This window comes from Photobacterium halotolerans DSM 18316 (assembly GCF_000425165.1).
Taxonomy (GTDB): domain Bacteria; phylum Pseudomonadota; class Gammaproteobacteria; order Enterobacterales; family Vibrionaceae; genus Photobacterium; species Photobacterium halotolerans.
In genome coordinates, this window is the sequence record NZ_AULG01000012.1 from 1 (window position 1) to 57,671 (window position 57,671).

The 57,671-nt window shown below is 53.1% G+C and carries 45 protein-coding genes, 6 tRNA genes, 2 rRNA genes and 1 pseudogene (1 of these 54 running past the window's edge); 30 read left to right on the plus strand and 24 right to left on the minus strand.

Going from position 1 to position 57,671, the window contains the following annotated elements:
- From H511_RS0100005 to H511_RS0100015, 3 genes are all read left to right on the plus strand, one after another.
- A 23S ribosomal RNA gene (locus H511_RS0100005) occupies window positions 1-287 on the plus strand; the annotation flags it as partial.
- A 238-nt stretch (window positions 288-525) separates the two neighbouring features.
- Window positions 526-641, plus strand: a 5S ribosomal RNA gene (gene rrf / locus H511_RS0100010).
- Between the two features lie 161 nt (window positions 642-802).
- A tRNA-Asp gene (locus H511_RS0100015) sits at window positions 803-879 on the plus strand.
- Between the two features lie 152 nt (window positions 880-1,031).
- On the opposite strand, the gene H511_RS0100020 is transcribed toward H511_RS0100015, so the two are convergent.
- Both H511_RS0100020 and ilvY read right to left on the minus strand, forming a co-directional pair.
- Window positions 1,032-2,240, minus strand: a complete 1,209-nt coding sequence (locus H511_RS0100020; RefSeq protein ID WP_027250458.1) for an NAD(P)-binding domain-containing protein — start codon at window positions 2,238-2,240, stop codon at window positions 1,032-1,034.
- A 10-nt stretch (window positions 2,241-2,250) separates the two neighbouring features.
- Window positions 2,251-3,123, minus strand: coding sequence for an HTH-type transcriptional activator IlvY (gene ilvY, locus H511_RS0100025; protein ID WP_036758273.1), 873 nt, complete (start codon window positions 3,121-3,123; stop codon window positions 2,251-2,253).
- A 131-nt stretch (window positions 3,124-3,254) separates the two neighbouring features.
- On the opposite strand from ilvY, the gene ilvC reads away from it, so the two are divergent.
- Window positions 3,255-4,739 (plus strand): ketol-acid reductoisomerase, encoded by a 1,485-nt coding sequence (gene ilvC / locus H511_RS0100030; RefSeq protein WP_027250460.1) that lies wholly within the window; start codon window positions 3,255-3,257, stop codon window positions 4,737-4,739.
- A 73-nt stretch (window positions 4,740-4,812) separates the two neighbouring features.
- On the opposite strand, the gene ubiK is transcribed toward ilvC, so the two are convergent.
- From ubiK to H511_RS0100050, 4 genes are all read right to left on the minus strand, one after another.
- On the minus strand, window positions 4,813-5,070 hold the full coding sequence (ubiK, locus tag H511_RS0100035) for a ubiquinone biosynthesis accessory factor UbiK (protein ID WP_027250461.1): 258 nt from the start codon (window positions 5,068-5,070) through the stop codon (window positions 4,813-4,815).
- A gap of 154 nt (window positions 5,071-5,224) precedes the next feature.
- Window positions 5,225-8,341, minus strand: a complete 3,117-nt coding sequence (locus H511_RS0100040; protein ID WP_027250462.1) for a multidrug efflux RND transporter permease subunit — start codon at window positions 8,339-8,341, stop codon at window positions 5,225-5,227.
- A gap of 12 nt (window positions 8,342-8,353) precedes the next feature.
- Window positions 8,354-9,469, minus strand: a complete 1,116-nt coding sequence (locus H511_RS0100045) for an efflux RND transporter periplasmic adaptor subunit (protein WP_027250463.1) — start codon at window positions 9,467-9,469, stop codon at window positions 8,354-8,356.
- Between the two features lie 34 nt (window positions 9,470-9,503).
- Complete coding sequence (locus H511_RS0100050) at window positions 9,504-10,070, minus strand: TetR/AcrR family transcriptional regulator (protein ID WP_036758276.1); 567 nt, start codon at window positions 10,068-10,070, stop codon at window positions 9,504-9,506.
- Between the two features lie 177 nt (window positions 10,071-10,247).
- On the opposite strand from H511_RS0100050, the gene rep reads away from it, so the two are divergent.
- Window positions 10,248-12,266, plus strand: coding sequence for a DNA helicase Rep (rep, locus tag H511_RS0100055; protein WP_027250465.1), 2,019 nt, complete (start codon window positions 10,248-10,250; stop codon window positions 12,264-12,266).
- 81 nt (window positions 12,267-12,347) lie between these two features.
- On the opposite strand, the gene H511_RS0100060 is transcribed toward rep, so the two are convergent.
- Window positions 12,348-12,758 (minus strand): c-type cytochrome, encoded by a 411-nt coding sequence (locus H511_RS0100060; RefSeq protein WP_027250466.1) that lies wholly within the window; start codon window positions 12,756-12,758, stop codon window positions 12,348-12,350.
- A gap of 295 nt (window positions 12,759-13,053) precedes the next feature.
- Here H511_RS0100060 and H511_RS0100065 point away from each other — a divergent pair.
- From H511_RS0100065 to H511_RS0100105, 9 genes are all read left to right on the plus strand, one after another.
- Window positions 13,054-13,130: transfer RNA gene (locus H511_RS0100065), tRNA-Arg, on the plus strand.
- A 41-nt stretch (window positions 13,131-13,171) separates the two neighbouring features.
- A tRNA-His gene (locus tag H511_RS0100070) sits at window positions 13,172-13,247 on the plus strand.
- A gap of 134 nt (window positions 13,248-13,381) precedes the next feature.
- Window positions 13,382-13,458, plus strand: a tRNA-Pro gene (locus H511_RS0100075).
- Between the two features lie 114 nt (window positions 13,459-13,572).
- Window positions 13,573-13,648, plus strand: a tRNA-His gene (locus tag H511_RS0100080).
- Between the two features lie 142 nt (window positions 13,649-13,790).
- Window positions 13,791-13,867, plus strand: a tRNA-Pro gene (locus H511_RS0100085).
- Window positions 13,868-14,641: 774 nt separating this feature from the next.
- Entirely contained in the window at window positions 14,642-16,360 is a 1,719-nt protein-coding gene (locus H511_RS0100090) for a dipeptide ABC transporter ATP-binding protein (RefSeq protein ID WP_027250467.1), read from the plus strand.
- 141 nt (window positions 16,361-16,501) lie between these two features.
- On the plus strand, window positions 16,502-18,055 hold the full coding sequence (locus H511_RS0100095) for an ABC transporter substrate-binding protein (RefSeq protein ID WP_027250468.1): 1,554 nt from the start codon (window positions 16,502-16,504) through the stop codon (window positions 18,053-18,055).
- 66 nt (window positions 18,056-18,121) lie between these two features.
- A complete protein-coding gene (locus tag H511_RS0100100; RefSeq protein WP_027250469.1) occupies window positions 18,122-19,099 on the plus strand; it encodes an ABC transporter permease in 978 nt (325 codons plus the stop codon).
- Between the two features lie 2 nt (window positions 19,100-19,101).
- The gene (locus H511_RS0100105; protein WP_027250470.1) at window positions 19,102-20,043 is read left to right on the plus strand and encodes an ABC transporter permease; all 942 of its coding nucleotides are present in this window, start codon (window positions 19,102-19,104) and stop codon (window positions 20,041-20,043) included.
- A 560-nt stretch (window positions 20,044-20,603) separates the two neighbouring features.
- Here H511_RS0100105 and H511_RS0100115 read toward each other — a convergent pair.
- Window positions 20,604-21,971, minus strand: a complete 1,368-nt coding sequence (locus H511_RS0100115) for a YjiH family protein (RefSeq protein WP_027250472.1) — start codon at window positions 21,969-21,971, stop codon at window positions 20,604-20,606.
- 363 nt (window positions 21,972-22,334) lie between these two features.
- Between H511_RS0100115 and H511_RS0100120 the strand changes: the two genes are divergently transcribed.
- Both H511_RS0100120 and H511_RS0100125 read left to right on the plus strand, forming a co-directional pair.
- Entirely contained in the window at window positions 22,335-23,576 is a 1,242-nt protein-coding gene (locus H511_RS0100120; RefSeq protein ID WP_027250473.1) for a conjugal transfer protein TraF, read from the plus strand.
- 363 nt (window positions 23,577-23,939) lie between these two features.
- The gene (locus H511_RS0100125) at window positions 23,940-24,464 is read left to right on the plus strand and encodes an AidA/PixA family protein (protein WP_027250474.1); all 525 of its coding nucleotides are present in this window, start codon (window positions 23,940-23,942) and stop codon (window positions 24,462-24,464) included.
- A gap of 86 nt (window positions 24,465-24,550) precedes the next feature.
- Here the strand turns inward: H511_RS0100125 and mdtI are convergent, their stop codons facing one another.
- The 3 genes from mdtI to H511_RS0100140 form a co-directional block, all read right to left on the minus strand.
- Window positions 24,551-24,880: a multidrug/spermidine efflux SMR transporter subunit MdtI gene (mdtI, locus tag H511_RS0100130; protein WP_027250475.1), complete on the minus strand. Its 330-nt coding sequence runs from the start codon at window positions 24,878-24,880 to the stop codon at window positions 24,551-24,553.
- On the minus strand, window positions 24,877-25,269 hold the full coding sequence (locus H511_RS0100135) for an SMR family transporter (RefSeq protein WP_027250476.1): 393 nt from the start codon (window positions 25,267-25,269) through the stop codon (window positions 24,877-24,879). Before H511_RS0100135 ends, mdtI begins: the two co-directional genes overlap by 4 nt.
- A 195-nt stretch (window positions 25,270-25,464) precedes the next feature.
- A complete protein-coding gene (locus H511_RS0100140) occupies window positions 25,465-26,394 on the minus strand; it encodes a LysR family transcriptional regulator (protein WP_027250477.1) in 930 nt (309 codons plus the stop codon).
- Window positions 26,395-26,901: 507 nt separating this feature from the next.
- On the opposite strand from H511_RS0100140, the gene H511_RS0100145 reads away from it, so the two are divergent.
- Together H511_RS0100145 and H511_RS0100150 are read left to right on the plus strand one after the other, a co-directional pair.
- A complete protein-coding gene (locus tag H511_RS0100145; protein ID WP_027250478.1) occupies window positions 26,902-29,898 on the plus strand; it encodes an amino acid adenylation domain-containing protein in 2,997 nt (998 codons plus the stop codon).
- Window positions 29,899-29,949: 51 nt separating this feature from the next.
- On the plus strand, window positions 29,950-30,732 hold the full coding sequence (locus H511_RS0100150; protein ID WP_027250479.1) for a class I SAM-dependent methyltransferase: 783 nt from the start codon (window positions 29,950-29,952) through the stop codon (window positions 30,730-30,732).
- A gap of 197 nt (window positions 30,733-30,929) precedes the next feature.
- Here H511_RS0100150 and gorA read toward each other — a convergent pair whose 3' ends face one another.
- Window positions 30,930-32,285, minus strand: coding sequence for a glutathione-disulfide reductase (gene gorA, locus H511_RS0100155; RefSeq protein WP_027250480.1), 1,356 nt, complete (start codon window positions 32,283-32,285; stop codon window positions 30,930-30,932).
- Between the two features lie 198 nt (window positions 32,286-32,483).
- Window positions 32,484-33,323 carry a 23S rRNA (adenine(2030)-N(6))-methyltransferase RlmJ gene (locus H511_RS0100160; RefSeq protein WP_027250481.1) on the minus strand — a complete coding sequence of 280 codons (840 nt, stop codon included), beginning with the start codon at window positions 33,321-33,323 and terminating at the stop codon, window positions 32,484-32,486.
- A 191-nt stretch (window positions 33,324-33,514) separates the two neighbouring features.
- Between H511_RS0100160 and prlC the strand changes: the two genes are divergently transcribed.
- Window positions 33,515-35,557 (plus strand): oligopeptidase A, encoded by a 2,043-nt coding sequence (gene prlC, locus H511_RS0100165; protein ID WP_027250482.1) that lies wholly within the window; start codon window positions 33,515-33,517, stop codon window positions 35,555-35,557.
- 89 nt (window positions 35,558-35,646) lie between these two features.
- On the opposite strand, the gene gppA is transcribed toward prlC, so the two are convergent.
- Complete coding sequence (gene gppA, locus H511_RS0100170) at window positions 35,647-37,140, minus strand: guanosine-5'-triphosphate,3'-diphosphate diphosphatase (protein ID WP_027250483.1); 1,494 nt, start codon at window positions 37,138-37,140, stop codon at window positions 35,647-35,649.
- Between the two features lie 14 nt (window positions 37,141-37,154).
- Entirely contained in the window at window positions 37,155-38,465 is a 1,311-nt protein-coding gene (gene rhlB, locus H511_RS0100175) for an ATP-dependent RNA helicase RhlB (RefSeq protein ID WP_027250484.1), read from the minus strand.
- A 113-nt stretch (window positions 38,466-38,578) separates the two neighbouring features.
- Between rhlB and trxA the strand changes: the two genes are divergently transcribed.
- The 6 genes and pseudogenes from trxA to fre all read left to right on the plus strand — a co-directional run bounded on the left by trxA (window position 38,579) and on the right by fre (window position 44,251).
- Window positions 38,579-38,905, plus strand: coding sequence for a thioredoxin TrxA (gene trxA, locus H511_RS0100180; RefSeq protein WP_027250485.1), 327 nt, complete (start codon window positions 38,579-38,581; stop codon window positions 38,903-38,905).
- A gap of 203 nt (window positions 38,906-39,108) precedes the next feature.
- On the plus strand, window positions 39,109-40,374 hold the full coding sequence (gene rho, locus H511_RS0100185; protein ID WP_027250486.1) for a transcription termination factor Rho: 1,266 nt from the start codon (window positions 39,109-39,111) through the stop codon (window positions 40,372-40,374).
- 225 nt (window positions 40,375-40,599) lie between these two features.
- The gene (locus H511_RS0100190; RefSeq protein WP_027250487.1) at window positions 40,600-41,595 is read left to right on the plus strand and encodes a hypothetical protein; all 996 of its coding nucleotides are present in this window, start codon (window positions 40,600-40,602) and stop codon (window positions 41,593-41,595) included.
- 169 nt (window positions 41,596-41,764) lie between these two features.
- Window positions 41,765-43,213: pseudogene (gene ubiD / locus H511_RS0100195) on the plus strand (4-hydroxy-3-polyprenylbenzoate decarboxylase); the annotation flags it as partial.
- Window positions 43,214-43,267: 54 nt separating this feature from the next.
- A complete protein-coding gene (locus H511_RS0100200; RefSeq protein WP_027250489.1) occupies window positions 43,268-43,531 on the plus strand; it encodes a 2Fe-2S iron-sulfur cluster-binding protein in 264 nt (87 codons plus the stop codon).
- Window positions 43,532-43,540: 9 nt separating this feature from the next.
- Window positions 43,541-44,251: an NAD(P)H-flavin reductase gene (gene fre / locus H511_RS0100205; protein ID WP_027250490.1), complete on the plus strand. Its 711-nt coding sequence runs from the start codon at window positions 43,541-43,543 to the stop codon at window positions 44,249-44,251.
- 74 nt (window positions 44,252-44,325) lie between these two features.
- Here fre and H511_RS0100210 read toward each other — a convergent pair whose 3' ends face one another.
- Window positions 44,326-45,198 carry a carboxylate/amino acid/amine transporter gene (locus H511_RS0100210; RefSeq protein WP_027250491.1) on the minus strand — a complete coding sequence of 291 codons (873 nt, stop codon included), beginning with the start codon at window positions 45,196-45,198 and terminating at the stop codon, window positions 44,326-44,328.
- A gap of 137 nt (window positions 45,199-45,335) precedes the next feature.
- Window positions 45,336-45,758: a universal stress protein gene (locus tag H511_RS0100215; RefSeq protein WP_027250492.1), complete on the minus strand. Its 423-nt coding sequence runs from the start codon at window positions 45,756-45,758 to the stop codon at window positions 45,336-45,338.
- Between the two features lie 241 nt (window positions 45,759-45,999).
- On the opposite strand from H511_RS0100215, the gene ftnA reads away from it, so the two are divergent.
- The 3 genes from ftnA to H511_RS0100235 all read left to right on the plus strand — a co-directional run bounded on the left by ftnA (window position 46,000) and on the right by H511_RS0100235 (window position 48,301).
- Window positions 46,000-46,527 carry a non-heme ferritin gene (gene ftnA / locus H511_RS0100225; RefSeq protein ID WP_027250494.1) on the plus strand — a complete coding sequence of 176 codons (528 nt, stop codon included), beginning with the start codon at window positions 46,000-46,002 and terminating at the stop codon, window positions 46,525-46,527.
- A gap of 113 nt (window positions 46,528-46,640) precedes the next feature.
- Window positions 46,641-46,979 carry a universal stress protein UspB gene (uspB, locus tag H511_RS0100230; RefSeq protein WP_027250495.1) on the plus strand — a complete coding sequence of 113 codons (339 nt, stop codon included), beginning with the start codon at window positions 46,641-46,643 and terminating at the stop codon, window positions 46,977-46,979.
- Window positions 46,980-47,113: 134 nt separating this feature from the next.
- Entirely contained in the window at window positions 47,114-48,301 is a 1,188-nt protein-coding gene (locus H511_RS0100235; RefSeq protein WP_027250496.1) for a BaiN/RdsA family NAD(P)/FAD-dependent oxidoreductase, read from the plus strand.
- Window positions 48,302-48,373: 72 nt separating this feature from the next.
- Here H511_RS0100235 and H511_RS0100240 read toward each other — a convergent pair whose 3' ends face one another.
- From H511_RS0100240 to H511_RS0100260, 4 genes are all read right to left on the minus strand, one after another.
- On the minus strand, window positions 48,374-48,727 hold the full coding sequence (locus tag H511_RS0100240; protein WP_027250497.1) for a NirD/YgiW/YdeI family stress tolerance protein: 354 nt from the start codon (window positions 48,725-48,727) through the stop codon (window positions 48,374-48,376).
- Between the two features lie 199 nt (window positions 48,728-48,926).
- On the minus strand, window positions 48,927-49,499 hold the full coding sequence (locus tag H511_RS0100250; RefSeq protein ID WP_027250498.1) for a TetR/AcrR family transcriptional regulator: 573 nt from the start codon (window positions 49,497-49,499) through the stop codon (window positions 48,927-48,929).
- 55 nt (window positions 49,500-49,554) lie between these two features.
- Complete coding sequence (locus H511_RS0100255; RefSeq protein WP_027250499.1) at window positions 49,555-50,997, minus strand: coniferyl aldehyde dehydrogenase; 1,443 nt, start codon at window positions 50,995-50,997, stop codon at window positions 49,555-49,557.
- A 184-nt stretch (window positions 50,998-51,181) separates the two neighbouring features.
- Window positions 51,182-51,811 (minus strand): tRNA-uridine aminocarboxypropyltransferase, encoded by a 630-nt coding sequence (locus H511_RS0100260; RefSeq protein WP_248616550.1) that lies wholly within the window; start codon window positions 51,809-51,811, stop codon window positions 51,182-51,184.
- 77 nt (window positions 51,812-51,888) lie between these two features.
- Between H511_RS0100260 and H511_RS0100265 the strand changes: the two genes are divergently transcribed.
- Window positions 51,889-52,347 (plus strand): EVE domain-containing protein, encoded by a 459-nt coding sequence (locus H511_RS0100265; protein ID WP_027250501.1) that lies wholly within the window; start codon window positions 51,889-51,891, stop codon window positions 52,345-52,347.
- 304 nt (window positions 52,348-52,651) lie between these two features.
- Here the strand turns inward: H511_RS0100265 and H511_RS0100270 are convergent, their stop codons facing one another.
- Window positions 52,652-53,449: a Cof-type HAD-IIB family hydrolase gene (locus H511_RS0100270; RefSeq protein ID WP_027250502.1), complete on the minus strand. Its 798-nt coding sequence runs from the start codon at window positions 53,447-53,449 to the stop codon at window positions 52,652-52,654.
- Window positions 53,450-53,591: 142 nt separating this feature from the next.
- Complete coding sequence (locus tag H511_RS0100275) at window positions 53,592-54,593, minus strand: alpha/beta fold hydrolase (RefSeq protein WP_248616551.1); 1,002 nt, start codon at window positions 54,591-54,593, stop codon at window positions 53,592-53,594.
- 211 nt (window positions 54,594-54,804) lie between these two features.
- Between H511_RS0100275 and H511_RS0100280 the strand changes: the two genes are divergently transcribed.
- Window positions 54,805-56,025, plus strand: a complete 1,221-nt coding sequence (locus H511_RS0100280; protein WP_027250504.1) for an EAL and HDOD domain-containing protein — start codon at window positions 54,805-54,807, stop codon at window positions 56,023-56,025.
- Window positions 56,026-56,104: 79 nt separating this feature from the next.
- Here the strand turns inward: H511_RS0100280 and H511_RS0100285 are convergent, their stop codons facing one another.
- A protein-coding gene (locus tag H511_RS0100285) for an AbgT family transporter (protein ID WP_027250505.1) crosses the window boundary here: on the minus strand, window positions 56,105-57,671 show its 3' portion. Its footprint extends 29 nt past the window's final position; 1,567 of the gene's 1,596 nt are visible here — the last part of the coding sequence; its start codon lies beyond the right edge, outside the window — the gene reads right to left on this strand; the stop codon is at window positions 56,105-56,107.

A 57,671-nucleotide genomic window follows, 5' to 3' on the forward strand; every position in this document is an offset into this window, starting at 1 on the left:
GCCGTGGGCGCTGGATGATTGAAGGGAGTTGCTCCTAGTACGAGAGGACCGGAGTGAACGAACCGCTGGTGTTCGGGTTGTGTCGCCAGACGCATTGCCCGGTAGCTAAGTTCGGCATCGATAACCGCTGAAAGCATCTAAGCGGGAAGCGAGCCCTGAGATGAGTCATCCCTGAGGCCTCAAGCCTACTGAAGGGCTGTTCGAGACTAGAACGTTGATAGGCAGGGTGTGTAAGCGTTGTGAGGCGCTCAGCTAACCTGTACTAATTGCCCGTGAGGCTTAACCATACAACACCCAAGGGGTTTTACGGACTCCATGAGCACTTGAATGATGTGCTGAGAACACTAGTTAACTTTCCAGCGATTGTCCCGCTCCGCGCACCTTTGGTAGCGCAGGAAGAATCGGGGCTGGCAAAGCCGCCAACGCACTGAACGAAGGCGTGTACTGAAGTACACAACTGAGTGAAGGAGGCAGGCAATACCGCCAGCATTGATTCTCACCAGCGGGATAATCACACCGAATTTGCTTGGCGACCATAGCGTTGCGGACCCACCTGATCCCATGCCGAACTCAGACGTGAAACGCAGCAGCGCCGATGGTAGTGTGGGGTCTCCCCATGTGAGAGTAGGACATCGCCAGGCTTTCATTGCCCATCTTGGGTGATAGCTCGCATATTTTGATACTTGCGATGCTCATGTGCTAATGCACACTGCGCTTCTCAGTTAAAAATCAGCATCGCATCACGCAAGATGACCGAAACAAAGCAGTAAGCGTAAGACTTTGTTGGGCAGAAAAATTGAGTGGAGCGGTAGTTCAGTTGGTTAGAATACCGGCCTGTCACGCCGGGGGTCGCGGGTTCGAGTCCCGTCCGCTCCGCCATTTATCAGAAAACCCAGTCAGCAATGACTGGGTTTTTTGCTATCTGGCGTTTGCAGTGTCTTCGGTTGTTCGTCAGTTATGAGAGTCTCAGGCTAGGCGTTTCTGACGACAGACAGGGACTTTTCTGTATTTCTGCCATGAAACAGTGTTTGTTAAGTGTAGCTGTAGAAAAAACGCAGCCATTGCTCAGCAATAAAAATTTCATCTTGTGCAGATAAAGCCTGAATACCTGCCGCATAGCTATGTGACTGACTGCCCAGATGCAGACCTGCCAGTAAATGTGCCGCTTCAAACAGGTACAAAGTGGGATCGCCCATACCGGTTTTGAAGGGAGTGTTCGCAGATTCTCCGCCGGCAATGAGGTAAATACTGGCACCATGCCGATTTTGATATTCTGTGACCAACTGATTCCCCCCAACATACCGCAACGTCCCTTGTTGCACTAACTCGGGCAAATTGAGCTCGTCGTCGGCAGAGGTGACAGTGGCTATGAATAAGTTCTCGCGTCTGGACTGGATATGCGCTGAGTGAAGCGCGCCATTGCCGGTACAGCAGAAAATGAGATTGCAGTGTTTGAGCATGGTTTCGGTTGAGCAGACCTGAATGCCATTTCTGGGTAAGGCGGTGAGTTGCCTGGCGTCATGGTCACTGACATAGATATCATTGATCCCTTTACCTTGCAGTGTCTTACAGATCCCCCGTCCCAGATTACCGCTACCTATCACCCCGATAGTGAGAAAACCGAGGTTATTCAATTTCAGGCCAAATGCCTCGCGCAGGATCTGATCCGTGTAATGCACGATACACTCGGAAGCTTCGTAGTCGGCTGGGGTCTTGATGCTCAGATGAGCAACCGAGACTAAGGGTTTGATGAGATGCCGGTTGCGGTATTTGGCGATGCCATTTGCGGTTAACTCAGCAATCCCCACACATTGCTCATTATATACCTCAAAGATAGTTTCAACGCCCTGAGCAAAATAGCCGCCGTGATCCAGAATCAGAAAAGCCTGTCCCTCCTGAGTGTATTGCTGAATGAGATCCAGGCAACGCACAGGATCTCTTAAGGCGATTTTGTCAAAGCCGGGTGCGACGACATCACAATTTGGGATAGATCGGATGGTATTGAGCAGTGTGCCGTTGTTGCAAAAAGTTGCTTGTTTGGGGATGAAAATGACGTGGTCAGCAAGTTTACACAGTACGTTGAGATATGGCAGAGAGCCTTCATAGCAATGCATGACGGAGAAAACAACCAGATTTCTCGGCATAGTATGAGTTTGCGCAATCTGTTCTAAAAATCGATAACCTTTTTCTGCATAGAAAGCGGAGTAGTAGCTGTGCGTTAAAGTATGCGTTGACGTCATAACCGGCCTGCTATTTGAATAACGTCAGCAACGCCTGAAAAAGAGGCTCTTGCTGTCGACTTTGTTTGCAACACAATCCCAATGTTAATGGTTCGACGGCTGCTGCTGGCAGCTTTTGAATCTGATCGCGAATCGGACTGTTCTCTATAACGATATCTGGCGCAATTCCAATGCCACATCCCAATGCTACCATACTAACAATAGCTTCATGCCCAGCAACTTGAGCATAAATGTTGGGTTTTATTTTTTGTGATTTCATCCACTTGTCAGCATTTTCTCTTGCAGTTCCATACTCAGGCAGAATGAAGGGAAGTTTGTCCCACTGAATGTCCGGTGAAAGCAATGCCTGAAGGCCGGGGGAAGTGACTAATGGGCTGATTAACGACATTGAGACATTGCCTAAATAAATGAAAGTGAGTTTATTGGGTAAATTGGCTGGCAGAGCCGTAATCGCAAAATCAGCTTCATCGTGCAGGACTTTATTCACGGCTTGAGCCGGATCGCCGGTAACCAGCTGAATTTCCACTTGGGGGTAATGTTGCCTGAACTGATTCAGCACATTGGGTAAGTGGCTGTAGCTGGCCGTGACCGAACAGAACAGGGTGAGTTTGCCTTTGAGCATCTGATCCTGTTCAGTCAGCTCTTGCTGCAGTTGTTGCCATTCGGCCACAATGCGACTGGCGACCGGCAGCAGCTTGCGGCCTGACGTGGTCAGTTCAACACTGCGGTTGTCGCGAATGAAGAGGGGCTGAGACAGCTCCTGCTCCAGGCGCTGAATAAGCCGGCTGAGCGCGGACGGACTGATGTGCATCTTCTGTGCGGTCTGACTAAAGTTCTTGCTGTTACACAGATGTAGAAACAGTTGAAGGGATTTGATGTTCATATTCTATGTTGCACCATTTGCAATATGATGTTGTGAATATATCACTTTAGACAACATCAAGCCTGATCTACTATCAGGTTATTCGGCAGTGAAGTGCCGACCAAGGATCAGAATTCACGGAGTAACTTGTTATGGCTAACTATTTCAATACCTTAAATTTACGTCAGCAGTTGGAACAGCTGGGTCGTTGCCGTTTTATGGATCGCAGCGAGTTTGCTCAGGAAGCGGATTACCTGAAAGGTAAGAAGGTGGTTATCGTAGGTTGTGGTGCACAGGGCCTGAACCAGGGCCTGAACATGCGTGACTCAGGTCTGAATGTGTCTTATGCACTGCGCCAGGCTGCAATTGACGAGCAGCGTGCTTCTTTCCGTAATGCGAAAGACAATGGGTTTGAAGTGGGTAGCTATGAACAATTGATCCCGCAGGCTGATCTGGTTATCAACCTGACGCCTGATAAACAACATACGGATGTGGTCACCACTGTGATGCCTCTGATGAAGCAAGGTGCTGCGCTGGGTTACTCGCACGGCTTTAACATTGTTGAAGAAGGGATGCAGATCCGTCCGGATATCACGGTTGTGATGGTGGCGCCTAAGTGTCCGGGTACTGAAGTGCGTGAAGAATACAAGCGTGGCTTTGGTGTCCCGACGCTGATCGCAGTCCACCCGGAAAATGACCCGCAAGGTGAAGGCCTGGAAATTGCGAAAGCCTGGGCGGCAGCAACAGGTGGCCACCGTGCTGGTGTACTGGAATCCTCTTTCGTTGCTGAAGTGAAATCTGACCTGATGGGTGAGCAGACGATTCTGTGCGGCATGCTGCAGGCGGGCTCTATCGTGTGTTACGAGAAGATGGTTGCTGAAGGTGTCGAGCCGGGCTATGCCGGTAAGCTGCTGCAGTTCGGCTGGGAAACCATTACCGAAGCCCTGAAGTTTGGCGGCATCACCCATATGATGGATCGTCTGACCAACCCGGCCAAGATCAAAGCATTTGAGTTGTCTGAAGAGCTGAAAGAGCTGATGCGTCCGCTGTATAACAAGCACATGGATGACATCATCACAGGTGAGTTCTCACGGACCATGATGGCCGACTGGGCGAACGATGACGCAGAACTGCTGGGCTGGCGTGCTGAAACGGCGGAAACGGCGTTTGAAAACTACCCGCAAACCGATGCCAAAATCGCTGAGCAGGAATACTTTGATAACGGTATTCTGATGGTGGCCATGGTACGTGCCGGTGTTGAGCTGGCGTTTGAAGCCATGACAGCCTCAGGCATTATTGAAGAGTCGGCATACTATGAGTCTTTACACGAGCTGCCTCTGATTGCCAACACTGTTGCCCGTAAGCGTCTGTACGAGATGAACGTGGTGATCTCTGATACGGCAGAATATGGTAACTACCTGTTCGCTAACGTGGCTACGCCATTGCTGCGCGAAAAGTTCATGCCAAAAGTCAGCACAGACGTGATAGGTAAAGGCTTGGCTGCCACCAGCAACCATGTTGATAACCAGCAGCTGATTGATGTGAACGAAGCACTGCGTAATCACCCGGTAGAGCAGATTGGTCACGAACTGCGTGGTTATATGACAGATATGAAGCGTATCGCTGTCGGCGACTAAGTCAACCTCCTTCCTGGTTAGCTAAAAGCCCGGCAAAAGTTGCCGGGCTTTTTCATGTCTGACAAGACATATATTATTCGGACTTATCTGCCAGCATAGCTTCCAGCTGGGCAACCTTCTGTTCCAGCTCGTTCAGCTTTTGCCGTGTGCGCAGCAGAACCTGGGTCTGCACATCGAACTCTTCGCGATTCACCACATCCAGCTTGCTCAGTTGTGCCTGGATGGTTTGACGCACTTTTTGTTCCACATCCTGACCAAGCGCTTTGACCGGTTGAGGCATGGCTTCCTGAATTTGTCTGGCGACCTGCTCAATTTTCTTTGGATCAAACATACGCGGGTTTAACTCCATGAGGTTAATGGGATACTTTTAGCCGTTAGTGTACACCAAAAATTTCTGTGGCAGGCAGGAATCCTTGGCCCGATTGGGCAAGCGGTGCTGAAAAAAAGGCCGCTTGCGCGGCCTGAATCGGATGGAAAGTGGGTAATTAACTTTCCCGGGCTTTCAGCGCTTGTCTCGCTTCATCAGCCCGTTTTAACTTTTCCAGCTCTTTGTCCTCCACAAAAACCGGCAGCGGTTTGTGGGTGCTGGCCAGGTAGGTGTAGATCACCGGCAGCACGAACAGGGTGAAGAGGGTGCCTATCGCCAGGCCGGATACGATAACGATACCGATACTGAAGCGCTGGGCAGCACCGGCCCCGGTGGCGTACAGCAGAGGAACCAGACCGGCAATCATCGCCGCCGTGGTCATCAGAATCGGTCGCAGACGCACCTTAGCCGCTTCCATCACTGCAGACATTTTGTCTTTCTGGTGATTGAGCTGCTCTTCTTTTGCCACTTCACAGATCAGAATCCCGTGCTTGGTGATCAGACCAATCAGGGTGATCAAGCCGACTTGCGAGTAGATGTTCATCGAAGCCGCTCCCCAGGCCAGCGAGACCAGGGCGCCACAAATAGCCAGCGGTACCGACACCATGATCACCATAGGGTCGCGCAGCGATTCGAACTGGATAGCCAGCACCAGGAAAATCACCGCCAGTGCCAGAACGAAAGTCGCAAACAGTGCATTACCTTCGGTGACGTACTGGCGAGCTTCCCCCATAAAGTCGTACTGATAACCTGAAGGCAGCTGGCTGACGGCTTCGGTACGGAACCATTCGATGGCATCACCCATGGCCGTCCCCGGCATAGGCACCACACCTATGGTGGCCGAGTTCAGCTGGTTGAAGTGCGGCAGTGCGCGGGGCTCAGCCACCACATCAATGGTGATCAGGCTGCCCAGCGGCACTGAATTACCATCCGCCGCACGAACATAGAAGGCGTTCAGTGATTCAGGATTCAGGCGGTACTTACGTTCTACCTGCGGAATCACCTCGTAAGAGCGGCCATTCAGGTCGATGCGGTTGACATAACCGTCGGCCATCATGGTACTCAGGGTGATACCAATATCCTGCATAGTCACGCCATAAGCCCCGGCTTTGTCTTTGTCTATGCTGATTTTCATGGTGGCGGAGTCGAAGTTGAGATCCAAGTCCGAATACACAAACATCGGATTCTTCGTCACATCATCCAGAATCGAACCGGCCACCTGGAACAGGCTTTCAAAGTTGTTCGGTGTGGTAATGACAAACTGGATCGGCAGACCTGAGCCCGCACCTGGCAGTTCCGGCATCTGGAACGCCGTTACCGCCATACCAGGCACGTCGTTAACCAGGGTAGTGACACGGCCAACCACTTCTGCCTGACTGGCTTCACGCTGACTCCAGGGCACCATAGAAGCGATACCGAATGCCTGATTGGATTGCGGTACCCCTGAGAACACCTGAGCAAAAGCCACTTCAGGCTGATCACTCAGTATTTCGTTCACTTCACTCATGGAGTTTTCGATGTAGTCAAGGTTAGCGGTAGACGGACCGGTACCCATCATCATCAGCACGCCTTTATCTTCTGCCGGTGCCAGTTCACTGGGGATGAACTTGAACAGCACCGGCAGCATAACAAAGACAATGACCGCAAACACTATCACCACAGGGCGCGATTTCATCACTGTGGTCAGCATTTTTTCATAGCGGCTGGTCATGCGATCCAGCACACTGTGCACGGTATCTTCAAAGCGATTTGGCTTATCGTGCGCTTTCAGGATCTTAGAACACATCATCGGCGACAGTGTCAGTGCGATAATCCCCGAGATAAACACTGACCCTGCCAGCGTCAGGGCGAACTCCTTAAACAGCGAACCTGTAATCCCTCCCATCAGTGCGATAGGTGCGTATACCGCGCCCAGCGTCAGGGTCATGGCGATAACAGGCACCGCAATTTCCCGGGTACCGATAATCGCTGCCCGGAACGGTGACTCGCCGAGTTTGATGTGACGGTCGACGTTTTCCAGTACCACGATGGCATCATCGACCACCAGACCGATAGCCAGCACCATAGCCAGCAGTGTCATCAGGTTCCAGGAGAAACCGAAGGCCTGCATTACCATGGCCACGCCAATCAGCGACAGCGGAATAGTGATGATAGGGATCAGTACCGCGCGGAACGAGCCCAGGAACAGGGTGATCACCACAAGGACAATCAGCGCAGCTTCACCGATAGTTTTGATAACCTCCTGAATCGACTCGTTGATGGCAACGGTAGAGTCGTACAGTATGTTCATCTTGATATTGCTTGGCATGTTGCGCTGAATTTCAGGCAACAGCTCCAGCACATCGGCAGCAATGTTGATAGGGTTCGCACTTGGCGCTGCATTGATGGCGGCAACCACGGCTTCCTGTCCGTTGGCGGTGGCACGGTAAATGTCGTGGCTTTTCGCCCGGGTGACTTTAGCGATATCACCTAAGCGGATCACCTGACCTTTCTGTGTCGAGACAATCAGCTTTTTCAGCTCATCCGTGGTTTTGACTTGGGTATCTGCCGTGCCGTTATACAGTACGAACTCGCCTGTCGCCTGACCCGTCGCCGACTGGTAGTTGTTGGCGTTCAGCACCGTCATGATGTCGCTGGCCGTTAAGTTGTAAGCGGCCATCTTGGCCGGATCCAGCCATACCCGCAGCGCAAATTTCATTCCGCCGTACAGGTCGATTTTGGACACGCCGTTCACGGTGAACAGCTGCGGGTTGAATACCCGCTCCAGGTAATCGGTGATCTGGCTGGAATTAAGCTCGTCACTGGTAAAACCGATGTACATCACCGCCGTGGTGGAACCGGTCGACATGGTCACAGTCGGGTCTTCCGCTTCACGGGGAAGCTGAGAGCGCACCGAGTTGGTTTTCGCCAGTACATCAGACAGGGCCGCGTTGGGATCGGTATTGAGTTTCATGTTGACGGTAATTGTCGATGAACCCAGTACCGATGACGACGTCATGTAATCTATGTTGTCTGCCTGCGCGATGGCCTGCTCCAGCGGCTGAGTAATAAAGCCCTGGATCAGATCGGCACTGGCACCGTAATAACTGGTCGTCACAGTGACCACGGTATTGGTCATTTCGGGATATTCCCGGACCTGCATTTTGAAAATAGCCTGAAAACCAAGCAGGGCGATCAGAATGCTGATCGACACTGCCAGGACCGGCCTTTTTATGAATATATCAGTAAAGCGCATTTAACCTCCGAATCACAGCATCGGTGTTTCAGCCGGGGTTTTCAGGGCATCGTTTTCTACGATGCGGACTTTGACGTCATTACTCAGGCGGACCTGGCCTGTGGTAACAACACGGTCTCCCGGTTTAACGCCATCAAGGACGTGGATAACATCGCGCTTACGTTCACCGGTTTTCACCACAGACTGACGGACGCGGGTGACACCTTCGTCATCTTCGTACAGCACGTACACATTATCGCCGTACAGGGTATAGGTGATGGCAAACTGCGGCAGCACAACCTGATTTTCCAGGGTCGGCAAAATGATGTTGGCACGGGCAAACATGCCGCTGCGCAGACGGCCGGCATTGTTCGGAATGTCCGCCTGAACCTGGATTAAGCCGCTCTGGTAATTGACCGCAGGTTCAATCGCGCTGATCTTGCCCTGGAATTTGGCATCCGGGTACGCATCGACGGCGATATCGACGTCCTGCCCGATGTGAATGTCGGACAGATCGGTTTGCGGAATGGTGAAGCGCAGCTTCATCAGGGAGGTATCTTCCAGGCGCACTATGTCAGTGCCGGGCTGAATATACTCACCCAGGAACACATTACGCAGACCGACATCACCGGCAAACGGGGCTTTAATAATGCGACGGTCGATGGTGGCTTTCAGGCTCTCAATATCGGCTGACAGAGAGAAGTAATCAGCTTGCGCGCCATCAAAGGCTTCCTTAGAGATAGAGCCTTTCTTGTACAGATCCTGATAGCGGATGAACTTGGCTTTGGCGGCAGGCAGGCGAGCCTGGGAGCTCTTGAGGTTGGCTTCCTCAACATCTGAGTCGAGCGCGACCAGACGTTGGCCTTTTTTCACCGACATGCCTGAATCGAACTCCAGCGACTTGATCACACCGGCAACTTCCGTGGTGACAGTCACACCCTGGTTAGGCTCAATGAAACCAATGGCTTCAATGGCCGGTACCCAATCTGTCGGTTTCGCTTCCACGACTGTCACCGGATAATCCGGTTCAGGCATATTGGCGAAATAAGCCATCTTTCCTTTTATTTCAAAGTACTTGGACGTAAAAAGCGTGCCAAACAGCACGGCAACGATGATGAGCATGACTATCCATGCTACCCATTTTTTCATTATCTTTGCTCCGGAGTCTTAAGTTAATGCTAATTCAATGTGTAATTACAGCATCCCAGCAAGCTTTAATGGCAGCATCCCGCGCCTCATCACTTACCGTAAAAGTACCACTCAGGTGCTTGCGGGCCAGACAGGCGCTGGGTTCAAGGCTGAGTGCGCTTAATATCTCGTTGTCCAAAGGCTTAAACAGCCCCTGAGCTTTACCCCTGTCGAACATCCTGTGGACAGGGGCAAAGAGCGTTTTTTCTAACGCTATCTTGTACTGCTTACCTCGGTGCGGCATGTTTTCGAACTGACCACGGTTAATCAGCGGCGCTTCATTATCCGTAGCCATGTTCCAGATGTTTAGCCACATAGTACGGAACTGCTGTTCCAAGGGCATGACATCGGAAACGTTCTGCGTGATTTTCCTGGCGACAATCGTCAGTATATGGTCATGCAGCTGATACAGGAGATCATCTTTATCACTGAAATAGCGATAGATGGTCCCTGTCGCGACCCTGGCTTCTTTGGCCACCATATTCATCGACAGACCGTGAAAACCATGTTTTGCCAGCAATTCTTCGGTTGCCTGCAAGATACGTTCTTTTTTGTCAGTCATTAATTGATCACAAAGTGAATGAACGTTCATTCATTATTGTGGATGCTTTATTAGTATGCAACTCATCTGTTACCTTTATTTTTCTGAGCAAACGCGAGGGATTGTCTGAAATAGACACGAGACGAGAACAGGTTACAATGCGGCAGCTGAATCAATCATGACTCATAGGGCAAATGAATGAAACTCAATCCGAGACAAAATGAGGCGGTACGTTTTGTTGCTGGACCGTGTCTGGTTCTGGCCGGTGCAGGTTCAGGCAAAACACGGGTCATTACCAATAAAATCGCTTACTTAGTCCAACAATGTGGCTACAAAGCCCGCAATATTGCTGCGCTGACATTTACCAATAAAGCGGCGCGGGAAATGAAGGAGCGGGTCGGGCAGACCCTGGGCCGCCAGGAAGCCAAAGGCTTGATGGTGTCGACCTTCCACACGCTGGGCCTGAATATCATTCGCCGCGAGTATAAGGTGCTGGGTCTGAAAGCGAGTTTCTCCCTGTTTGACGATCAGGATCAGATGGCGCTGCTCAAAGAACTGACGGAAGATCAGCTCGACGGTGATAAAGACTTGCTGAAAATGCTGCTGTCATCGATTTCCAACTGGAAGAACGCCATGCTGTCGCCCGTCCAGGCGAAAGCGCAGGCGCAAGGTGAACGTGACCAGCTGTTTGCCTATTGCTATGAGTTGTATCAGCGTCAGATGAAAGCCTATAACGCGCTGGACTTTGATGATTTGATCCTGATGCCCGTGCTTTTGCTGCGCGATAACGAGGAAGTGCGGCAGCGCTGGCAGAATAAGATCCGCTACCTGCTGGTGGATGAGTATCAGGATACCAACACCAGCCAGTATGCGTTTGTGAAGCTGCTGGTGGGCGAGCGGTCAAAATTTACTGTGGTGGGGGATGACGATCAGTCGATTTACTCCTGGCGGGGCGCGCAGCCAGAGAATCTGGCCCTGCTCAACAAGGACTTCCCGACCCTCAAAGTGATCAAGCTGGAGCAGAACTACCGCTCGACCAGCCGGATATTGCGCAGCGCCAATATTCTGATCGCCAATAATCCGCATTTGTTTGAAAAAGCCTTGTTCTCAGAAATCCCTGATGGCGAGATGCTCAAGGTCCTGACGGCTAAAAATGAAGAGCATGAAGCTGAAAAAGTGGTCGGGGAGCTGATCGCCCATCGTTTTCTCAACAACACGGACTACAAAGATTACGCGATTCTGTACCGCGGCAACCATCAGTCACGTTTGTTTGAAAAAGCCCTGATGCAGAACCGGATCCCCTATAAAATTTCCGGCGGCACGTCTTTTTTCTCCCGCACCGAAATTAAAGACATCATGGCGTATCTGCGTTTGCTCACCAACCCGGATGATGACAACGCTTTTTTGCGTATCGTCAATACCCCGCGACGCGAGATCGGCCCGGTCACGCTGGAGAAACTGGGCACTTACGCCAATATGCGGGGCAAGAGTTTGTTTGCAGCCAGCTTCGAACTGGGCCTGGAGCAGCACTTGTCAGGGCGTGGACTGGACAGCCTGCGCCAGTTTACACGCTGGGTTGTTGAGCTGGCCGATAATGCCGAGCGGGGCGACGCCGTCGCGGCCGTGCGCCAGATGATCCGCGACATCCATTACGAGGACTGGTTGTTTGAAACCTCCGCCAGCCCGAAAGCGGCGGAAATGCGGATGAAAAACGTGTCCGATTTATACAGCTGGATCACCGCAGATCTGGAAGGCGATAATTACGATAATGAAGTGCGCACTCTGAAAGAAGTGGTTCAGCGCATGACACTGCGTGACATGATGGAACGGGGTGAAGAGGATGAGGATGCCGATCAGGTTCAGCTCATGACGCTGCACGCCTCCAAAGGACTGGAATTTCCGCATGTGTATCTGATTGGTGCTGAAGAGGGCATTTTGCCCCATCAGACCAGCATCGATGAAGACAATGTGGAGGAAGAGCGGCGCCTGGCGTATGTCGGTATTACCCGGGCGCAGAAAACACTGACCTTTACCTTATGCAAGGAGCGCCGGCAGTATGGCGAGCTGCTCAAGCCCGAGCCCAGCCGTTTTCTCTATGAATTGCCCCAGGATGATCTGGATTGGGAAACAGAGCGCAAACCTGTGACGGCAGAAGAGCGCATGCAGCGCGGCCAGGCACACATTGCCAACATCCGCTCCATGTTCAATAAGAAATAACTCAGTGAAGTTTTGCTGAAAATAAAAAAGGTTAGCCATCACAGCTAACCTTTTCTTCAGGTATCTGAAGGGGAGTCTGAGTTACAGCCCCTCGATCATATGGTTGATCGCAGCCACGATTTCTTCATCGCTGCAGTCCATACAGGTGCCTTTGGCCGGCATGGCATTGAAACCATTAATGGCATGATTGGTCAGCGTATCCATACCTTGCGCAATACGCGGTCCCCAGTCACCGGCATCACCTGTCTTAGGTGCGCCCAGTACACCGCTGCTGTGGCAAGCCACACAGAAAGTGCCGTATACCTGATCGCCTGAGCGAGGGCCGGAAGCGGCGGCTGTAGCGGCTGGTGCATCGCCTTCCTTATATACAGAGCCAACAGGCTTGATGCGTTCTGCGATCGCTTCGCCAGACATATCCGCCGCTACGGCTGAGCCGCTGATGGCGACGGTTGCGACTGCAGCGACCATTAGTTGTCGAAGAGAAAATTCCATTGAGCTCACCTTAACACTCCCAGATTATTTGCTCGAATATCACAGCTTTCTTGTATAAGTTATTGTAAATATTACATTATTTGACAAAGCTGTGAGTTATTAACCAGTGGTTTTTGGGTAAAAAACGCAATGATTATATCCCTTAACGAAGTGGTATTAAACAGAGCGGCTTTGTTTGTATGACGCGAATCAACCCAGAGATGGTTATAAATAAAGCGAATACAAAATTTTTTGCAAAAAAGACTAGACGAGAAGCATGCTGATCCGTAATATTCACCACCGCCGATAGGGCAAGGCGCCCGTAGCTCAGCTGGATAGAGCGTTGGCCTCCGGAGCCAAAGGTCACAGGTTCAAATCCTGTCGGGCGCGCCACTCCGGAAAGTCAGGATGGCACTGTTGGCGTGTAAATTATGGTGGCTATAGCTCAGTTGGTAGAGTCCCGGATTGTGATTCCGGTTGTCGCGAGTTCAAGTCTCGTTAGCCACCCCATACACTTGGGTATGGAGCTTTCTGTAAAGCTCGGTACTTAGCGGCAGATAGCGCAAGTCGTGTATCTCCGGCTTTTGAGAATAGCGGACCAGAAGACCTTCTGGCGCAATACTCAAAGCAACAGAAAGAATTATCGGTGAATAGCGCAGTTTGGTAGCGCATCTGGTTTGGGACCAGAGGGTCGGGGGTTCGAATCCCTCTTCACCGACCACTTATATGGTAAGTTTGCCTAGTGAGCAAACCTACAGGTACGGAAAAAGAAGTGCATTGCTCGGGTGCGGAAGCCCGCCGCGTTCAATCCCTCTTCGCCGTCCAAGCTACAATGGTGGCTATAGCTCAGTTGGTAGAGTCCCGGATTGTGATTCCGGTTGTCGCGAGTTCAAGCCTCGTTAGCCACCCCATATAATGTTTTTCAGCCTGCATGGCTGGATGACAAGCAAAAAATCGGTGAATAGCGCAGTTTAGTGGCGCATCTCCGGCTTTTGAGAATAGCGGACCAGAGGGGCCCTCTGGCGCAAAACTCAAAGCAACAGAAAGAATTATCGGTGAATAGCGCAGTTTGGTAGCGCATCTGGTTTGGGACCAGAGGGTCGGGGGTTCGAATCCCTCTTCACCGACCACCTTTGAAGACCCGCTCAGTGAGCGGGTTTTTTTATGCCTGTATTTTATTGCCCGGTTCAGTCCGGAGCAGAGGAGGGCTTCGGGTCGGGTGCGGAAGCCCGCCGCACGGAAGCCCGCCGCGTACGAATCCCTCTTCACTGACCACCTTTAAAGACCCGCTCATTGAGCGGGTTTTTTTATCCCCGTGCGTTTTGCGTTGCTACTATTCAGAGACGCGCTGCCTCTGGAGTGCAGTAAGCCTCACTGTTTTGTACTACTTCTGAAAGCCTTGACCACATTTCACATTACTGAAGGCTGTGAATTTCCACTACTTATTCATGATTTCCCGCTCTGAATCAGTCACCTTATCTGGCTTTTCATACTATCTTTAAGAGTTGGAGCGGACTCATGTACTGACACTGTTATCTATAGTGGTCTGATATCTCGTTATGTTAACAAAATGTTCCGTTTTTTGTGGTGGTTTATTCAGGGGAGTATGCCGCCGACTTGTGAATAAAGATGCTAAAAATAAGCATTGTTAGCTGCTTTGCCCTGTGTTTACCGTGATTTATCTAAGGTGGTTTATATGGGTTATGTGAATTTTAACCTTGGTTTATAGTGATTATTTATGCTGGTTTTGTGCGGTATCACAGTTTTATAGTATGAAATGTTGATTTTTAGTGAAATCTTTGCCAGATTGATGGCACTTTATGTGGCCGATATTTTTATCGGTTTATTGGAATGGAATCATTTGCAGACAGGCAGAGTCGCTGCCAGGTTGTTGAGGTCTGAGCATGGCATTATTGGAAGTTAAAAACCTTCGTATTGAATACCCGTCTCGTCACGGTATCCACGCTGCGGTGAAATCGCTGTCGTTCACCATTGAGCGCGGTGAGATCGTCGGTGTTGTCGGGGAATCCGGGGCGGGTAAATCGACGGTAGGTAATGCCGTAATCGATCTGTTGAGTCCTCCTGGCAATATTGCCAGCGGCGATGTCTACCTGGACGGCCAGAAAATCTCGGGTTTAAAACCAGAAGCGATGCGCAAAGTGCGTGGCGCAAAAATCGGTTTTATTTTCCAGGACCCGATGACCTCGCTGAACCCCCTGTATACCGTCGAGCGTCAGTTGACGGAAACCATTATTACCAATTTGAATGTCGGCAAAGAAGAAGCGGTTAGCCGCGCTATCAAGCTGATGGAGCAAGTTGGCATCCCTCAGCCGGAAATCCGCATTAAACAGTATCCGCATCAGTTTTCCGGTGGTATGCGTCAGCGTGTGGTGATTGCGATCGCCCTGGCTGGTGAGCCAGATTTAATCATCGCCGATGAACCGACCACAGCGCTGGATGTGTCGATCCAGGATCAGATTCTGAGTCTGATTCGCGAATTATGCGTGAAGAAAAACGTTGGCTGCATGCTGGTAACGCACGATATGGGTGTGGTCTCCAATGTCACCGACAGGGTTGCTGTGATGTACCGTGGTGATCTGGTGGAAATCGGCCCGACGGAACAGGTGCTGGGTCACCCGAATCACCCTTATACCAAGAGCCTCATTTCTGCGGTGCCGCGCTCGGATATCAAACTGGCTCGCTTCCCTTTGGTGAGTTATATCGAAGAAGCGGGTGAAACCACGCAGCTGGATGTGAAAAACCACTGGCTGGGTCAGAGTCAGGACGAGCGTCAGTACACAGGCGCTTTATTGCAGGTCGAGAATGTCAATCTGCGCTTTGTGACCAAAGATTCTTTCTTTGAAAGCCGCCGTGAGTATGTGCAGGCCTCGAACAATGTCAGCTTTGAGGTGTTTGAAGGCGAAACCTTTGGCCTGGTCGGTGAATCAGGTTCAGGCAAGTCAACCATTGCCCGTGTGATTGCCGGACTGTATCCGCCCAACTCAGGCAAAGTGGTGTTTGAAGGCATCGATCTGACGGCGCTCAAGAGCGAGAACGAACGCCGTCCTATGCGCCGCCAGATGCAGATGGTGTTCCAGAACCCGTATTCGTCCATGAATCCGCGGATGAAAATTTTCGATATCATTGCTGAGCCGATTCGTTTTCACAAACTGGCCGGCAGTGAATCTCAGGTGCGGCAGATCGTCGCTGATCTGCTCGACCATGTGGGTCTGGGTCGTGCAGCTGGTGTGAAGTATCCCCATGAATTCTCGGGCGGTCAGCGTCAGCGTATTTCCATCGCTCGTGCCCTGGCCACTCGTCCCCGTCTGCTGATTTGTGATGAGCCGACCTCGGCGCTGGATGTGTCAGTTCAGGCGCAAATCCTCAACCTGCTGAAAGATCTGCAGGATGAACTGAACCTGACTATGCTGTTTATCAGCCACGACTTGCCGGTGATCCGTCAGATGTGTGATCGCATCGGCGTGATGCAGAAAGGCACCTTGCTGGAAGTGGCGCCGACCGAGCAGTTGTTCACGGCTCCGCAGCACCAATACAGCAAGCAATTGATTTCTTTGATGCCTGAATTCAAGGGCATGAGTCAGGAAGGCCTGAAACTGGCCTGATACCGAACCTGTTTGCCCGCCGGGAACCCATGTTTCCGGCATGGCTCTGTCAGGGAGCCGGGCTGTTGTTGCTTACCTAAACCAATAATAAGCAAACATAACCATCTGGGAGTTCTCTCCCTGCATAAAGGAGCTATGCAAATGAAAACCTTCAAGAGCAAGTTAGCCGTTGCGATAATGGCTGCTGGCCTGAGCTTCGGCGCGGCGGCGGCCAACCTGAATCTGGCTTATGACGCTGACCCTGTATCCATGGATCCGCATGAGCAATTGTCCGGTGGTACGCTGCAACTTTCTCACATGACGTTTGATCCGCTGATCCGTTTTACCCAGTCGATGGAATTTGAACCCCGTCTGGCGACGTCCTGGGAGCGTGTGGATAACAGCACTATGCGCTTTAAGCTGCGTGAAGGCGTGAAATTCCACTCCGGCAACACCTTCAGCGCCGATGACGTGGTCTGGACCTTCAAGCGTCTGAAATCTTCTGCCGACTTTAAAGGTATCTTCACCCCTATCGTGGATATCAAAAAAGTGGATGCCAACACAGTGGACGTGATCACTGACGGTACCTATCCACTGATTGAAAACGTCATGACCTACGTGTTCCCGATGGACAGCAAGTTCTACTCAGGTCAGACCGCTGACGGCAAAGACAAGGCTGAACTGAAGAAAAACGGTTCAACGTTTGCTTCTACCAATATCTCAGGTACCGGCCCGTTCAAAGTGGTCAGCCGCGAGCAAGGCGTCAAAGTGGAGTTCGAACGTTTTGCTGATTACTGGGACAAAGACAGCGAAGGCAATGTCGATAACATCACGCTGCGCCCAATCAAAGAAGACGCGACCCGTGTGGCAGCCCTGCTGTCGGGTGACGTGGATATGATTGCGCCTGTGTCACCGAATGATTATCAGCGTATCAAGAGTAACGATAAGCTGGATCTGGTGACTATGCCGGGTACCCGTGTCATTACTTTCCAGCTGAACCAGAAAGTGGCCGAGCCGCTGCGTGATGCGCGTGTCCGTCAGGCGATTGTCTATGCGGTGAACAACGAAGGTATTGCTGAGAAGATCATGAAAGGCGCAGCGACGCCTGCCGGCCAGCAGAGCCCTGTGGGTTATGCCGGTTACAACGAGTCGCTGACCCCGCGTTATGATCTGAAAAAAGCCCAGCAACTGATGAAAGATGCCGGTTATGAGAACGGTTTCTCTATCACTATGATTGCGCCGAACAACCGCTACGTGAACGATGAGAAAGTCGCTCAGGCTGTGGCAGCGATGCTGGCGAAAATCAAGATCAAAGTCGACCTGCAAACTATGCCAAAAGCACAGTACTGGCCGGAGTTTGATAAGTGTGAAGCGGGTATGCTGATGATCGGCTGGCACCCGGATACCGAAGATTCAGCGAACTTTACTGAGTTCCTGACCATGACCCGCAACGCTGAGACAGGTAAAGGTCAGTACAACTGTGGTCATTACTCGAACGCCGAAGTCGACAAGCTGGTTGAAGCGGCCAACACGGAAACCGATCTGGAAAAACGCAGCACTATGCTGAAGAAGGTTGAAGAGTTGCTGTACAACGATGCTGCCTTTGTTCCACTGTACTGGCAAGACCCGTCTTGGGCTGCCAAGAAGAATGTGGACATCAAACCTATCGTGAACGGTATGGACTTCCCGTACCTGGGCGATCTGGTTATCAAGTAATACCTGTCGTAATGCAGGCTCCGGCGCTGGCCGGGGCCTGATTATCGATGTCTAAAGAGGCAAGAAATGTTTACGTTTTTGGTCAAGCGCCTGGTGCAGGCACTGGTAGTGATGTTTGTGATCAGTCTGGTGGCGTTTGCTATCCAGGACAATTTAGGCGATCCCCTGCGTGAGCTGGTGGGACAGTCTGTGTCCGAAGCCGAGCGAGATGCGCTGCGGACTGAAATGGGCCTCAACGATCCCTTTATGGTGAAGTACGGCCGCTTTATATCGAAAGCTGTTCAGGGGGATTTAGGTAACTCTTATTTCTTCAAACGTCCGGTTGTTGACGTGATTCTGGACAAGCTGGTAGCCACACTGGAACTGGTGTTTGCTGCGTCTCTGATTATTGTTGTGGTGTCGATCCCCTTAGGCGTTTATTCGGCCATCCACCCCAACAGCGCCCTGACGAAAGTGATCATGGGCTTTAGCATAGTGGGGATTTCGATTCCGGTCTTTTTGACTGCCATTATGCTGATGTATGTTTTCTCAATCGAATTAGGCTGGTTACCATCGTTCGGACGGGGCGAAACGGCCAATGTATTGGGCTGGAATTCCGGCTTCTTCACGCTGGATGGTCTGGCGCACCTGGTGCTGCCGAGTATCTCACTAGCGTCTATCATGTTGCCGCTCTTTATCCGCCTGGTGCGCTCGGAAATGCTCGAAGCGCTGAGCACCGAGTACGTGAAATTTGCCCGTGCCAAAGGCCTGGCGCAGAACAAGGTGTATTATCAGCACGCGCTGAAAAACACCATGCTGCCGGTGATCACCGTAGGTGGGGTGCAAATCGGTACCATGGTGGCCTACACCATTCTGACCGAAACTGTATTCCAGTGGCCGGGGACGGGTTTCCTGTTTCTGGAAGCGGTTAACCGGGTCGATACCCCTTTGATTACCGCTTATGTCATTTTTGTTGGCCTGATTTTCGTAGTGACCAATACCCTGGTTGACCTGCTGTACGGCCTGATCAACCCGACTGTAAACCTGACTGGCAAAGGAGCGTAATCATGACGACCAAGACGACTGACGCGCCTTCACGTTGGCAGCGTTTTCTGAACTCAGATTTCATTTATTTCTTTAAGAAAGACAAAGTGGCCATTGCCAGTTTTACTGTGTTTATGCTCTTTGTACTGACAGCACTGTTCGCACCGCTGCTGTCGCCAATGAATCCGTATGATCTGAACAGCATTGATATTATGGACTCGGAGCTGGCACCGTCATGGATGGAATTTGGCGACGCCCGCTTCCTGCTGGGTACGGATGATCAGGGCCGTGATATTCTGTCGACTATTATCTACGGGCTGCGGATCTCACTGGCCATTGGCCTGTTTGCCGTCGCGCTGCAGCTGTTTATCGGCATCATTGTCGGACTGTGTGCGGGTTACTTTGGTGGCCGTATCGACAGCTTCCTGATGCGCATTGCCGATGTCCAGCTGTCGTTCTCGACTATGATGGTGGCGATTATCGTGTCGGCGATTTTCAAAGCCAGCTTTGGCAGTGACTTTTACAGTCAGTACGCCATCGTGATGCTGGTGGTGATTATCGGTATTGCGGAATGGCCGCAGTATGCACGTACGGTGCGGGCATCTGTGCTGGCAGAGAAGAAAAAAGAGTATGTTGAAGCCTCCCGGGTGATGGGCCTGAAATCACTGCGTATTATGTTCCGTCATATTTTGCCCAACTGCCTGTCGCCTATCCTGGTGATCTCCACCGTGCAGGTGGCCAATGCCATCATGTCGGAAGCGGCACTGTCCTTCCTGGGGCTGGGAATGCCGGTTGATCAGCCGTCACTGGGCTCACTGATCAGCATCGGCTTTAACTACATCTTCTCGGGCTCCTGGTGGATCACTGCGTTTCCTGGCATTGTGCTGGTGACTCTGGTGCTGGTGATCAACCTGCTGGGTGACTGGCTGCGTGATGTCTTTAACCCTAAGGTCTACAAAGGCTAAGATCCTGCCGGAAATACGTGATGATTTAACAAGCCTCTGCAATTGCAGAGGCTTTTTATTTTCCCCGCAGCTGTTACCTCCGGAGCAGATACCGTACGCCACTATTACACGGCCACCTGCTCTGCCATGATCTGATGACTCAACAGGCGGTGATGCCATGAAATGAAAGCCATCTCAGCGGTTGCAGCAGGTGTGCCCTTGGCCTGTGAGCCGCACAGCGGCCTGTGTGATGAACCACTCGTCCAGCAGCCCGGGAGTCGGAGAATGATGAAAAGGCTGCATCAGCGCCTGCAACGGCCACAGTGGATGTGATGCATGATACGAGCAAAGCTGCCGTCGGCAGATGATGCCAGAAGACGTATTATTGCGCGTCAGCCCGGTGCCGACGGGTAACAATCCGGTCAGCACAATATAGCCTTAGTTAGCGGAACGGGTGGATAAGAGCGGACGGAACAGGTGAAACACGAACTGCATCGGGCTATCGGCAGGGACAGACGGAAGAGATATAAAAAAGCGGCTGTTTTCAGCCGCTTTTTTGTCAGGGGGATCTGTGACGGGTCTTAGAAAATCAGGTGAGCCATCAGCGCGATAACCGGCAGGGTGACCAGGGTACGCAGAATGAAGATTACGAACAGCTCCCAGGCTTTCACCGGGATCTTGCTGCCCAGCAGCAGAGCACCGATTTCAGACATGTAAATCAGCTGTGTTACAGACAATGCCGCAATCACAAAGCGGGTCAGATCACTCTGGATTTCGGTTGCCAGAATCGAAGGCAGGAACATATCAGCAAAACCGACGACTATGGTTTTGGATGCTTCAGCCGCTTCCGGAATTTGCAGCAGCTCCAGCAGCGGGATAAAGGGTTTACCCAGCCAGTCAAATACAGGCGTGTTCTCGGCAACCAGCAGCGCCAGCGTACCGATAGCCATGACAACAGGCAGAACACCGAACACCATATCGACAGCGGCTTTGACACCGTCATTAACCACTTTGCGTAAGCTGGTGACTTTGTTAGCGCGCTCAAAGGCTTTTTCCAGACCGAAGCTCAGCACGGTGTGGCCGTCAGGCAGGGCATCCATGTTGGCATCGGCCGGCGTACCGCAGACAAAGTCATCACGCTTGCGGCTCAGAGGTGGCAGGCGCGGAACAATAATAGCAGCCACCACACCCGCCAGACACACAGTGGCGTAGAAAGGCAGGAACATGTGTTCCAGGTTAACCTGCGCGATCACCACCAGGCTGAACGTAATGGAAACGGCAGAGAAAGTGGTACCGATAACCGCCGCTTCACGCTTGGTATAGAAGCCTTCTTCGTATTGTTTGCTGGTCAGCAGCACGCCGACACTGCCGTCGGCCAGCCAGGATGCCAGACAGTCAATGGCGGAGCGGCCCGGCAGATTAAACAGCGGACGCATCACTTTGGTCAGCATTGCTCCGAAGAATTCCAGCAGACCGAAGTTGGTTAGCAGGGGCAGGAAAAAGCCCGCACACAGGAAGACCGCAAACAGCACGGGCAGCAGGTCGTTCAGCACCAAGCCGCCGGTATCTCCGTCGAAGATAGCAGCCGGGCCGACTTGAAAAAACGTCAGAATGGCAAAGGTCGCCCCCAGCAATTGAACGATGTACCAAGGCAGGCTTGGCTTAAACAGATTGGCAATAAAAGGTTTACGTTCAATAAAACGGGGTTTGGTGAGGCGAACCAGGGTCGAGCAAAGCGCCGTCAGTGTAATGACGGTGGTGACGATGGCCGTCAGGCTGCCTTCAAACAGGTTCTGGATTGCTTTTGCCATTAAGGCAATAGGGATGGTTATCTCTCCACCTACGGTGATTGGTGCCATAAACAGCAGCACACCGATGAATGATGGCAGAATAAACATGAGCCAAGGCGCTTTACGCTTGTTTGCGCCAGTTATCACTTGTTCTGACATGATTGACCTTTAAGTAACTGATACAACGTGTTTTTGTGCTGTGCCGAGTAAATCGTCCCAGCATGAACATGCAGTTATTATTAATATAATCGTGGCGAAGGTTACATTTTTTATCACTGCATTGGAATACTTCTCTGAAAGAATCATCTAATTATGCATTGTAAATTAGACGTTATGATAAGTTACTCACGTTTAACAACGATATATCTTGCATTACATTTTTCGCTGGTATTAGGCATTGGCAAGATTTGTGCAGCGCTTCACTGTTATCGATATTGTCATTGTTAAGCGTAAAACCGCTTATATAATGGGCGCTTCTTGATGACTTTTTGACAAATTCACGGCAAAAAAATACTAATACTTATGAATATGAAATTGCAGGGACTCACACTGGCAGTGGCTACGGCTTTGTCAGTCAGTACATTTTCCGCTCAGGCAGCGGTAAACGGGGCGGATGCTCGCAGTGTCGCTATGGGTGGTACAGGGGTGGCATCCGCGAGTTATCTGACGGCCAGTTTTTATAACCCGGCGCTGGTGGCACATTACGATCAGACCGATGATTTTGGCGTGTTACTGCCAGCGGTAGGAGTCAGTATTCATGACCCGGATGATCTGAATCAGAAAGTTGAGGACTTCCAGGATGTCAATGATGAACTGGAAACGGCGATAAATAATAGCGGCGGCAGCCCGGTCTCTGATTCCCTGGTCAATGAGTGGAAAGCGGCACTGATGGCTATGGACGAAGGCAAACTCAAGGCTGACATCAGTATCGGTGCGGCCGTCGCTGTGCCGAACCGTTATCTGAGCATGAGTTTGTTTACCCAGGCGCAGATTGTCAGCCTGGCTCAGGCCAACATTGATCCGGATGATTTGGCCGGCGTGGACGGCTCGAATCCGCCGGATCTCGATAATCTCCAGTCTGACGTGCTGGGTATTGCCGGCGGTATCGTTGATGTCGGTTTAACCATGGGTAAATCTTTCGAATTACCCACTGTCTCTCTGCCGGAGCAGAAGGTGTCGGTGGGTATCTCACCTAAGATCCAGCAACTGATTGCCGTGAGCTTCCAAAATACTGTCAGCCAGTTTGATAACAGTGACTTCGAATTTGAAAACGAATATCAGGATGATACGGCCTTCAACCTGGATATAGGTCTGGCCTATCAGCCTATTCCGACCGTCACTGTGGGGTTCAGCGGCCGTAATCTGCTTAAGCAGGAGCTGGAAACCAACACACCGGACTCTCCCGCAGGTCAGCCGGGCAAATTTACCAGCAAGACTTTGCTGGTTGAGCCTCAATACACCCTGGGGGCTGCATACAGCAACAGCTGGTTTACCGCTGCTGCTGACGTGGATCTGGCGGAGCAGAAATATTTCAAAGAGTTTGATCTGGCGACTCAGTATGCACGGCTGGGGATGGAGCTGAATGGCTGGGACTGGGTACAGTTCCGGGCCGGTTACAGTCTGAGCCTGACCGATGCAGCGGAAGATACCATGAGTGCCGGTATCGGCCTGAGTCCGTTCGGCGTGGTGGCGGTTGATCTGGCGCTGCAATATGGCCAGGACAACAACTACGGTGCGGCTCTGCAGTTCGGTTTTACTATGTGATCGCCTGACAATACATATTGCACAACCCGTCATAAATTTGGCGGGTTGTGTATATGATAAAAACATTAATTACACTAAATTCTAGTCGCAGCTCGAAGAATAAAAATCATTTGAAAGCCGTACATACAACGCGTTGAATTAAAAAGAAAAAATAACGACTGCTTTTTTTAATGTTCATTAGAATTCTCCAGAATATTGGCTAACCTCATAAGCAATGAAGCTTATCTTCATTTCGCACTTAAAAAGAAGTAAAGATTAAACCTTTATTTTCATCGTCCCCGATGTTTTTAATGCTGCTTTTCATTCGCTTGAATGATGCGATTAAAAGGGAAATCGTAACAGGACATTATGAGGAATAACGTCATGGCAACAATTAACAAAGTAGAAATCGTGATCGACTGCGAAGCCATTGAAAATGGTGCGCAAGGCTATCAAGCCGTTCAGATGTTTGCTGACCCCAGCCTTGTCATTGATAATTCGCAGGGTTCTTATGAGCTGAGTATCAAGGTGAATAATGGTGATGTTATTCGCTGGTCAGCGTTTCCTAAAGTGAGTGTATCGGAAGATGGCAGCCATTATTCTGTACTGATTGACGCGGAACATGAATGGAACAGTACCTTGATCAAAGGCTGGGCGGCTTATCAGGGTAATACACAAGTTTATGTTTATAAGGAAGACGGCATTCCAATGAATGATAGCGTCAACGTACCTTTTGAACGCCAAACAGCTTATCTGCCGTATGTGCAGGCGACAGCCACCCTGCCAGGTCGCCCGAATCCGGGTACTCAGCAAAAAGCCGCGTATACATTCTGGGTACAAGTCTTTAAAGATGACCAGCTGATTAAAGAAATTAACTGGGACCCCTATGTGACTGCAGTTCAGCCATAATTACTTGTTATAACACCCAACAGCGAGAGTTATTTTCTCTCGCTGTTGGATCTTATCTCTTCTTTATTTATTAAAGCATTTCATCTTTAAGCGGTTTTCATCACAATCACCGCAGCGATAACCACAAAAATACCAGTCCAGCCAAGCGGTGACAGCCGTTGTTTAAACAAGACTGAGCCGCCAATGGCGGTGCCAAGAATCCCGATAGCGCCCCATGACGCATAAGCCACCGCTAAATCAATTTCTTTGACGGCCTGAGCCAGCAGCGTAAAGGCACACAAGACCAGTGCGATGGACAGGCCGCCCCAGAGTTTGTGCTTGAAGCCGTTTGAACGGGTCAGCGCCATGTTGGCGGTAATATCGACCAAAGCCGCCAGCACCACAAAGCCGAAGGACAGGGTAAAGAACTGACTCATGATCGACTCCTTGCTGAGGCTGAGTGCGGCATTGAAACCTTCGTTTTGGTGGCGCGGCTGTCTGACTGCGCTTCACCCAGTGTCACCATCACAATGCCTGCCACGGCTAACCCCAGGCCAAGCAGCTCCTGACTGTTCAAATCGGCCTTGAATACCAGCAGCGAGACCAGAGTGATCAGGGTAATGCCCAGTCCCTCCCATATCGCATACGCCACACCGATGGCAATTTTCTTCGCCGCCAGCGACAGGAAGTAGTAAGACACAGTGATCAATAGATACATGGCCGCATAGCCCCAGAGTGCGCCTTGCTGGCCGAGCAGATTCATGGTGCTGGTACCGGCGACTTCAGAGGCAATCGCCAGCAGCAGAAAGATTCGTGCAAGAAACATCATTCACCTTTAAATGAATTTAATTAAATGCATAACATTGAGGGGCATGTCATCCCGCCAGCAAGAAAGAGGAACGCTGAAACCGTACTTTTGTTGACTGTGCAGTAAAATGTTATGGCGTAAGGCTAGAGTAGCCCGCGGCACTGGGTCTGGACAGGTAATTGAGATATTCATTTTTGAATATCTCTTGGTGGATCAGAGCGGGTGCTTGAACAGGTTCTTTACAATACGATGTAAATGCTGATGCATCGGGTGATTTCTGTTGGTTTGTAAAAAGCCGCCTGAGATAACAAAGTCACTGAATTCCCGGTTGACTGCAGGCATAGGGTAGGCCACCAGATCCGGAAAAAGCCGGATGGAACTTTTGCTGGCGTACATGATGGCGTCGGTATTGCGCAGCATCTCGGCCGCGACGCGTAAACTGTAGGTTTTGAGCAGTACGTTCGGCTGATAGCCCATGCGCTGATACTCAGACTCCACGGTACACAAAGGATTGTACGAAGCGGGGGCCGGCAGAGACACAATCGGCAACTGCGCGACCGCCTCCCAGTCGTTGCTGTCTTTATCCAGCGACAGGCTCGGGTGGTTATGCCGGGCCAGGATCATCCGTTTTTCCGTAAACAGCGGGCGCATGTATATGTCGTTCGACAGCTCGGTCTCCTGATCCAGAATGCAGTAATCATGCATGCCTTCGAGCATTTCCCCCTGACTGCTGCTGTTCCAGCCGGAAAAGGAAAACGTCGCGCGGGGAAAGGCCTGGTAACAGCCGCTCAGCAGGCGTGCGCCCTGCTCGTCGAGCAGATACGGATCGATAACTAAAGAGAGCTGGCCGTCATATGCCTGGGCACTGAAATCTTCAAACTCGTTCAGTACCTTGGCAATGGGCGCCAGAATGTTGTCGAACTCTTCGGCTAAGCGCAGCGCCATCGGAGAAGGCTCCACACCGTGCGGCTTGCGCACGAACAGCGGGTCGTTGAACGTGGTCTTCAATCTGGCCACGCCACGGCTGGCACTGGGCTGAGAGATCCCGAGCTGCGCTGCCGCGACTTTAATACTCTTGTGATCGACCACCGCCTTGAGCAGACGCATGAGATTGAGATCCAGTGTATCGAGCTGATGGGCCATCCTGCTACCTGTTGTGTTGAATATTCACAAGGAAATGGGTTGCTTACCTGGTGATTCTAAAGGGTAGGATGGATCAGGTCACGAGAAAGTCACCCAAATGACTGGCAGGCTGGTCTGTTTGAAAGGCGGGTTGTTTATTTGACGTCCTGCCTGGATATATTTTATAGAAAACATGCCGTTATCGTTATTTATAAAAAATGGATAAATGTCAGTTGTCAGATAACATTTTGTTTTATTTGTAGAATAATTATTTATTAAGTGCTGTTGATTATTTTATTTTTATAGAGTTTTGAAATAAAAGAGTATATTAATGAGTTCAGTTTTAATTTAAATTGCAAACTAATTGTTACGGTTACTTAATGGCATTATTTATGGGGGAGTGTCACATTACGCAGAGATATCGAAATTATAACAGTGAATTGATATAAAATTTGAACAACGGAGACTAACGCTTTTTTGTTTTTTATCTCTATCTGGTGGTTTTAGCAACTCTTTCAGGAGCTTACGATGGCTATAACTGTATTGGATGGATTTTATCAGCAAGTATCAGCTAATAAGGATAAAACCGCACTGGTTTATCAAAATACATCAATGACTTATTACGAGCTGAATCAACAAAGTGATCAACTGTGTACCTGTCTGAAGAATAGTGGAGTGCAGCGTGGCGATATTATTCCAATCATAGCGCAGCGAACACCGAATTTTATTATTGGCATGCTGGCAGTGATGAAAGCAGGAGCTACCTATATTCCGATTGATGCTGCTTATCCTGAGCGAAGAATTCAGGATATTCTGAACCAGGTCAATGCGGCACTGATATTAACCACAGACGCCTGGCTCAGTTTCAATTACGGCCTGCCTTCGGTTCGCAGGATTAATATTGAAGACGCAAAAAACACAAAAACGGATGCAGTCGCGCAGATTGAGAGCAGTGGCGGGCAACTGGCGTACATTATTTTCACCTCGGGCACGACGGGGACTCCGAAAGGGGTCATGATAGCGCATTCGGCCCTGCTGAATCTTATTACCTGGCATAACCGTCACTTTGATATGTCTGCTGACTGCCGGACATCGCTGGTTGCCGGTATCAGCTTTGATGTCGCCCAGTGGGAGGTCTGGTCAGCCTTGATGTGTGGTGCAACCCTCTGTATCCCTGAGGATAAGATCCGTCTTCAGCCGGATTTGCTGTTACCTTTCTTTGCTGATAACCGGCTGACGCATGCGTTTGTACCGACCGTGTTTGCAGAAAGCGTGGTGTCTCAGCCGCAACCGGAAAATTTGGTGCTGCGCTATCTGTTTACCGCCGGCGAAAAACTGAATCCTGTCAATCTGTCCGGGGTCAGTTACACCCTGATCGACTATTACGGCCCGACTGAAGCCACCATTTTTACAACTTGCCAGCAGGTGTCGTGCAGCAGTCTCGATCGTCCCGAGGCAATTGGTCTGCCGATCGCAGGTGCTGAGGTATTTATTCTGGACGAGCAGCAGCAAGAGGTATCAGCCGGGCTGGATGGTGAGTTGTATATTGCAGGCCCCGGTCTGGCTCTTGGGTATCTGCATTCACCTGAGCTGACAGCGGCGAAGTTTGTGCAACTTCCCCATATTTGTGGTCAGCGGCTGTACCGAAGCGGCGATCGGGCCCGGTATTTGCCGGATGGACGGATCCAATACCTGGGCCGGCTGGATGATCAGGTTAAAATCCGGGGCAACCGCATTGAGCTGGGTGAATTAGAGCAGGTTATCCAGGAGTTGGATACTGTCAGACAAGCCGTGGCGCTGGTTGCGCACTCAGACAATCCCGCCATCAAAAAAATTCTGGTGTTCCTGCTTCCGCAACCGGAGGAAACGCCGGCGCTGATACCATCGGTCAGACAGCATATACGCGATTCCCTGCCAGAATACTTCCAGCCTGCCGCAATTGTACGGGTTGAGGATTTTCCGCTGAATCCGAATGGCAAGATCGATAAAAAGCACTTGCTCGAGCGTTATTTTGCCCGGCAGGAGCAGGATGAGACAGTGACTGCCGCATTGTCACCGCAGGAAGCCACTATGGCGGCTATCTGGCGTGAACTGCTCGGCAACCGGACCTTGCTGCCCAGCGATGCGTTTTTTGATGTCGGCGGCGACTCGCTGCAGGCCGTGCGCCTGGCCATCCTGATCAGCAACCGGCTGGGCATCAAAACTTATGTCAGGGATGTCTACGATTACCCTACGCTCCAGCAACTGGCCAATGCGATGGCTGCCAGAGCGCAGGAAGTGTTGTCCGATGTGGACAGCGAGCCGGTACGCGAGCTGCATCAGGATGTCAATTTGCCGCCGGATGTGCAGATCAATGCGGCTTTCGACATCCAGCAAATCATAGCCCCCCAGACCATTCTGCTGACCGGGGCTACGGGCTTTGTCGGCTCGCACCTGCTGGCTGAAATACTCAATACCACCACCAGCCAGATTGTCTGCCTGGTGCGGGCCACTTCTGACCAAGCTGCCATGAAACGTCTGCTCAGCACCCTGACACGGTATCGGATTGACCTGACAGGTGCGCAGCAGCGACGGATTCTGGCTGTGTCTGGCGATCTGGCCGAGCCTGATTTCTCTCTCGCGCCGGCCAGATATCAAGCCTTATGCCAGCAGGTGGATTTGGTCTACCACTCGGCCAGCGCCGTGAATTTCATCCAGCCGTACTCCTACATGAAGCATGACAATGTGCAGGGGCTGAAAGAAGTGATCCGTTTTGCCGCCAATGTCCGAACCAAGCCTCTGGTGCTGCTGTCGACCATATCCGTCTACAGCTGGGGCCACTTATTTACCGGTAAAACCGTGATGTACGAAGCCGATGATATCGATCAGAACCTGGCGGCAGTCACGACTGATATTGGCTACGTCAGGAGTAAATGGGTGATGGAGAAGGTGGCGGATCTGGCCGCTGCGCAGGGACTGCCGCTGATGACCTTCCGGCTGGGTTATGCCACCACTCATAGCAAAACGGGTGTTGCGGCGGATTACCAGTGGTGGGGGCGGCTGGTGAAAACCTGTATTCATACCGGGAAAGTACCCGATTTGCAGGATTTGCGCGAAGGTCTGACCACAGTGGATTACATGACCCGTGCTATTGCCCATATCAGCCGCAACCCGGATGCACTGGACCTGAAATTCAATCTGATCCATCAGGGTAAAAATAATCTGACGTTGCAGGAATTTTTCCGCCTCCTTGGCCGGGAATGCGGTTACTCATTCCAGGTGGTCCCTTATACCGACTGGCTGGCCTTGTGGGAGGACAACTCAGATGCGCCGCTGTACCCGCTGCTCAGCTTATTTAAGGACAAGATGGTGGCTGATCAGTCAACTGTTCAGCTTTATCAGCACACTTACCTGTGGGACTGCAGCAACGTAAAACGCTTCTTGCAGGGCAGCGCAATCCAGGAGCCCGTTTTCACCCGTGAACTGTTAAGGCGTTATCTGGCGCAGTCTATTCAGGCGAAAAACGCAGAGACAACGCTGATATGACGGGCAGCAGGACTGATGGTGATCTGGGTGTTGAGGCGCAGAGAGGGAAAGATGAAAACGAACAAACTGACGAATCCGCAAGTCCGCTCCGACAGGCAAAGTTTCGACGCCACGACCTTTGATGGTTATGCGGCGCTCTACGAAGAGATTTTTACCTGGCCATACCGAAGCGAACTGGAAATACCGATGCTGAAAACCTTGCTGGGGGATGTGTCGGGAAAAGCTGTACTGGACTTCGGGTGCGGTCCCGGCACATTTACGCGCTGGCTAAAGCGTCTGGGTGCAAGGCAGGTGGTAGGGTATGACATTTCAGAAGGTATGCTGAGCTATGCCAGAAACCGGGAGGAAACTGAACAAGCCGGATTGATTTATACCTCTGATATCAGCAGATATGAACAGCAGTTTGATATCGTCCTGGCTGTTTATGTGATGCCTTATGCACCTGATCGTCTGACGCTAACACACATGGTGAGAGACATGGCTGATGTATTAAAGCCGGGCGGACGTTTAATTACGTTGCCGCTCAATCCTGCATTTCACCCGGATCCTGACTATTATCGCCCGTATGGTATCCGGTTGCTGGGCCAGCAGGAGAGGTTAGACGATGGGAGTACAGTGACATTGCACCTTTGTCATCCGCCGTATGACATTCAGATTGAAGCCTGTTACTGGACGCGTTTGACCCTGGAAGACACACTTCGCGCTGAAGGTATTGGAGCCATAGAGTGGGTTACTTATGATGCTGTTCAGTCAAAGTGCTCTTCTTTCCTGCTTCCCTACGCGCAATGCCCGCATGCTGCCATTATCACAGGTGAAAAAAGTCAGTCGTGTTGACCGTAAAAGGGCGGACGATGCCAGTCAGCATACCGCTTAAAGCAGGGATCTTTTGCCGGAATCTGTGACAGCAGATAAACGGCGCGATATGTGTAACAGCATTGAGGTGACGTGAAAACAAAAAGACCAGCAATCCCGCTGGTCTTTTGTCTGTTAATGCTGAAGGCGAGCTTGCGGATTAACGCCGAGCTTGCGGATCAACGCATAGTTACAAACTCTTCCGAGCCGGTTGGGTGGATGGCAACCACGCTGTCGAAATCGGCTTTGGTGGCGCCCATCTTCATGGCCACGCCGAAGCCCTGGATCATTTCATCCACGGTATAACCAATGCCGTGCAGGCCGACTACAGTTTCTTCCGGGCCGGCGCAGACCAGCTTCATTTTACAGGGCTGGCGGTGGCTGGTGACGGCTGTGTACATGGCCGTAAAGCCGGACTGGTACACTTTCACGTTCTCTTCGCCGTACTGGGCGATGGCTTCCTGCTCCGTCAGGCCAATCGTGCCGATTGGCGGATGGCTGAACACCACGGTTGGCACCAGTTTGTAGTCCATCTTGGCGTCTGGCTTGTTGTTGAACAGGCGCTCAGACAACTGACGGCCAGCTTTGACGGCCACCGGGGTCAGCTCGATGCCGCCGTCCATGATGTCGCCGACACAGTAGATGCCAGGCACATTAGTCTGCTGATATTCATCGACCTTGATGTAGCCTTTGCCTGTGGTTTCCACACCGGTCACTTCCAGGTTGATTTTGTGCGTCACAGGGTTGCGGCCGATGGCCCAGATCAGCAGATCGGTATTGTGTGATTCGCCGTTTTCAAAATGCAGTGTGATGGTGCCATCGGCTTCTTTCACCACTTCTTTGGGCACTGAGTGGGTGTGCAGGGTCGGGCCTTCGCTGTTCATGACTTCGACCAGGGTGTCGACAATCATGGGATCGAAGCTGCGCAGCGGCGATTCTTTACGCACGAACAGGTGAGTATCTGTACCCAGCGCGCTCAGCACCCCGGCGATTTCGACTGCGATGTAACCGGCGCCGATAACAGCAGTACGCTTAGGCTGCTCGGTCAGCTCGAAGAAACCGTTTGAGTCGATACCGTGCTCTGCACCCGGAATGTCCGGAATGGTTGGCTCACCGCCAACGGCAATCAGGATATGATCGGCAGTGAAATGCTGGCCGTTCACTTCCACGGTTTTGGCATCCACGAATTTGGCAAAGCCGTTGATCACTTCAATCTTGTTCTTGCCCAGCACATTATCGTAGGCCTGATGGATGCGGCCGATATAGGCTTCACGGCTTTCAACCAGGGTTGCCCAGCTGAAGTTTTTCACGTCCACGTCAAAGCCGTAATCCTTGGCATACAGATGCATGGCTTCTGCAATCTGAGCGCCGTGCCACATCACTTTTTTCGGTACACAACCGACGTTGACACAGGTGCCGCCCAGGGCTTTGGCTTCAATCAGCGCCACTTTTGCGCCGTACATAGCTGCGCGGTTAGCTGATGCAATCCCGCCGCTGCCGCCACCAATACAGATGTAATCAAAATGCGTTGCCATGACTGTTCTCTCTATGCTGTGAAATCTTAGCTGGACGACAGTGTATACCTAAGTCGCCTTCAGATGCTAGGTTCGGCGAAACTGACGTCTTTACTGTGGATTCGGTGGTGATCTTGATGGCGGGAAGAAGGGGAAGAGCAAATCATGCCGGTGCAGGCCATGCCTGGCTTTGCACCGGATATCATCAAACGGCAGGGATTATTCCGGCACCACCCAGCGCAGTGTGGTGTGGCCGCGGGTGGGTGCAATCACAGACTGCAGCCAGGGCAGCAGGGTGGCCATCTGGCTTTCCAGCTTCCACGGCGGGTTGATGACAATCATGCCGGAGGCCGTCATCCCGCGCTCTTCGGTATCCGGCTCGACACCCAGTTCAATCTGCAGAATGTTGCGGATCCCCAGGTTCTCCAGCGCTTCCAGCATGGCGTCGATATTGCTGCGGTACACCACCGGATACCAGATGGCATAGGTGCCGGTCGCCCAGCGTCTGACGCTTTGACCTATGGCTTTCACCACGTCCATGTACTCGTGTTTCAGCTCGTAGGGCGGGTCAATCAGCACCAGACCACGCCGCTCTTTGGGCGGCAAGCTGGCTTTGAGGCGGGCAAAACCGTCTTCTTTGTAGATACGCACCTGACGATCGCCGCGAAATTCCTGCAGCAGCAGCGGGAAATCGGTTGGGTGCAGTTCGGTCAGGATCATGCGGTCCTGCTCACGGATCTGGGCGCGGGCCACCTTGGGTGAACCCGGGTAGTAGCGCAGGGTATCGCCCTGGTTCAGCACCCGGATGGCATCCAGGTAAGAGGCCAGTGCTTCCGGCAGATCGTCGCGCTGCCACAGGCGGGCAATGCCTTGCAGGTATTCGCCGGTTTTTTCGCTGCGTTCATCCTGCAGATCATAACGGCCCACACCCGAGTGGGTGTCGTGATACACAAAAGGTTTGTCCTTTTGCTTGAGCGCGTCAAGGATCAGGCTTTGGACTATGTGTTTGATCACGTCAGCATGGTTGCCGGCGTGAAAACTGTGGCGATAACTCAGCATGGATTACTCTGTGGTGGTCGACGAAGGGCGTTATTATGGCGTAATCCGGCCGATTATGCAGCGGGATTGTGGTCTGTCATCCTTACGGCCACTAAAATAGAGTGAACTGCGAGCCTAAATTGCGCGAAGGGATTGAAAATCACCTTATGCAGACGCATTTCTTCAGGAACCTACTTAAAAAGGATACGCTGATGTCGAACCCATTACTGACCATGACAGATCTGCCCCCGTTCTCGCAAATCCAACCCGAACACATCTTTCCTGCGGTTGAGCAGGCCATCAAAGACTGCCGGGCCAAGGTAGAAGACGTCCTGGCCAGCGGCGAGACACCCAGCTGGGACAGCATTTGTGCACCGCTGGCGGAAACCGATGATCGCCTGAATCGCATCTGGTCACCGGTGGGCCATCTCAACGGGGTGAAAAACAGCCCGGCGCTGCGCGAGGCTTATGAAAGCTGCCTGCCAATGCTGTCGGACTACAGCACCTGGCTGGGCCAGCACAAGGGGCTGTATGAAGCCTACAAGAGTATCCGCCACAGCGATGCGTTTGCGACCCTGTCTCAGGCGCAGAAAAAATCCATTACCGATGCGCTGAAAGAGTTCGAGCTGTCGGGTATCGGTCTGCCCGCGAGCGAACAGCACCGCTATGGTGAAATCAGCAAGCGTTTGTCTGAGCTGTCGTCTGCGTTCAGCAATAATGTGCTCGATGCCACTATGGGCTGGAGCAAGCTGATCGCTGATGCCGATGAATTGTCGGGCCTGCCGGAGTCGGCCTTGCAAGCGGCCGCGGCGGCGGCGGAAGAGAAAGGTGAGCAGGGTTATCTGTTTACGCTGGAAATCCCCTCCTACCTGCCGGTCATGAGCTACTGTGATAATCGCGAACTGCGCCGCGAAATGTACGAAGCCTTCGTGACCCGCGCCTCGGATCGCGGCCCGAACGCGGGCAAATGGGATAACAGTGAAATCATCGCTGAAAAACTCAAACTCAGTCATGAGCTGGCCCGTTTGCTGGGCTTTAATACCTACAGCGAGAAGTCGCTGGCGACCAAGATGGCGGAATCGACCGATCAGGTGCTGGGTTTCCTCAATGATCTGGCCGCCCGCGCCAAGCCGCAGGGCGAACAGGAAGTGGCCGAGCTGCGTGAGTTTGCCCGCAGCGAGTTCGGGGCCGACGCATTGGAGCCCTGGGATGTTCCTTACTATGCCGAGAAACTGAAACAGCACAGATACAGCATTTCCGATGAGCAGCTGCGGCCGTATTTCCCGGAGCAGAAAGTGGTGTCCGGCTTGTTTGAGGTGCTCAAGCGGGTCTTTGGCATGACGGTGACTGAGCGTGAAGGCGTGGATGTCTGGGATCCGAGTGTCCGTTTCTACGATATTTTTGATGCCAGCGGCGAGCTGCGCGGCAGTTTCTATCTGGATCTGTATGCCCGCGAGCACAAGCGCGGTGGTGCCTGGATGGACGAGTGTATCGTGCGCCGCGTGCGTCAGGACGGCAGTCTGCAACATCCGGTTGCCTACCTGACCTGTAATTTCAACAAGCCGGTCGGCGGCAAGCCGGCGCTGTTTACCCACGACGAAGTGGTGACCCTGTTCCACGAAACCGGCCACGGTATTCACCATATGCTGACCAAGGTTGATGAGTCTTCGGTCTCTGGCATCAATGGCGTGCCCTGGGATGCGGTAGAGCTGCCAAGTCAGTTCCTGGAAAACTGGTGCTGGGAAGAAGAGGCGCTGGCCTTTATCTCCGGCCATTATGAAACCGGTGAGCCATTGCCGGCCGAGTTGCTGGAGAAAATGCTGGCGGCCAAGAATTTCCATTCTGCACTGGGTATGCTGCGCCAGCTGGAATTCGGTCTGTTCGATTTCTCGCTCTACACCAATTACGATCCGGACATGGGGGCGCAGGTGCTCGATACACTGGCAGCGATCAAGCGTCAGGTCTCTGTGCTGCCAAGCCCGGAATGGGGTCGCTTCCCGCACAGTTTCAGCCATATCTTTGCCGGCGGTTACAGCGCGGGTTACTACAGTTACCTGTGGGCGGAAGTGCTGTCATCCGATGCCTATTCCCGCTTTGAGGAAGAAGGCATTTTTAACCCGCAAACCGGGGCAGATTTCCTGACCTGTATTCTGGAGCGCGGTGGCAGTGAGGAGCCGATGGATTTGTTCAAACGCTTCCGCGGTCGCGAGCCCAAGATTGATGCCCTGCTGCGCCACAGCGGTATCACAGGGTAAAGCTACTCTAAGCTACGATCAGAAAAGGCTCCCGTCGGGAGCCTTTTTTATGAGCTGTGTCTTGAGCCACATTGTTATGCGGCAGGTGTTCAGCCTTCTTCGCTGATCTGCAGCGGCCAGCCGAGATCGCTCTGGCGGTGGGCTTCCTGCTGCAGCTCGGCCTCGGTGAGCGGATTGGCCGTCAGCCAGGCTTTCGGCAGCATCAGGGTGAGCTGATTATCATCGACCCTCAGGTGCGCAGGTGGCTGGTGCTGGCTGTCACGCCGGTGGCAGAGAATGACCGCCAGACGCAGCAGGCGCAAGATACGCACAGCGTTGATTGCGGGGATCGCATGCTGTTCCGGCAGGCTGGTCAGGTTATCCCTGTGCCTGCGCAGCAGCTCGCCCAGCAGGTGTTTCTGCGCGCGGGTAAAACCGGGTAAGTCCAGATGCTGGATCAGGTAGGCGGCATGATCGCCGCTTTGTTTGAAGCCGATACCTGTGCCTATTTCGTGCAGGATCGCGCCGGACTGCAGCAAAGAGCGGCTTTGCTCATCGGTCTGCCAGACGGGCTGACAGTCCTCCAGTAAAGCCTGTGCGGTGTCGGCCACGGTGCGGGCATGTTCGGTATCAACCTGAAAACGGTATTGCAGGCTGTTCAGGGTTCTGGCTCGCACATCGTCGTGACGCATCTGGCTCATCATGTCATACACCATGCCTTCGCGCAGGGCGCCGCCGGCCAGTGTCATGGTTTGGATCTCCAGCGACTCAAACAAGGCGATCAGAATCGACAGGCCGCTCGGAAATACCAGGGCCCGCTCTAAGGTCAGCCCTTCGATATCCAGATCTTCCAGCCGTTCGTACTGCATGGCCTGACGTTGCAGGCGCTTGAGTTTAGACAGGGTGATCAGCTCGTCCATACCCTGGGCAACCATGATTTCCTGCAGCGCTTGTACGGTGCCGCTGGCGCCGACACAGTGCTCCCAACCCAGTTCACGGTAGGGCTCTACGATAGGCGCAATGGCTTGTTTGGCTGCCAGGATTGCCGCGCTGAAATTGTCGGCTGACAAGTACCTGTCTTTGAAATAACGCTCCAGCCAGGTGACACAACCAATTTTCAGGCTGGTCAGTGCCTTGGCATCAAAACCTTCACCGATAATGACTTCAGTACTGGCCCCACCGATATCGACGACCAGGCGTTTTCCCTGACCGCCAGAGGTGTGTGCAACGCCCTGGTAGATAATGCGTGCTTCCTCTTCACCAGGAATAATGTCGATGGGGTGACCCAGTATACTGATGGCTCTGGAAAGAAAGTCTTCGGCATTCACGGCGGTTCGCAGTGCCGCGGTACCGACAATACGGACCCGTTCAGCCGGAATATCCTGCAATCGTTCTGCAAACATTGCCAGGCATTCCCAGCCGCGCTGCATGGCTTCCTGACTCAGTTCATTCTGGCCGTTAAGGCCGGCAGCCAGCCGTACTTTGCGCTTGATTTTAGCCAGCGTATGCACACTGCCTGCGACTTCACGCACGATCCACATGTGAAAGCTGTTAGAGCCAAGGTCAATGGCTGCATACAGCGGGGATACGACACAACTTTCCATAGCGTCTTCTTTAGTTACTGTGTTTTCTGTGGTGAACGACGGCGGTTATTACTGCGCTGGCGTCCCTGTCCTTGTCCCTGACGGGAACCACTATTGCGACGACCACCGCTCTGGCGAGGTGCCCGCTGGAATTTTACCGGTGGCGGCAGATCATCCAGCAGCGCTTCGGCATCGTATTTCGATTGCGGAATCGTGTGCTCGATGTAGGTTTCAATCGCCGTCAGATTAATCGCGTATTCTTCACAGGCAAAGCTGATGGAATGACCGCTTTCGCCGGCACGACCGGTACGGCCGATACGGTGAACATAGTCTTCGGCATCGTCAGGCAGATCGTAGTTAAAGACGTGAGTAACCTGCGGAATGTGCAGACCGCGCGCTGCGACGTCGGTCGCCACCAGGATATCAACTTCACCTTGGGTGAACTGCTCCAGAATGCGTACGCGCTTTTTCTGCGGCACATCGCCGGTCAGCAGGCCAACACGGTGGTTATCGGCTTCCAGGTGCGCCCAGATGTCTTCACAACGGTGTTTGGTGTTGGCAAAAATGATCGCGCGATCCGGCCAGTCTTCTTCGATCAGGGTCTGCAGCAAACGCATCTTGTCCTGATTGGACGGGTAGAACAGCTCTTCCTGGATACGGTGACCGGTTTTTTGCTCAGGCTCAACCACCACGCTTTCCGGGTTGTTCATGTGCTCGAACGCCAGCTCTTTGACCCGGTAGGACAGGGTGGCAGAGAACAACATGTTCAGGCGTCCTTTCGGGCTTGGCATGCGACGGAACAGGAAACGGATATCTTTGATAAAGCCCAGATCAAACATCCGGTCGGCTTCATCCAGTACCACAACCTGAATGCTGTGCAGATCTATCACCCGCTGCTTGTAGAAATCGATGATACGGCCACAGGTGCCGATCAGAATATCTACACCATTCTCAAGGTGCTGTTTCTGTTTTTCGTACGCTTCGCCACCGTAAGCCAGACCGGCTTTCAGGCCGGTGCTGGCCAGTAATGGTGCGGCATCATTGTAAATCTGAATTGCCAGTTCCCGTGTAGGTGCCATAATAATTGCACGGGGCTGATTGGTTTTTCGCTCCTCGGATGCTGGGTTCAGCATCAAATGGTTAAAGGTCGCTGTCAGGAAAGCCAGGGTCTTACCTGTCCCTGTTTGTGCCTGACCAGCAATGTCACGGCCGGAGAGCAATACCGGCAATGCCAGGGCCTGGATAGGGGTACAATTATGAAACCCTTTGTCTTCCAGTCCTTGTAGAACCAGGGGGTTTAGTCCCAGGTCGGCAAATTTCTGCTCTGTGATATGAGTCGTCTTCATTCGTATAGAATATCAGCTTAGGGTTGCAATACGAAACGTATTCAATTCAAATAGGGCATCGATTTGCTGGTTAAAATAGAATCAGCGTTGAAAATCAACCATTGGAGTGGAAGATGAGCGACAAGATTGTGCAGCTGACAGACGCAAGTTTTGAGAGCGATGTGATTAACGCTGCAGGCCCAGTTTTAGTCGATTTTTGGGCTGAGTGGTGCGGACCATGTAAAATGATCGCGCCGATTCTTGACGAAATCGCAGACGAGTACCAAGACAAGCTGACTATCGGAAAGCTGAACATAGATCACAATGCCGCGACACCACCAAAATTTGGTATCCGTGGTATTCCGACTCTGTTGCTGTTCAAAGACGGCAATGTGGCTGCGACCAAAGTCGGCGCACTGTCTAAGTCACAACTGAAAGAGTTTCTGGACGCCAACCTGTAATTGGCCTACAGTAACGCGAAACCGCGTACAATGATCCTTTTGTACGCGGTGTCTTTTTCAGGCCACTAGACGGATGCTGGCTTTAGTGCTAAGTTATTGCACGTAAATTATACGACAGTTCATTTCTTGACCAGCCCCATTGGTCGAAGCTTTTCTCAATTAACCATAGAACCCCTAATTTGACTGACAAGAAACCCACCACTATGAATCTTACAGAACTGAAGAACCAGCCTATCTCAAAGTTGGTTGCGCTCGGCGAAAGCTTAGGACTCGAAAACCTAGCGCGTTTGAGAAAACAGGACATCATCTTTGCCATTCTCAAACAGCACGCGAAAAGTGGTGAGGACATTTTTGGCGACGGGGTTTTGGAAATTCTGCAGGACGGCTTTGGCTTCCTTCGTAGCGCAGACAGTTCATACCTGGCAGGCCCGGATGATATTTATGTCTCGCCAAGCCAGATTCGCCGCTTCAACCTGCGTACCGGTGATACCATTTCAGGTAAAATCCGGCCACCAAAAGACGGTGAACGCTACTTTGCCCTGCTGAAAGTCAACGAAGTAAACCACGACAAACCAGACAACGCCCGCAACAAGATCCTGTTTGAAAACCTTACCCCGCTGCACGCCAATGATCGCATGCGTATGGAACGTGGTAACGGCTCGACCGAAGACATTACTGCCCGTGTACTGGATCTGGCCTCACCTATCGGTAAGGGTCAGCGTGGTCTGATTGTTGCACCGCCAAAAGCGGGCAAGACTATGCTGCTGCAGAACATTGCACAGAGCATTGCTCACAATCATCCAGAGTGCGAGCTGATGGTGCTGCTGATTGACGAGCGTCCTGAAGAAGTGACCGAGATGCAGCGTCTGGTAAAAGGCGAAGTGATCGCGTCTACCTTTGACGAGCCGGCATCGCGCCACGTTCAGGTTGCTGAAATGGTGATCGAAAAAGCCAAGCGCCTGGTTGAGCATAAAAAAGATGTGGTTATCCTGCTGGATTCTATTACCCGTCTGGCCCGTGCGTATAACACAGTGGTGCCATCTTCCGGTAAAGTACTGACCGGTGGTGTCGACGCCAACGCCCTGCACCGTCCGAAGCGTTTCTTCGGTGCGGCCCGTAATGTGGAAGAAGGCGGTAGCCTGACCATTATCGCGACCGCGCTGGTGGATACCGGTTCTAAGATGGACGAAGTGATCTACGAAGAATTTAAAGGTACAGGTAACATGGAACTGCACCTGTCGCGTAAGATTGCCGAGAAGCGCGTATTCCCTGCGATTGACTTCAACCGCTCCGGTACCCGTCGTGAAGAGCTGCTGGCCAAGCCGGATGAGCTGCAGAAGATGTGGATCCTGCGTAAGATCGTTCACCCGATGAATGAGACCGACAGCATGGAATTCCTGATCGACAAACTGGGCATGACCAAGACCAACGACGAGTTCTTCGAAGCGATGCGTCGTCAGAAGTCCTGATTCCACTGGCTTGATGTCACAGATTGTATAAACGCCACCTTGTGTGGCGTTTTTTTATTGCTGATAATATCGGCATGTTGTTTGAAACAGCATTCAATTGACGACTGAGGATATCCTCTTTCAGACTGTGCCGGTCTGCCAGGAAGGCGGACCGAAATGGACCTGATGCCCAGCGGCTCGGGAACCGATAATGAATCAAGTCAGCAATGACACGGAGTATGCAACATGCAACATGGAAGAGGCATGTGGGTCTGGTTGTGGTTACTGCTGGTCGCGCTCCCGCTGAGGGCGGATGAAATCAGTCAGCAGGAATACCAGCAGGTCACGCAGGACATCACACCGGCATTAAAAGCGCTCAAAACCCTGTACCGGGAAAGTGATATTGCCCAGCTTAATTACCAGCTGGCTGATTTCTCCGTGCTGGAGCAGGAAGCCCTGCGGTCGGCACTGGTGGACTATGCCCATACCTTCAAAAAGCTGGATGAAGAAAAGGTCGCCTGGCTTGAAACGCAAGCGGCCCGACAATCACGTTTCACCCTGACAGAGCAGGGCGATGGCTACCGGGTGACCCGGGCGGCGTTTACCTACGGCACCCGGGCGCACCAGCTGCTGCAGCGCTGGCAGCGTGAGCAGCTGGCGGAATCCTTTGTCCGTCAGGTCGATGCCGGTGATTTGGTGCTGGCAGACTGGCTGGCCGGTGATCTCAATACCCAGCGCACCCGGCGCGATATTGCCCTGACGCAGCTTGCTGCGCTGTCCGGCACAGGCGTGCGGTATCTTGCCGATCAGTTTCTGTCCGACCGACAGCTGCTTTGGTTGTCTGATAACGGCTTACTGGCCAAACTGGCCGCGATAACCGGGGATGAAGGTCTGTACCAGCAATTGTGGCGTCGCCGCACCGATCAGTACAGCCGGGCCGAGCTGAACCGGCTGGCCGATGAGCTGCCGGCCCAGCTGGCTGTGAGCCAACTGATGGCCGCGACCCGTAATCCCTCCCTCAAAGCCCAGGCTTACCAGGCGCTGGCTACCCTCAAGCCACTGCCGGACGAGGTGGAAATTTTTCTGTTAGGCAAGCTGTCCGAGCCGGAAGACGGTGAGCTGGTGGCCAGTAAACTGGTCAATCAGGGCCATTCGAGCTGGCTCACCACACTGGCTGCAGGTACTAACAGCTACACCTTGAAGCGTAATCTGGAAACTGCTTTATCGGCATCCATGCCCTGATGCCGTGTAAAGCGCGCTGCCGGGGCGGGAATTTTCTTTTCAGCACTTTGTTTTACCACCAATAAATACGTGCTTAACAAGCATCTTGTCAGGGATTCAGTATATAATGTGTCCTATTTTCATCCCGGCTGCCCGTCAGCCGGGTCGAGCAAACAGATAGGGTGCAGGAATGAAATTCAACGATCTGCGCGACTTTATCGCCTACCTGGAAGAGCGTGGGCAACTTAAGCGCATCAAGCAGCCAATCGATCCCCGGTATGAAATGACCGAAATCTGCGACCGCACCCTGCGGGCTGGCGGACCGGCATTATTGTTCGAAAATCCGGTGGGCTACGATATCCCTGTGCTGGCGAACCTGTTTGGCACTACCGAGCGGGTGGCCATGGGCATGGGGCGTGAGGATGTGCTGGAGCTGCGGGAAGTCGGCAAACTGCTGGCGTACCTCAAAGAGCCGGAGCCGCCGAAAGGCTTCCGTGATGCCATCGACAAGCTGCCGGTCTTCAAGCAAGTTCTCAACATGCCTGCCAAGCGCCTGAGTAAAGCACCGTGCCAGCAGATCGTGTGGCAGGGCGACGAGGTCGATCTCGACAAGATTCCGGTCATGAGTTGCTGGCCGGGCGATGTGGCGCCGCTGCTGACCTGGGGCCTGACCATTACCCGCGGCCCGGAAAAGAAACGCCAGAACCTGGGGATTTACCGTCAGCAGAAACTGAGCAAGAACAAAGTGATCATGCGCTGGCTGGCTCACCGCGGCGGCGCGCTGGACATGCGCGAGTTCATGCAGGCCCATCCCGGTGAGAAATTCCCGGTTTCTGTCGCTTTTGGTGCCGATCCGGCAACGATTCTCGGGGCAGTGACACCTGTACCTGACACCTTGTCCGAGTATGCTTTTGCCGGTCTGTTGCGCGGCAGCAAAACTGAAGTGGTCAAGAGTATCAGCAACGATCTGGATGTGCCGGCCAGCGCAGAAATTGTGCTGGAAGGCTATATTGATCCCAGTGAATACGCAGACGAAGGTCCGTACGGTGACCATACCGGGTATTACAACGAAGTGGAAAGTCACCACGTTTTTACCGTCACGCACGTGACGATGCGCAAAGACCCGATTTATCACAGCACCTATACCGGCCGTCCGCCCGATGAGCCGGCTGTGCTGGGCGTGGCGCTCAATGAAGTATTTGTGCCGATTCTGCAAAAGCAGTTTCCGGAAATTGTCGATTTTTACCTGCCGCCGGAAGGGTGCTCCTACCGTATGGCCGTGGTGACGATGAAGAAACAGTATCCGGGCCATGCCAAGCGGGTGATGATGGGGGTGTGGTCTTTCCTTCGCCAGTTTATGTACACCAAGTTCGTGATAGTCTGTGACGATGACGTCAATGCCCGTGACTGGAATGATGTGATCTGGGCAATTACCACCCGGATGGATCCGGCGCGGGATACTGTGATGATAGAAAATACCCCGATAGATTCGCTGGATTTTGCCTCGCCGGTGGTTGGCCTGGGGTCAAAGATGGGTCTGGATGCCACCAATAAATGGCAGGGTGAAACACAGCGCGAGTGGGGGACACCTATCATTAAAGACCCGGAAGTGGTTGCTAAGGTGGACGCCATTTGGGATGAACTGGGTATTCTGGCGCAATAACGCCGGATGACGCAGCAAGAAGATTTAGCAATGTATCAGGTTCGTGTGTTGCCGCAGGACGTTATGTTCAGTGTCGGGGAAGAGGAAACCCTGTTGAGCGCAGCACGCCGGGCAGGACTGGCTTTTCCCCACCGTTGTCAGGTCGGGGCGTGTGCCACTTGTTTATGCCGCAAGCTGGCGGGTGAGGTGACTTACCGGCTGGCACCGGTGCTGACGGCGAAGGAGCAGGCTGAGGGATGGATATTCCCCTGCCTGGCTATGGCCCGCAGCGATCTGGTACTGACTTTGGAATAGAGGAACAGAATGTCGATTCAGTGTGAAGTGAAGTCAGTCGAGTCACTGGCGTGTAATACCTACCGTATCCTGCTGCAACCCAAGCAACAGGTTGATTTTAAAGCCGGGCAGTATTTGCTGGCGGTGATGGGTGAAAAAGACAAGCGTGCATTTTCCATTGCCAGCAGCCCTTGCCGCAGTGGCGAGCTGGAGCTGCACATAGGGGCGGCTGACCACAATCCCTATGCCATGGAAGTGGTGGAAGCCATGCGTCAGGCCATGGCAGACGGCAGGGCATTTGAGGTCGAAGCCCCGCTGGGGGATGCCTGGTTGCGTGAAGACAGTAATCAGCCTTTACTGCTGATTGCCGGCGGCACGGGTTTTTCCTACGTGCGCAGCCTGCTGGATAACTGCCTGAGCCGCGGCATGAAGCAGCCGATTTTTGTCTACTGGGGCGGCCGCGATGAATGCCAGCTGTATGCCCATGACGAGCTCGTTGCGCTTGCAGCCAAGCACGCTAACCTGACTTATGTCCCCGTGGTAGAAAGTGCACCACCAGCCTGGCAGGGCAAAGTGGGTAATGTACTTGAGGCGGTGAATGACGATTTTGTCAGCCTGTCTTCCTATGACATTTATATCTGTGGCCGGTTTGAGATGGCGGGTGCGGCCCGTGAACAGTTTACGGCTGAGAAAGGGGCTGATCGCGAGCGGATGTATGCCGACGCTTACGCCTTTATCTGATTGTTGCTGGTAAAAAAGAAAAGCCCCTGCATTGATAGATGACAGGGGCTTTTTTATACGGACGGGCACAGTTATCAGGCGTGGGCGGCTGCGACGCGGCGCTTGACCCAGGTTTCATTGACCCACAGTGACAGCAGGATAATGGCGCCGCCCACGATCAGACGCGGGTAATCGACATCCCGGTTCCAGATCACGAGGTTAACGATAAGACCCGCCGGGACCAGGGCGTTGTTCATGATAGCCAGCGCCCCGGCGTTCACCAGAGTCGCGCCTTTGTTCCAGATGAAATAGCCCAGGCCGGAAGCAACAATACCCAGATACACCAGAATGCCCCATTGGGTGCCGGTAGCCGGCAGTTTTTCTGTGTTGCCGAACAGCACAAACATCGGCAGAGCCACACAGACGGCACCGAGATAGAACAGGCCAAAGACCGTGTGCTGAGGCAGATCGGCCTGCTCTTTTTCCATGATGACTTTATAGCCCACCTGGCCGATGGCAAAGCACAGGTTAGCCCCCTGCACAATCAGGAAACCGAGCACAAAGTCTTCGTTGATGCCTTCGAATTTGATGACGGCGGCGCCTAATACCGCAATGACGGCGGTGATCAGATACCAGGCCGAAAAACGGCGCTGCAGCAAGTCATAAATGAGGGTGACATAAATGGGGGTAAAAATGGTGAATAGCAGCACTTCCGGTACCGACAGGTACAGGAAGGACTGATAGTAAAAGCAGTACATGATGCCGAGCTGAAAAGCACCTACCACCATGAGCTTGAGTGCCAGTTTGAGCGTCAGATGCTGACGACGCAGAAACGGCAGAAACACCAGGGCGGCCAGTGCCACCCGGGTCAGTACCGAGAACCAGGCATCGACCTGCCCGGCCAGATAAACCCCAATCAGGCTGAAGGAAAACGCCCAGAGCAGCGTAATCGCAGTTAAGTATCCCATTTGACATGTCCTTTGAATTTTGGCCGCCTAGTGTAACCGAAATTCAGTGATAGCCAATGAGAGGTTGGTCTGTCCTGATCAGGAACTGGCTGGCGTTCACAGTGGCCAGCCAGAATAGTTATCTGGACAAGGCGTGATCAGTGCAGCGGCACCATCAGCAAATCCACCGGGGTGTGATTAATTAACTGTTTGGTTGAAGAGAGGATTTTGCTCCAGAAATCCTGGTGGTGACCGCAGATCATCAAATCAACATCAGACTGTTTGATGGTATTACAGATTTCATCGCTCAGATCGCCGCTGCCGACAAAGGTGTGAGTCACAGGATAGTTCGCTTTTTTAGCCAGATCCTGCAGTTGTTCCTGGGCATTATCCGCCATGCGGTACTGGGCCTCGGCCATGTTGATATCAATCAGGCCGGTATACAGCTCGGCATAGTTGGTATCTATGTGGATCAGAGACAGCTTGGCCCCCAGTTTCTCTGCCAGCGCAGCCCCTTTACTGACCAGAATGTGACTGTCTTCAGATAAATCAACCGCAACCAGAATATGTTGATAGGTCATAACCCGCTCTCCTGTAAGGTTTTTGATATGCTAGCATGGCGTATGGGTAAAAAATGCCGTGCTGATCGCATTGCTTACGCTAACGGAAAATTCTGTGACACGTTAGGTAAGCAGTTGGATCGTTTTGGAGTTTTTATTGATTACCGGCAGCTTAAGCATGATACCTTGTCGTATGAGTTGCAAACTCAGTTATGCATAGTGACAATGTGTTTATTACACTTGATTAGGAAGGAGTAGTTCGATGCTTGCTCAAGCAATGGTTGAGAAACTGAATGAACAAATTAACCTGGAGTTCTTTTCATCCAACCTGTACCTGCAGATGAGTGCATGGTGCGAAGATAAGGGCTTCGAAGGAGCGGCAGAGTTCCTGCGCATTCATGCAGCAGAAGAGATGCAGCACATGCAACGTCTGTTTACCTATGTCAGCGAGACGGGTGCATTGCCGATTCTGGGGACCATTGAAGCACCGCAGCATGAGTTCAGTTCACTGGGTGAAGTGTTCCGCGCCACTTACGAACATGAGCGACTGATCACTGAGCGCATTAACAAGCTGGCACATGTTGCGTTTACTACGCAGGACTACTCAACGTTCAACTTCTTACAGTGGTATGTTTCAGAGCAACACGAAGAAGAGAAATTGTTTAAAGGTATTCTGGACAAGATCGAACTGGTGGGTGAAGACGGCAAAGCCTTGTTCTTCATCGACAAAGATCTTGCCGCCATGGCGAAGCAGGAATCCAGCTCTGTCATGGGTCAGCAGGCCGGCTAACAGGCTCTGGGAAATGCACGGCGGCGCCCCTTTCCGAAAGTGCGTCGCTGCTGTCTGCACCCCCCAACCTTTCCCGGCCAGCAAAGAACCATGGTCGTTGTTCGGAGGGTGTTATGTTTAGTGGTGATGCAATTCTGATGGCCCTGTTTCTGGTGGCTGTAGTTAATATCTCTCGTTATGTCAGCACGCTGAAAACCTTGCTGGTGGTGATGCGTGACTGTGACCCGCTGCTTTACCAGCAGGTAGACGGCCGGGGTTTTTTCTCCTCCCAGGGGAATGTGAACAAGCAAATCCGGCTTTTCCATTACATCCGCAGCCAGCAGTACCATAAGCACCACGACGAGCTTTTCATGGCCAAGTGCGACAAGGTACGCAAGCTGTTTGTCCTTGCCAGTACCAGCCTGATGGTGTTCCTGGTCTCTGTCTTTGTCGTCGCTTATCTGGGTATTTGATCGATTATTACCGACAGATTTGGTAATCCGCCCGCAGACGGGTAAAATACGCGCACTTGAAAAGGATGCCAGGTAATGCATGTCATTACCGCATCCTTTTTATTTTGTCGCTGAGTCGGATTGCGGATAAGAGAATGGCAGAAAAGTTTGATGTAGTGATTATCGGTGCGGGTGCCGCCGGGCTGATGTGTGCCGCCGAGGCCGGTAAACGCGGCCGCTCTGTGCTGGTGGTTGAACACGGTAAAAAACCGGGCCGGAAAATTCTGATCTCCGGCGGCGGTCGCTGTAACTTTACTAACTATGATGTGACGGCCAGCAACTATGTCTGCCGCAACCCGCACTTTGCCAAATCGGCGCTGGCGCAGTACACCCAGTGGGACTTCATCGCCATGATCACCAAGCACGAGATTGCCTACGAAGAGCGGGATCACGGCCAGCTGTTCTGCCTCGATTCGGCCAAAGACATCGTCGAGATGCTGCTCAAAGAATGCGACTTGCCGACGGTACAACAACGTTATCGCAGTGATGTCCTGGATATCAGTAAAACCGACAGCGGCTTTAACCTGAAAATCAACGCAGACACCGTATCCTGTGAATCTTTGGTGATTGCCACCGGCGGTCTGTCGATGCCCAAACTCGGCGCCACCCCGTTTGGCTATCAGGTTGCCGAGCAGTTCGGCCTCAAGATGGTGCCGACCACGGCCGGCCTGGTGCCTTTTACCTTGCATGTCGAAGACAAAGAGGCCTTTGCCGATCTGTCCGGTATCGCGGTTCCTGCGGTGGTCACGGCCGCCGACGGCACCAGTTTCAAAGAAAATATTCTGTTTACCCACCGCGGCCTGTCCGGCCCGGCGATTTTGCAGATTTCCTCGTACTGGAAGCCGGGGCAGGCGGTGTCGATTGACTTGCTGCCGACCCTCAGTCTCGACGACACCCTGCAGGCGATGCGTGACAAGCACCCCAACCAGAGTCTGAAAAACTCGCTGTCCCGTTTGCTGCCCAAACGCCTGGTGGAAGCCATGATTGAACGCGGTGATCTCGAAGACAAGCCGCTCAAACAGCTCAACCCGAAAGAGGTTCAGGCACTGCACGACTATTTTCACCAGTGGCAGATCGCCCCCAACGGCACCGAAGGCTACCGCACCGCCGAAGTCACCCTGGGCGGCGTCGATACCGACGGCCTGTCGTCGAAAACCCTGGAAGCCAAAACCGTGCCCGGCCTGTATTTCATCGGCGAAGTGATGGACGTCAGCGGCTGGCTCGGCGGCTACAATTTCCAGTGGGCCTGGAGCTCCGGCTTTGTCGCCGGCCAGCATGTGTAAGCTGCGCTGTATTGAATGCCTTGAACCAACAAAGCCCCGCATCGCGGGGCTTTTGTCATTTTAACTCGTTATTCACTGCCCGAGTTGCACGCTGTTCACATCCACTGTGGTACCGTTGAGGTCTTTGTCGACTTCGCCCATCAGGGTGACCTGGGTTTCCGGGCCGACTTGCTTATCGCCCCACAGGTGGTTGTCGATTTCGACGATCATTTCGCCTGTGCTGTCTTTGAAGCGGTAGTCTTCATCGCCGAGTGAGGCGACGATATGGCCGGTCAGAGTAACGCGCGCGTCGTCTTTGGCCTGCATAGCCTGGGCGACGGTTGAGTTGGCACCCTGGGTTTCATTCGGTCCTGTGTAGCCTCCCTGGGCGGCGGTAGCGGTCAGGGGCAGGGCCAGAGTGGCAAATAAGAAGATCACTTTTTTCATGGCTGGGTTCTCCGTTATCGGGCTCATGGGAGCAACGACTGTTTTCAGTATGACAGCTGAGCAGCGATTTGCCGCTGTCATCGTGCTGTCTATGTAGCCAGAATAAGGAAGAGAACGTGAAGCAAGCGTGAAATTCCCGTCAGGAATATATGAAAAGTCGCGATAAAGAAGAATTTTTTATCGCTAATAGTGTTCGCTATCAGGCCTGCCGGGCCATGCCGTACCACAACATATCAAAAGCGGCCTGACGTGAGGCGGGATCGGCCGCCAGTGCCGGTTGTTCGGCAAACAGGCTGACGGTGGATAAAAACAGGCTGTGGCAGGTGTTGAGCATCAGAGGTTGCGGCCAGTCTGCCAGTTCCCCTTGCTGCTGGCCTTTTTCTATCAGTTGCGGCAGGAAAGGCAGGGCCTGACTGAGCATGGCATGCTGCTGGCTGAGCAGGTACTGCGGGTCGTTGGCCATCTGGCGCAGGAACTGAAACTGCTGCGGATGGGCAAGTCCCCAGCTGATGGCGGCTTGCCAGATGTGCTGCAGCTGCGCCTGTACGCTCAGGCTGGTGTCCGGTGGTGTCAGGGTCGTTGCCATGTCTGCTTTGATGCTCAGATACAGGGTTTCGACCAGCACCTGCTTACTGGAAAAGTGATGGAACAGCGTGCCATTGGCCACCCCGGCTTCTTTGGCGATCTTGGCAGTGGCAGTGGCCTGAATCCCTTGCTGAGTGAAAAGTGTAAGGGCGGCATCTAATAATTGTTGCTTCTTATTCTGGCTCATAGCTCGCTGTCAGTGGAGAAACTGGCTCATCGGGGTGAGCCAGCATAATACAGGTTTAGCGTAAGAAGAAAGCCATCATCAGCTTTTGCACTGTGGCCCGCCAGCCGGTGAAAGGCGGTACGGCCAGTTTGGCGGTATTGATGCGGCCTTTGGTCAGCACAGTTTTGGCTTTGGAGAAGGTCAGAAAGCCTTCCTTGCCGTGATAATGACCCATGCCTGACGGCCCGATACCGCCGAAGGGCGCATCGTCGGCCGCGACATGGAACACTGAATCATTGATGGCCATGCCGCCGGCGTGAACATCAGACTTCACCCGCTCCTGCAGGGTTTTGTCCTGCGTCATCAGGTACAAGGCCAGCGGACGGGGGCGCTGCTGGATGTACTGGATGGCCTCGTCGATGTTGCTGTAGGTGATCACCGGCAGCAAGGGGCCGAAGATCTCTTCTTGCATCAGGGTCAGGCTGTCATTCGGGTTCACCAGCAAATGCGGCACCATACGGTGCGCACCGGGGTCGATGGCATCCGGGTGGACGGTTTCAATCCGGGTGTTGTTCCGGGCGGCTTCTGCCAGCCACTGGGTCAGACGGTCAAACTGGCGCTGGTTGACGACTGAGGTAAAGTCCTGGCTGTGCACGCCTTGCGGATACATTTGCGTAAATTGTTTCTTGAACTCGGCAATGAACGCATCTTCTTTGCCTTCCGGCACTAAAACGTAATCCGGTGCCACGCAGATTTGACCTGCATTCAGGCATTTGCCGAAAATCATCCGTTCAACCGCTTGCGGCATATCGGCATCCGGGGCGATCAGGGTCGGTGATTTACCGCCCAGCTCCAGCGTAACCGGGGTGAGGTTATCCGCCGCGGCGCGCATGACATGGCGGCCGACGGCGGTGGAGCCGGTAAACAGCAGATGGTCAAACGGCAGTGCCGTAAACGCCGCCGCAATGTCGGCTTCCCCTTCAATGACGGCGACCTCAGTGTCAGCAAAGATATCTGCCAGCAGGGCGGTAATGACCCGGTTGGTTTGCGGGGTGAATTCACTCAGCTTAATCATGGCACGGTTGCCGGCCGCCAGCGCAGGGATCAGCGGGCCGATGCTCAGCATGACAGGGAAGTTCCAGGGCACCACGATACCGACCACACCGACCGGCTGGTAAATGACTTCCACTTTGGCCGGCATCAACAGCAAGCCGGCGTGACGCCGCGATGGCCGCATCCATTTTTTCAGGCGTTTGACGGTGTAGTTGATCTGCTGAACACAGGGCAGGATGTCGCTCAACAGGGTATCCTGGTGACTGCGGTGGCCGAAGTCGGCAGACAGGGCTTCACACAGCGCGTCTTGGTGAGCAAGCAAGGCGGCTTTCAGCTGTTTGAGCCGGGCAACCCGGCTGGCATAGTCCGGCATGGTCTGCGCCAGGTACTCATTGTGCTGGGTGTGGAACAGTCGCTGCATAGTGAAAATCTGCTGGCTGTCTTGGCTCGCAGTGGCAAAGGTCATCCCTCTCTCCTGTTTTGACAGAGTGAACCGCGTTGACGCGGTTTAGTATCAGAGAATGCCGGCCGGTTTGTCCGTAAACCGACTGACCAGTCGGTTTTAATATAGGGCGACTCAGCGCTGCGCGCAAGAAATCGGCATATTTAAATACCGTTCTGTGAGGTGCAGCCCGTGAGGCGCAGCGCGATTATGGCGCCGTCCGGCGCCGCGGATGCCCGCTTTTTTCCGCCGGGAAGGCCGCCAGAAAGGCGTCGAAATACTGCTGTAACGCCTTGGCATCATGGTGCTCTCCCAGCAACTCCAGCAGGGCGATGCCGGTTTCGCAGGTGCACAGATTGCCCGTCTGCTGATTGCGACGCAGTGAGTAACAGGAGTCGCGATCCACACTCAGGCTGAGCCTGGGCAGCTTAGCCAGCCACGGGCTTTTGCGCACCATCTTGCGTGCTTCCTGCCAGGTGGCATCCAGCAGAATGAATAACGGGGTTTTGCCGGTCTCGCGCGCAAAGGACGCCGGGGGATGGGCGTCGTCGGTCGGAAACAGCAGCCAGGGCTGGATCTTGCCATCGGCGAGCAGCGTCAGCAGCGCCTCGGGCGGCTCGGTACGAGACCAAAGCAGGCGCTGGCAATGCGGCAGCGTTCTGGCCATCAGCGCCCCGGTATTGGTGTCTTTGCCAAATTCCTTGCTGTGAGTCAGCAGCACAAAGATCGCCTGAGAGCGCAGGCGCACTTCGGCATGGCAGATACAATTATGAACAAAGCCGCAATTCGGGCAGGGTGTTACCGTTTGTGGAGCAGGTTCGGCACTCATGGTTGTCATCGCTTATGGTATTCTTGGGTCTGTGACCTCAGATGTTACTGCTCTGGTACCACAAAATCACGACAACAGGATGCGATATGGCTTATTGGTTATTCAAAACGGAACCCGATACTTTCTCTATTGATACCCTCAGGCAGATGAATGTGGCTTGCTGGGAAGGTGTTCGTAACTATCAGGCGCGCAACATGATGCGCGATGATGTCAAAGTGGGTGACCAGGTCTTTATCTATCACTCTTCGTGCAAAGACATTGGGGTGGTGGGGATCGCCAAAGTGGTGCGTGAAGCGTATCCGGATCATTTTCAGTTTGATCCCGACAGCCCGTATTTCGACCCGAAATCCGATCCCGCCAATCCGCGCTGGGTGATGGTGGACATCGAGTATGTGCGCCATCTGCGCCTGGTCACGCTGAAACGCATCAAAGCCAATGATGCGCTGCATGAAATGCCGCTGGTGCAGCGCGGCAACCGCCTCAGCATCATGCCGGTCACGGAACAGCAGTGGCAGGAAGTGCTGCGCATGACAGGACAGTTTTAACGCACTTGTCGTGGTTGATTGTTCCCTCCCCTTGACAAGGGGAGGGTTAGGGTGAGGTTAGAGCGGCGGGCGCGGATTTAGCGTTTGTGCCGTATAACCCCCTCCTGACCTCCCCCTTGAAAAGGGGGAGGGATCGTATTGAGTTTGCTGAAACCACGAATATTCCCTCCCCTTGGCAAGGGGAGGGTTAGGGTGGGGTTCGAGCGGCGGGCGCGTATTTAGCGTTTGTGCCGTATAACTCCCTCCTAGCCTCCCCCTTGAAAAGGGGGAGGGATCGTACAGAAATTACTGAAAATTGAGTGACTTACAGCAGATGCTCGGCCAGGTAATGCGCTACGGCTTCGTCGGCGCATGAACCAATCACGCCGTTGTCAGGCAGGGCAGCCATCACTTTGTGGTGAGCGGTGCCCATTACCAGACCTTTACCGGCCATGCTCAGCATTTCCACATCATTCATGCCGTCACCGAAGGCGATACAGTCTGTCAGCGCATAGCCTTTCGCTTCGGCAACTGCAGCCAGGGCGTGACCTTTCGACACCCCGACATCCATCACTTCCAGACACCAGGGTGTGGAAAAGGCGATGCTGGCACGCTCGCCAAACACGGCGCGGAACTTGTCTTCCAGCACCACCAGCTTGTCGTGGTCTTTATCATCACGGGTGAAGAACACCTTCGCCACGCCATCCAGCGGCGGGTTGTTTACGTCAAACAGTTTGTATGTAAAGGTTTGGTGGAAATCACGCAGATACGCATCTTCGATGTTGAGCAGCCAGTCATCATGACGGTAGATATGGATGCGTAAGTCCGGCTCGTCTTTGGTGAGCTCCATCAATCCCAGGATCACCTCAGGCTGCACGTCCTGCTGGAATAGCACTTCGCCCTGACAGGTATGCACCCGGGCACCGTTGGAGGTGATCATGAAAGCCGGAATGCCCAGTTGCTCGCGCATTTCGGCCACATCGACATGGTGGCGGCCGGTTGCGAAGACGAAATCTTTGCCTTGCTGGTGCAACTGCTGGAGCACCTCTTTGGTGAAAGGGGCGATTTTATGATCGGGTGTCAGCAGAGTACCGTCGAGATCAGAAGCAACAATTTTATACATGGCACGTCTCTTTCATTGAGGGCTGCACCGGTTCGGGCCAGCCGGGTGATTTACCTACACAGGCAGTGTAAACCAGATTGGAGTCAAGAAAAGAGGCTAATCTGCGACCCCGGTTTTTTCCGCTATTTCAGTCAGTATGAGTTCAGCCTGGCTGACTGCTGGCCACCAGCGGGGTGGCGGCTGTCGCTGGCTGGCTGAACCGGGCGAAGTGTTCCAGCACAGCCGTGACCGCCTGTACCCGCTGCAAGTCCTGCTCGAAAAGCACTTCATGGCGGGCGCCCTTGATCACCTTCACCTGACACTGTCCGCCGGCCTGTCTGATCTGCTGGCAAAACAGGTTCTGCGCCCGGTTGTCGACTATAGTGTCCTGTTCATTTTGCAGCAGCAGTACCGGGCAGCGAATCTGACCGGCCAGAGCCACCGACTGGCGGGCGGCGCTCAATGCCTGCCAGACCCATCGGGAGCTGGGGCCGCCCAGTTTGAGGGCCGGCTGATCTTCATACAGATTGCGGAACCACTCGTAACGGCACTGGCTCTGGCATAAGGGATTATCGGCAAAGGGCTTGGGATAATAAGGGGTCTGGCCTGGCGCATAGCCGGGCTGACGCTGGAGCTGCTCGGCCACTCTGGCCAGCGGCGAGGCAATAGGTTTCATCCAGTGGCTGACTTTGATGCCGTGCATCGGGGCGCTCAGTACGGCGGCCGCAATCTCATCAGGGTACTGGGCCAGATACAGGCTGGTGACTGTGCCGCCCATCGAATGGCCGAGTATAAAAAGCTGCGGGTAACCGGCCGGTTTGACTATGGTATCTATAAAGGTGTGGAGATCACTGACGTAATCGGCAAACTCTTCCACATGGCCGAGCTGGCTGTCCGGAGTCAGGCGGCCGGAGCAGCCCTGGCCGCGGTGGTCCAGGGCAAAAACATCATAGCCCTGACGTGTCAGCTCCCAGCAGAGTTCCTGGTATTTATGAAAGGTTTCGACCCGGCCGTTGACCAGCACTATGGCTCTGTCGGCGCTGAACCCGGTCAGGCTCATCCAGGCAATGGGCACGCCTCCGACACCGGCGAACTGACTTTGCCGGCGCTGAGCCCAGCACTCGGTCACCGGCCCGGCCATGGTGGCCGCAAAATCGGGTTCCATGCTGATCCCCCCGGCAGGGAGGGAAAATGAAAATCCTTGAGTCATGGGAAGCTTGTCCAACATTTGTCCGCTCTTTGTGGCGATATAAAGGAATTAGTAATATGTTCCAGTATAACGTAAAGTATTGATGGTTTTGGATACGGCATAAAATCTGGTGCCATTCTATTATTGTTATTGTCTTCCACCGGACAGGATCATTAATTTCCCCAATATGTACGCCTACGTTGCTCGTCAACCTATCTTGAACCGCCAGCAGAGAACCGTTGGTTATGAACTGCTGTTTCGTGATGGGGAGCATAATGCCTTTCCGGACATCGAAGCCAATACGGCCACCAGCCGTTTGCTGGTGGAAAACTACATGGCGGTCGGCGATGATCTTGCCACCGCAAGCCAGCGTACCTTTATCAACTTCCCCCATGACAGCCTGGTGAAATTGCTGCCTTTATTGCTGCCGCGGCACAAGGTCGTGATAGAAGTGCTGGAAACCTGCATACCGGATGACGAGCTGTTCGCTGCCATTCGCCATCTCAACAAACAGGGCTATACCATAGCGCTGGACGACTTTGACCTGCAGCCGGCCTGGCAGCGTTTTATGCCCTATGTGCATGTGATTAAGCTCGACTTCATCAAACTGGGTTGTCAGCGTGCCTGTGCCTTTGTGGCCCAGCATGAGAATCGCCGCCTGAAGTTTCTGGCCGAAAAAGTAGAAAGCCGGGAAGAGTTTGAAGCCGCCCGGGCCGCCGGTTTTCATCTGTTTCAGGGCTATTACTTCAGTAAGCCGGAGCTGCTGAAAAACCGTCAGGTGACCCCTGAAACCCTGACTACCCTGAGACTGCTGCGCGAAATCAGCCGCACTCCGGTCGACTTTCTCCGTGTCGAGCGCATTATTTCCAGCGACGTGTCCCTGTCTTATCTCTTGCTGCGCTATGTCAATTCCGCCGCCCACAGAACCTTATCGCCAATCGGTAACTTTAAGCAGGCGCTGGTGTATCTGGGTGAGGAGAAAATTAAGCTGTTTGTCTCTGTGGTGGCGGCGGCGCATGCCTCTATCCGCAAACCGCGCGAGCTGTATATTCTGTCTCTGCAGCGGGCGCGCATGTGTGAAGAGCTGGCCAGGAGCAGCGGTATTGCCCTGAACAGCGATCAGGCGTTTCTGGCCGGGATGTTTTCGCTGCTCGATGCCTTGCTCGATAAGCCGTTGCCTAAACTGCTGGAGCTGTTACCCCTGTCTGAGGAAGTCCACAGTGCCTTATTGCTGCGGGAAGGGCCGCTGGGCGATATTCTGAATTTGCTGGATGCCTACGACAATGCCGACTGGGACAGTACCGCCCGGTATTGCCAGCGGCTGGGGATGAATGAGGCTCAGGTGGCGAATGTGTATCACCAGACGCTGCGCTGGCTGGCCAGCTATCAGATCCCGTATCAGAAATAAGCTGTGTATCCCGCCGGGGGAAAAGAGGAAAAACAAAACCGGGCGTTTGCCCGGTTTGTCGTTTCAGGGGGAGGCAGGATTAGCCGCCAATGTTGTAATAGGTCGCAGCGCCCGGACCGACCGGGATACCCAGTACAAACACCCAGACATAGAACATCAGGCTCCAGCCGACCACGAAGACCATGGAATATGGCAGCATAGTGGCGATCAGGGTGCCCAGTCCCAGATTCTTCTGGTAACGGGTCGCCACCGCCAGAATCATACCGAAGTAGCTCATCATAGGGGTGATGATATTGGTGACTGAGTCGCCGATACGGTACGCCGCCTGAATGGTTTCCGGCGCATAGCCGACCAGCATCAGCATAGGCACGAAGATAGGTGCGGTCACGGCCCACTGTGCCGAGGCGGAACCTATCATCAGGTTGATGAAGCCACACATCAGGATAAAGGCGAAGAACAGCATTGGCCCGGTCAGACCGATGGATTGCAGCATGTCTGCACCCGCCACGGCAAAGACCTGACCAAAGTTGGTCCACTTGAAGAATGCCACGAACTGGGCGGCAAAGAACACCAGGACGATATACATACCCATGGACGACATGGAAGCTGACATTGCACTGATCACGTCGCGATCTGTCTTCATGGTGCCGACGACTTTACCGTACGCAAAGCCAGGGATGGCGAAGAACACAAAGATGAAAGCCACTATGCCTTTCAGGAAAGGCGAGCCCGCCACCAGACCGGTCTCAGGATGACGCAGGATGCCGTTCTCCGGCACGATAGTCAGTGCCAGCAGTACAGACACCGCCAGTGCTGCCAGACCGGCTACCTTCAGACCTTTCTTTTCCAGATCCGTCAGCGCGCCCATTCTGTCTTTGCCCAGATCGTCGCTGGCTTCCTCGACATTGTAAGTGCCCAGTTTCGGTTCCACAATTTTCTCGGTCACGAAGGCACCCATGATGGTGATCGCGAACGTTGACGCAAACATGAAGTACCAGTTCACTTCCGGGCCAACCTGGTAGGTCGGGTCAATCATTTGTGCTGCCGTTTGGGTAATCCCGGACAGCAGGGGATCCACTGTGCCCAGCAGCAGGTTCGCACTGTAGCCACCGGAGACACCGGCAAAAGCTGCGGCCAGACCCGCCAGCGGGTGACGACCCAGCGAGTGGAACAGCATGGCGGCCAGTGGGATCAGCACCACATAGCCCAGCTCAGAAGCCGTATTGGAAATGATACCGGCAAACACCACCACCAGAGTCACCATGCGGCGGGAAGCGCCCATGACCAGGCCGCGCATTGCAGCAGAAAGTAAGCCAGAATATTCTGCAATCGCGACGCCCAGCATAGCGACCAGCACGGTGCCCAGCGGGGCAAAGCCAGTGAAGTTTTTCACCAGATTCGCCACGATCATTTGCAGACCTTCGGCGTTCATCAGGCTGATAACGTGGATCATGCCGTCGGCGGCCCGTCCCGGGGCGCCTTCCGGGCGCGGGTCTGGCACTGAAACGCCAAAGTAGCCGGCAATGCCGGAAGCAATCAGTATTGCCAGGCTGAACAGGGCAAAAAGGGTGATTGGGTGTGGCAGCAGGTTACCCAGCCACTCAACGGTATCCAGAAAACGCGTAAAGAGCGTTTTTTTGGTATTC

Coding starts and splice junctions, on each gene's coding strand:
- H511_RS0100210 (WP_027250491.1), bottom strand. CDS start 45,198: ATGGGATACTTAACTGCGATTACGCTGCTCTGGGCGTTTTCCTTCAGC.
- ilvC (WP_027250460.1), top strand. CDS start 3,255: ATGGCTAACTATTTCAATACCTTAAATTTACGTCAGCAGTTGGAACAG.
- mdtI (WP_027250475.1), bottom strand. CDS start 24,880: ATGAGTCAGTTCTTTACCCTGTCCTTCGGCTTTGTGGTGCTGGCGGCT.
- H511_RS0100105 (WP_027250470.1), top strand. CDS start 19,102: ATGACGACCAAGACGACTGACGCGCCTTCACGTTGGCAGCGTTTTCTG.
- ftnA (WP_027250494.1), top strand. CDS start 46,000: ATGCTTGCTCAAGCAATGGTTGAGAAACTGAATGAACAAATTAACCTG.
- rep (WP_027250465.1), top strand. CDS start 10,248: ATGAAACTCAATCCGAGACAAAATGAGGCGGTACGTTTTGTTGCTGGA.
- H511_RS0100200 (WP_027250489.1), top strand. CDS start 43,268: ATGTATCAGGTTCGTGTGTTGCCGCAGGACGTTATGTTCAGTGTCGGG.
- H511_RS0100040 (WP_027250462.1), bottom strand. CDS start 8,341: ATGCGCTTTACTGATATATTCATAAAAAGGCCGGTCCTGGCAGTGTCG.
- H511_RS0100120 (WP_027250473.1), top strand. CDS start 22,335: ATGAATATGAAATTGCAGGGACTCACACTGGCAGTGGCTACGGCTTTG.
- H511_RS0100275 (WP_248616551.1), bottom strand. CDS start 54,593: ATGGAACCCGATTTTGCGGCCACCATGGCCGGGCCGGTGACCGAGTGC.
- H511_RS0100060 (WP_027250466.1), bottom strand. CDS start 12,758: ATGGAATTTTCTCTTCGACAACTAATGGTCGCTGCAGTCGCAACCGTC.
- H511_RS0100125 (WP_027250474.1), top strand. CDS start 23,940: ATGGCAACAATTAACAAAGTAGAAATCGTGATCGACTGCGAAGCCATT.
- H511_RS0100100 (WP_027250469.1), top strand. CDS start 18,122: ATGTTTACGTTTTTGGTCAAGCGCCTGGTGCAGGCACTGGTAGTGATG.
- H511_RS0100215 (WP_027250492.1), bottom strand. CDS start 45,758: ATGACCTATCAACATATTCTGGTTGCGGTTGATTTATCTGAAGACAGT.
- rho (WP_027250486.1), top strand. CDS start 39,109: ATGAATCTTACAGAACTGAAGAACCAGCCTATCTCAAAGTTGGTTGCG.
- H511_RS0100260 (WP_248616550.1), bottom strand. CDS start 51,811: ATGACAACCATGAGTGCCGAACCTGCTCCACAAACGGTAACACCCTGC.
- H511_RS0100150 (WP_027250479.1), top strand. CDS start 29,950: ATGAAAACGAACAAACTGACGAATCCGCAAGTCCGCTCCGACAGGCAA.
- H511_RS0100145 (WP_027250478.1), top strand. CDS start 26,902: ATGGCTATAACTGTATTGGATGGATTTTATCAGCAAGTATCAGCTAAT.
- H511_RS0100235 (WP_027250496.1), top strand. CDS start 47,114: ATGGCAGAAAAGTTTGATGTAGTGATTATCGGTGCGGGTGCCGCCGGG.
- H511_RS0100265 (WP_027250501.1), top strand. CDS start 51,889: ATGGCTTATTGGTTATTCAAAACGGAACCCGATACTTTCTCTATTGAT.
- rhlB (WP_027250484.1), bottom strand. CDS start 38,465: ATGAAGACGACTCATATCACAGAGCAGAAATTTGCCGACCTGGGACTA.
- H511_RS0100160 (WP_027250481.1), bottom strand. CDS start 33,323: ATGCTGAGTTATCGCCACAGTTTTCACGCCGGCAACCATGCTGACGTG.
- ilvY (WP_036758273.1), bottom strand. CDS start 3,123: ATGAACATCAAATCCCTTCAACTGTTTCTACATCTGTGTAACAGCAAG.
- H511_RS0100270 (WP_027250502.1), bottom strand. CDS start 53,449: ATGTATAAAATTGTTGCTTCTGATCTCGACGGTACTCTGCTGACACCC.
- H511_RS0100250 (WP_027250498.1), bottom strand. CDS start 49,499: ATGAGCCAGAATAAGAAGCAACAATTATTAGATGCCGCCCTTACACTT.
- uspB (WP_027250495.1), top strand. CDS start 46,641: ATGTTTAGTGGTGATGCAATTCTGATGGCCCTGTTTCTGGTGGCTGTA.
- H511_RS0100140 (WP_027250477.1), bottom strand. CDS start 26,394: ATGGCCCATCAGCTCGATACACTGGATCTCAATCTCATGCGTCTGCTC.
- H511_RS0100090 (WP_027250467.1), top strand. CDS start 14,642: ATGGCATTATTGGAAGTTAAAAACCTTCGTATTGAATACCCGTCTCGT.
- ubiK (WP_027250461.1), bottom strand. CDS start 5,070: ATGTTTGATCCAAAGAAAATTGAGCAGGTCGCCAGACAAATTCAGGAA.
- gorA (WP_027250480.1), bottom strand. CDS start 32,285: ATGGCAACGCATTTTGATTACATCTGTATTGGTGGCGGCAGCGGCGGG.
- H511_RS0100050 (WP_036758276.1), bottom strand. CDS start 10,070: ATGACTGACAAAAAAGAACGTATCTTGCAGGCAACCGAAGAATTGCTG.
- H511_RS0100240 (WP_027250497.1), bottom strand. CDS start 48,727: ATGAAAAAAGTGATCTTCTTATTTGCCACTCTGGCCCTGCCCCTGACC.
- trxA (WP_027250485.1), top strand. CDS start 38,579: ATGAGCGACAAGATTGTGCAGCTGACAGACGCAAGTTTTGAGAGCGAT.
- H511_RS0100190 (WP_027250487.1), top strand. CDS start 40,600: ATGCAACATGGAAGAGGCATGTGGGTCTGGTTGTGGTTACTGCTGGTC.
- H511_RS0100255 (WP_027250499.1), bottom strand. CDS start 50,997: ATGACCTTTGCCACTGCGAGCCAAGACAGCCAGCAGATTTTCACTATG.
- H511_RS0100135 (WP_027250476.1), bottom strand. CDS start 25,269: ATGTTTCTTGCACGAATCTTTCTGCTGCTGGCGATTGCCTCTGAAGTC.
- H511_RS0100280 (WP_027250504.1), top strand. CDS start 54,805: ATGTACGCCTACGTTGCTCGTCAACCTATCTTGAACCGCCAGCAGAGA.
- H511_RS0100020 (WP_027250458.1), bottom strand. CDS start 2,240: ATGACGTCAACGCATACTTTAACGCACAGCTACTACTCCGCTTTCTAT.
- H511_RS0100115 (WP_027250472.1), bottom strand. CDS start 21,971: ATGTCAGAACAAGTGATAACTGGCGCAAACAAGCGTAAAGCGCCTTGG.
- H511_RS0100045 (WP_027250463.1), bottom strand. CDS start 9,469: ATGAAAAAATGGGTAGCATGGATAGTCATGCTCATCATCGTTGCCGTG.
- prlC (WP_027250482.1), top strand. CDS start 33,515: ATGTCGAACCCATTACTGACCATGACAGATCTGCCCCCGTTCTCGCAA.
- H511_RS0100095 (WP_027250468.1), top strand. CDS start 16,502: ATGAAAACCTTCAAGAGCAAGTTAGCCGTTGCGATAATGGCTGCTGGC.
- gppA (WP_027250483.1), bottom strand. CDS start 37,140: ATGGAAAGTTGTGTCGTATCCCCGCTGTATGCAGCCATTGACCTTGGC.
- fre (WP_027250490.1), top strand. CDS start 43,541: ATGTCGATTCAGTGTGAAGTGAAGTCAGTCGAGTCACTGGCGTGTAAT.